General features: G+C 56.7%; 55 protein-coding genes and 1 pseudogene (2 of these 56 cut by a window edge). 12 read left to right on the top strand and 44 right to left on the bottom strand.

The genetic code is table 11. The features are described 5' to 3' along the window. Positions 1–445 carry the 5' portion of a Hachiman antiphage defense system protein HamA gene (locus AC1D1M_RS00825; protein WP_477762213.1) on the bottom strand. The gene continues 326 nt to the left of window position 1, outside the view, so 445 of the gene's 771 nt are visible here — the first part of the coding sequence; it begins with the start codon at positions 443–445; its stop codon lies beyond the left edge, outside the window. 365 nt (positions 446–810) lie between these two features. Here AC1D1M_RS00825 and AC1D1M_RS00820 point away from each other — a divergent pair, with 365 nt between their 5' ends. After that, a complete protein-coding gene (locus AC1D1M_RS00820) occupies positions 811–3804 on the top strand; it encodes a TrlF family AAA-like ATPase (protein ID WP_477774112.1) in 2994 nt (997 codons plus the stop codon). 203 nt (positions 3805–4007) lie between these two features. Here AC1D1M_RS00820 and mobH read toward each other — a convergent pair whose 3' ends face one another. Beyond that, positions 4008–5732, bottom strand: coding sequence for a MobH family relaxase (gene mobH / locus AC1D1M_RS00815; protein ID WP_477762211.1), 1725 nt, complete (start codon positions 5730–5732; stop codon positions 4008–4010). 221 nt (positions 5733–5953) lie between these two features. On the opposite strand from mobH, the gene AC1D1M_RS00810 reads away from it, so the two are divergent. Continuing rightward, positions 5954–6151, top strand: coding sequence for a DUF7740 domain-containing protein (locus AC1D1M_RS00810; protein ID WP_007901093.1), 198 nt, complete (start codon positions 5954–5956; stop codon positions 6149–6151). A 129-nt stretch (positions 6152–6280) separates the two neighbouring features. On the opposite strand, the gene AC1D1M_RS00805 is transcribed toward AC1D1M_RS00810, so the two are convergent. Together AC1D1M_RS00805 and AC1D1M_RS00800 are read right to left on the bottom strand one after the other, a co-directional pair. Continuing rightward, complete coding sequence (locus tag AC1D1M_RS00805) at positions 6281–7240, bottom strand: ArdC family protein (RefSeq protein ID WP_477762210.1); 960 nt, start codon at positions 7238–7240, stop codon at positions 6281–6283. Positions 7241–7370: 130 nt separating this feature from the next. Continuing rightward, positions 7371–7700, bottom strand: a complete 330-nt coding sequence (locus AC1D1M_RS00800) for a hypothetical protein (protein WP_477762209.1) — start codon at positions 7698–7700, stop codon at positions 7371–7373. A 455-nt stretch (positions 7701–8155) separates the two neighbouring features. On the opposite strand from AC1D1M_RS00800, the gene AC1D1M_RS00795 reads away from it, so the two are divergent. After that, a complete protein-coding gene (locus tag AC1D1M_RS00795) occupies positions 8156–8539 on the top strand; it encodes a DUF3742 family protein (RefSeq protein ID WP_477762208.1) in 384 nt (127 codons plus the stop codon). Positions 8540–8549: 10 nt separating this feature from the next. Here AC1D1M_RS00795 and AC1D1M_RS00790 read toward each other — a convergent pair whose 3' ends face one another. The 5 genes from AC1D1M_RS00790 to AC1D1M_RS00770 form a co-directional block, all read right to left on the bottom strand. After that, positions 8550–10094 (bottom strand): conjugal transfer protein TraG N-terminal domain-containing protein, encoded by a 1545-nt coding sequence (locus AC1D1M_RS00790; protein ID WP_477762207.1) that lies wholly within the window; start codon positions 10092–10094, stop codon positions 8550–8552. A 10-nt stretch (positions 10095–10104) separates the two neighbouring features. Beyond that, complete coding sequence (locus AC1D1M_RS00785) at positions 10105–10413, bottom strand: hypothetical protein (RefSeq protein WP_477762206.1); 309 nt, start codon at positions 10411–10413, stop codon at positions 10105–10107. Between the two features lie 3 nt (positions 10414–10416). Further along, positions 10417–11799, bottom strand: coding sequence for an integrating conjugative element protein (locus AC1D1M_RS00780; RefSeq protein ID WP_477762205.1), 1383 nt, complete (start codon positions 11797–11799; stop codon positions 10417–10419). Beyond that, positions 11796–12752 carry a TIGR03756 family integrating conjugative element protein gene (locus AC1D1M_RS00775; RefSeq protein ID WP_477762204.1) on the bottom strand — a complete coding sequence of 319 codons (957 nt, stop codon included), beginning with the start codon at positions 12750–12752 and terminating at the stop codon, positions 11796–11798. The genes AC1D1M_RS00780 and AC1D1M_RS00775 overlap by 4 nt, the downstream gene beginning before the upstream one ends. Before the next feature lie 105 nt (positions 12753–12857). Then, positions 12858–13112, bottom strand: a complete 255-nt coding sequence (locus tag AC1D1M_RS00770) for a helix-turn-helix domain-containing protein (protein WP_123722475.1) — start codon at positions 13110–13112, stop codon at positions 12858–12860. 169 nt (positions 13113–13281) lie between these two features. On the opposite strand from AC1D1M_RS00770, the gene AC1D1M_RS00765 reads away from it, so the two are divergent. Continuing rightward, entirely contained in the window at positions 13282–13554 is a 273-nt protein-coding gene (locus tag AC1D1M_RS00765; RefSeq protein ID WP_123722476.1) for a LasR-specific antiactivator QslA, read from the top strand. Positions 13555–13806: 252 nt separating this feature from the next. Next, entirely contained in the window at positions 13807–15090 is a 1284-nt protein-coding gene (locus AC1D1M_RS00760; protein ID WP_477762203.1) for a hypothetical protein, read from the top strand. Positions 15091–15290: 200 nt separating this feature from the next. Here the strand turns inward: AC1D1M_RS00760 and AC1D1M_RS00755 are convergent, their stop codons facing one another. From AC1D1M_RS00755 to AC1D1M_RS00715, 9 genes are read right to left on the bottom strand one after another with little or no spacing between them, the layout of a single operon-like run. After that, positions 15291–18044: a conjugative transfer ATPase gene (locus tag AC1D1M_RS00755; RefSeq protein ID WP_477762202.1), complete on the bottom strand. Its 2754-nt coding sequence runs from the start codon at positions 18042–18044 to the stop codon at positions 15291–15293. Continuing rightward, positions 18044–18460 carry a TIGR03751 family conjugal transfer lipoprotein gene (locus AC1D1M_RS00750; RefSeq protein WP_477762201.1) on the bottom strand — a complete coding sequence of 139 codons (417 nt, stop codon included), beginning with the start codon at positions 18458–18460 and terminating at the stop codon, positions 18044–18046. Before AC1D1M_RS00750 ends, AC1D1M_RS00755 begins: the two co-directional genes overlap by 1 nt. Next, positions 18423–19940 (bottom strand): TIGR03752 family integrating conjugative element protein, encoded by a 1518-nt coding sequence (locus tag AC1D1M_RS00745; RefSeq protein ID WP_477762200.1) that lies wholly within the window; start codon positions 19938–19940, stop codon positions 18423–18425. The genes AC1D1M_RS00750 and AC1D1M_RS00745 overlap by 38 nt, the downstream gene beginning before the upstream one ends. After that, entirely contained in the window at positions 19930–20742 is an 813-nt protein-coding gene (locus tag AC1D1M_RS00740; protein ID WP_477762199.1) for a TIGR03749 family integrating conjugative element protein, read from the bottom strand. The genes AC1D1M_RS00745 and AC1D1M_RS00740 overlap by 11 nt, the downstream gene beginning before the upstream one ends. Beyond that, positions 20739–21380 (bottom strand): PFL_4703 family integrating conjugative element protein, encoded by a 642-nt coding sequence (locus tag AC1D1M_RS00735; RefSeq protein WP_477762198.1) that lies wholly within the window; start codon positions 21378–21380, stop codon positions 20739–20741. Before AC1D1M_RS00735 ends, AC1D1M_RS00740 begins: the two co-directional genes overlap by 4 nt. Then, positions 21377–21790 carry a TIGR03750 family conjugal transfer protein gene (locus AC1D1M_RS00730; protein ID WP_477762197.1) on the bottom strand — a complete coding sequence of 138 codons (414 nt, stop codon included), beginning with the start codon at positions 21788–21790 and terminating at the stop codon, positions 21377–21379. Before AC1D1M_RS00730 ends, AC1D1M_RS00735 begins: the two co-directional genes overlap by 4 nt. Positions 21791–21797: 7 nt before the next feature. Next, positions 21798–22169: a TIGR03745 family integrating conjugative element membrane protein gene (locus AC1D1M_RS00725; RefSeq protein ID WP_477762196.1), complete on the bottom strand. Its 372-nt coding sequence runs from the start codon at positions 22167–22169 to the stop codon at positions 21798–21800. A gap of 17 nt (positions 22170–22186) precedes the next feature. Next, on the bottom strand, positions 22187–22426 hold the full coding sequence (locus tag AC1D1M_RS00720; protein WP_477762195.1) for a TIGR03758 family integrating conjugative element protein: 240 nt from the start codon (positions 22424–22426) through the stop codon (positions 22187–22189). Beyond that, entirely contained in the window at positions 22423–22755 is a 333-nt protein-coding gene (locus tag AC1D1M_RS00715) for an integrative conjugative element protein, RAQPRD family (RefSeq protein WP_477762194.1), read from the bottom strand. Before AC1D1M_RS00715 ends, AC1D1M_RS00720 begins: the two co-directional genes overlap by 4 nt. Positions 22756–23786: 1031 nt before the next feature. Between AC1D1M_RS00715 and AC1D1M_RS00710 the strand changes: the two genes are divergently transcribed. Further along, complete coding sequence (locus AC1D1M_RS00710) at positions 23787–23969, top strand: AbrB/MazE/SpoVT family DNA-binding domain-containing protein (RefSeq protein ID WP_477762193.1); 183 nt, start codon at positions 23787–23789, stop codon at positions 23967–23969. Between the two features lie 217 nt (positions 23970–24186). Here AC1D1M_RS00710 and AC1D1M_RS00705 read toward each other — a convergent pair whose 3' ends face one another. Continuing rightward, positions 24187–25221, bottom strand: coding sequence for an ABC transporter substrate-binding protein (locus tag AC1D1M_RS00705; RefSeq protein WP_477762192.1), 1035 nt, complete (start codon positions 25219–25221; stop codon positions 24187–24189). 148 nt (positions 25222–25369) lie between these two features. After that, positions 25370–26143 carry a class II aldolase/adducin family protein gene (locus tag AC1D1M_RS00700; protein WP_477762191.1) on the bottom strand — a complete coding sequence of 258 codons (774 nt, stop codon included), beginning with the start codon at positions 26141–26143 and terminating at the stop codon, positions 25370–25372. A gap of 175 nt (positions 26144–26318) precedes the next feature. Between AC1D1M_RS00700 and AC1D1M_RS00695 the strand changes: the two genes are divergently transcribed. Both AC1D1M_RS00695 and AC1D1M_RS00690 read left to right on the top strand, forming a co-directional pair. After that, entirely contained in the window at positions 26319–27740 is a 1422-nt protein-coding gene (locus AC1D1M_RS00695; RefSeq protein WP_477762190.1) for an aminotransferase-like domain-containing protein, read from the top strand. 639 nt (positions 27741–28379) lie between these two features. Continuing rightward, on the top strand, positions 28380–29027 hold the full coding sequence (locus AC1D1M_RS00690; RefSeq protein WP_477762189.1) for a hypothetical protein: 648 nt from the start codon (positions 28380–28382) through the stop codon (positions 29025–29027). 40 nt (positions 29028–29067) lie between these two features. On the opposite strand, the gene AC1D1M_RS00685 is transcribed toward AC1D1M_RS00690, so the two are convergent. From AC1D1M_RS00685 to AC1D1M_RS00570, 24 genes are all read right to left on the bottom strand, one after another. After that, positions 29068–29799, bottom strand: coding sequence for a TIGR03747 family integrating conjugative element membrane protein (locus tag AC1D1M_RS00685; protein WP_477762188.1), 732 nt, complete (start codon positions 29797–29799; stop codon positions 29068–29070). An 89-nt stretch (positions 29800–29888) separates the two neighbouring features. After that, positions 29889–31994, bottom strand: a complete 2106-nt coding sequence (gene traD, locus AC1D1M_RS00680; RefSeq protein WP_477762187.1) for a type IV conjugative transfer system coupling protein TraD — start codon at positions 31992–31994, stop codon at positions 29889–29891. A gap of 9 nt (positions 31995–32003) precedes the next feature. After that, positions 32004–32519: an integrating conjugative element protein gene (locus AC1D1M_RS00675; RefSeq protein ID WP_477762186.1), complete on the bottom strand. Its 516-nt coding sequence runs from the start codon at positions 32517–32519 to the stop codon at positions 32004–32006. Beyond that, positions 32516–33064 (bottom strand): lysozyme family protein, encoded by a 549-nt coding sequence (locus tag AC1D1M_RS00670; protein WP_477762185.1) that lies wholly within the window; start codon positions 33062–33064, stop codon positions 32516–32518. The genes AC1D1M_RS00675 and AC1D1M_RS00670 overlap by 4 nt, the downstream gene beginning before the upstream one ends. Continuing rightward, the gene (locus AC1D1M_RS00665; protein WP_477762184.1) at positions 33046–33765 is read right to left on the bottom strand and encodes a TIGR03759 family integrating conjugative element protein; all 720 of its coding nucleotides are present in this window, start codon (positions 33763–33765) and stop codon (positions 33046–33048) included. Before AC1D1M_RS00665 ends, AC1D1M_RS00670 begins: the two co-directional genes overlap by 19 nt. A gap of 9 nt (positions 33766–33774) precedes the next feature. After that, positions 33775–34446 carry a chemotaxis protein gene (locus AC1D1M_RS00660; RefSeq protein ID WP_477762183.1) on the bottom strand — a complete coding sequence of 224 codons (672 nt, stop codon included), beginning with the start codon at positions 34444–34446 and terminating at the stop codon, positions 33775–33777. Beyond that, positions 34443–34985, bottom strand: a complete 543-nt coding sequence (gene pilL2, locus AC1D1M_RS00655; protein ID WP_477762182.1) for a PFGI-1 class ICE element type IV pilus protein PilL2 — start codon at positions 34983–34985, stop codon at positions 34443–34445. The genes AC1D1M_RS00660 and pilL2 overlap by 4 nt, the downstream gene beginning before the upstream one ends. A gap of 88 nt (positions 34986–35073) precedes the next feature. Next, complete coding sequence (locus AC1D1M_RS00650; RefSeq protein WP_477762181.1) at positions 35074–35838, bottom strand: DUF5983 family protein; 765 nt, start codon at positions 35836–35838, stop codon at positions 35074–35076. Between the two features lie 52 nt (positions 35839–35890). Further along, a complete protein-coding gene (gene radC, locus AC1D1M_RS00645; RefSeq protein ID WP_477762180.1) occupies positions 35891–36385 on the bottom strand; it encodes a RadC family protein in 495 nt (164 codons plus the stop codon). A gap of 102 nt (positions 36386–36487) precedes the next feature. After that, positions 36488–36745 (bottom strand): hypothetical protein, encoded by a 258-nt coding sequence (locus AC1D1M_RS00640; RefSeq protein WP_477762179.1) that lies wholly within the window; start codon positions 36743–36745, stop codon positions 36488–36490. A gap of 71 nt (positions 36746–36816) precedes the next feature. Next, positions 36817–37398, bottom strand: a complete 582-nt coding sequence (locus AC1D1M_RS00635; protein ID WP_477762178.1) for an STY4534 family ICE replication protein — start codon at positions 37396–37398, stop codon at positions 36817–36819. A gap of 911 nt (positions 37399–38309) precedes the next feature. Next, positions 38310–40277 carry a DNA topoisomerase III gene (locus AC1D1M_RS00630; RefSeq protein WP_477762177.1) on the bottom strand — a complete coding sequence of 656 codons (1968 nt, stop codon included), beginning with the start codon at positions 40275–40277 and terminating at the stop codon, positions 38310–38312. Between the two features lie 220 nt (positions 40278–40497). After that, positions 40498–40968 carry a single-stranded DNA-binding protein gene (locus tag AC1D1M_RS00625; protein ID WP_477762176.1) on the bottom strand — a complete coding sequence of 157 codons (471 nt, stop codon included), beginning with the start codon at positions 40966–40968 and terminating at the stop codon, positions 40498–40500. Further along, the gene (locus tag AC1D1M_RS00620) at positions 40965–41483 is read right to left on the bottom strand and encodes a DUF3158 family protein (protein ID WP_477762175.1); all 519 of its coding nucleotides are present in this window, start codon (positions 41481–41483) and stop codon (positions 40965–40967) included. Before AC1D1M_RS00620 ends, AC1D1M_RS00625 begins: the two co-directional genes overlap by 4 nt. Beyond that, on the bottom strand, positions 41480–42235 hold the full coding sequence (locus AC1D1M_RS00615) for a PFL_4669 family integrating conjugative element protein (RefSeq protein ID WP_477762174.1): 756 nt from the start codon (positions 42233–42235) through the stop codon (positions 41480–41482). Before AC1D1M_RS00615 ends, AC1D1M_RS00620 begins: the two co-directional genes overlap by 4 nt. Before the next feature lie 243 nt (positions 42236–42478). After that, positions 42479–43669, bottom strand: a complete 1191-nt coding sequence (locus AC1D1M_RS00610; RefSeq protein WP_477762173.1) for an STY4528 family pathogenicity island replication protein — start codon at positions 43667–43669, stop codon at positions 42479–42481. Further along, on the bottom strand, positions 43666–44214 hold the full coding sequence (locus AC1D1M_RS00605; RefSeq protein ID WP_477762172.1) for a DUF2857 domain-containing protein: 549 nt from the start codon (positions 44212–44214) through the stop codon (positions 43666–43668). The genes AC1D1M_RS00610 and AC1D1M_RS00605 overlap by 4 nt, the downstream gene beginning before the upstream one ends. Continuing rightward, positions 44211–45797, bottom strand: coding sequence for a ParB family protein (locus AC1D1M_RS00600; protein WP_477762171.1), 1587 nt, complete (start codon positions 45795–45797; stop codon positions 44211–44213). The genes AC1D1M_RS00605 and AC1D1M_RS00600 overlap by 4 nt, the downstream gene beginning before the upstream one ends. A 14-nt stretch (positions 45798–45811) precedes the next feature. Continuing rightward, the gene (locus AC1D1M_RS00595; protein WP_477762170.1) at positions 45812–46021 is read right to left on the bottom strand and encodes a hypothetical protein; all 210 of its coding nucleotides are present in this window, start codon (positions 46019–46021) and stop codon (positions 45812–45814) included. A gap of 85 nt (positions 46022–46106) precedes the next feature. Beyond that, positions 46107–46949, bottom strand: a complete 843-nt coding sequence (locus AC1D1M_RS00590; protein ID WP_477762169.1) for a ParA family protein — start codon at positions 46947–46949, stop codon at positions 46107–46109. Between the two features lie 4 nt (positions 46950–46953). After that, positions 46954–47184: an AlpA family phage regulatory protein gene (locus tag AC1D1M_RS00585; protein ID WP_477762168.1), complete on the bottom strand. Its 231-nt coding sequence runs from the start codon at positions 47182–47184 to the stop codon at positions 46954–46956. Between the two features lie 114 nt (positions 47185–47298). After that, the gene (locus AC1D1M_RS00580) at positions 47299–48048 is read right to left on the bottom strand and encodes a hypothetical protein (RefSeq protein WP_477762167.1); all 750 of its coding nucleotides are present in this window, start codon (positions 48046–48048) and stop codon (positions 47299–47301) included. A 295-nt stretch (positions 48049–48343) separates the two neighbouring features. After that, positions 48344–48709, bottom strand: coding sequence for a hypothetical protein (locus AC1D1M_RS00575; RefSeq protein WP_477762166.1), 366 nt, complete (start codon positions 48707–48709; stop codon positions 48344–48346). A gap of 2475 nt (positions 48710–51184) precedes the next feature. Then, entirely contained in the window at positions 51185–51343 is a 159-nt protein-coding gene (locus AC1D1M_RS00570) for a hypothetical protein (RefSeq protein WP_477762165.1), read from the bottom strand. Positions 51344–51840: 497 nt separating this feature from the next. Here AC1D1M_RS00570 and AC1D1M_RS00565 point away from each other — a divergent pair, with 497 nt between their 5' ends. The 4 genes and pseudogenes from AC1D1M_RS00565 to AC1D1M_RS00550 all read left to right on the top strand — a co-directional run. Next, positions 51841–53559, top strand: coding sequence for an MFS transporter (locus AC1D1M_RS00565; RefSeq protein WP_477762164.1), 1719 nt, complete (start codon positions 51841–51843; stop codon positions 53557–53559). Between the two features lie 465 nt (positions 53560–54024). Then, a pseudogene (locus tag AC1D1M_RS00560) lies at positions 54025–54516 on the top strand (ATP-binding cassette domain-containing protein); the annotation flags it as partial. Positions 54517–55383: 867 nt separating this feature from the next. Continuing rightward, entirely contained in the window at positions 55384–56217 is an 834-nt protein-coding gene (locus AC1D1M_RS00555) for a transporter substrate-binding domain-containing protein (RefSeq protein WP_477762163.1), read from the top strand. A gap of 54 nt (positions 56218–56271) precedes the next feature. Beyond that, positions 56272–56744, top strand: partial view of an amino acid ABC transporter permease gene (locus tag AC1D1M_RS00550; RefSeq protein ID WP_477762162.1) — the start only. The gene runs 502 nt beyond the window's last position; 473 of the gene's 975 nt are visible here — the first part of the coding sequence; the start codon lies at positions 56272–56274; its stop codon lies beyond the right edge, outside the window.

Raw genomic sequence — 56744 nt, 5'->3', positions numbered from 1 at the left:
GTGTTTGGGCTCGCAGGTCAATTCGGCTCTTAGCTTCCGTTTTTAGGAACTTGAGGCGCAGGGTGGCTGGGTCGAGGAGCATGCCGATCACGTCGTCTCCGCGCATTGCCATATTACGGTGATCTTTCCAGCGCAGCCGTTTGATCGGCGCCCGATACCCACTATGAGCATTGATCCATTCGGTGGCGTAGATTTCACCCAGGTCACCTGAACGAATCTGAGGCGTTTGCGGCAACAGTCCATTAATCAAATGTGCGGCGCCTGTTTTACCCAATCGCGCTAGAGCATGAGCGATGCGATCCTCAGCCGCGTAGTGGGAGGGAATTGCTGCTGCGGAGAGCTCGATAGCGTTTTGGGCATCTGCGGCTCGCCCCCTCATGACTCGCACATAATGATTACCAACAGGGGTGTCGGCCCAATCGCACCAATCGTTGAATTGAACCATGTGTTTGTCCTAATCCTGTCAAAAGCAAAGGCCGTAAGCTTGGAAAAAGTATGAGGCTTTAGGCTTCTCGCCGTGCCTTATGGTCCAAGACCAGCGTAAACGCAATTTCTACTGAACTGTTGCTGGCGGCGCAAAAAACTGTCGTCCGAGCGGTGTTACGGGTGATCCCCCAGAAGTACCTTGATTCGCGATGAAAGCGGATGGCTCTAAGATAGTTAATCTGTCCGGGCCAAGCGGTGCTAATTGCACCCTTCTCAGGTATAAACGAATGCGGTGCCATCCTTGCCCGAGAAAGATAGGACGGGATAGAAGGCTGTCAAGGACGCTTATACCTAGTATTTACAAATGCTGGCGAGGAGGTTGTTTTGGTTTCAGGGACTGGATTGCACCGCGGATCGGAGTGGCGCCGCTGGGAGCCGCACATTCACGCTCCTGGCACGGCTATGAACAATCAGTTTTCCGGCCCGACAGCTTGGGAGGACTATCTTGCTGCTCTGGAGCGTGCGTCACCGGCGATCGAGGCGATCGCTGTAACTGACTATTATGTTACGGACACTTATCAAGAGGTCCTACGCCACAAGGCAGCTGGACGCCTTCCGGACACCCAGCTCATCTTCCCGAACGTTGAGCTAAGACTGGACGTAGCTACCGCAAAAGGTGGGTTCGTCAACCTTCACCTTTTTGTGAGCCCAGAAGATCCTGATCATATCGAGGAGCTCCAACGGCTTTTGTCGCGCCTGCAATTTAACGTGATGCGCGACCGCTTCGATTGCACGCGAGCTGACCTCATCCGACTTGGCAAAAAAGCAGACCCAAATATTACGGACGACCAAGCAGCATTGGCTTACGGAGCGAACCAGTTCAAGGTCAACTTCCAAAAACTGCGCGAGGTGTTCGGAGAGAGCGAGTGGGCAAAGAAGAATATTCTCATTGCCGTTGCGGGTGGAGCAAACGATGGAACCTCCGGAGTGCGTGAGGCTGCGGATCAGACTATCCGACGTGAGATAGAAGGCTTTGCCCATGTTATTTTCGCTAGCAGTGCCGCCCAGCGCGAATTCTGGCTTGGTCAACGTCAGCTAAGCCGCTCAGAAATTCGTGCGCTATACGGAGGCCTCAAACCCTGCCTACATGGCAGCGACGCTCATAAGCTGGAAGAAGTTGCCAATCCGTTTGGAGATCGTTTCTCTTGGGTTAAGGGTGGTCTTGAGTTCGATGCACTGCGCCAGGCATGCATCGACCCAGAGGGGCGAGCCCATGTTGGAGCTGAGCCTCCAGCCTCAGCGACGCCTTCACAGGTTATTTCTCAAATCGAAATCCTCAATGCGCCATGGCTAACGACCCCCGTCATTCCACTGAATCCTGGCCTCGTCGCAATTATCGGTGCGCGTGGCTCGGGCAAGACTGCCTTGGCCGACATGATCGCAGCAGGGTGCGACTCTATTTCTGATGAGGTTTGGGCTGCGGATGAGTGGGCGAACCCTTCGTTTCTCGTTCGGGCGCAGCCCCTGATCGGCGATAGCAAAGTTAAGTTAAGTTGGGCGGCGGGGGAACCGAGTGTTCGATCACTTAACGGCTCAGACGCTAACGGTCCTTATGCTTATGAACGAGTACGCTATCTGTCACAGCAATTTGTGGAGGAGCTCTGCTCGTCTAGTGGGCTTACTGACGGGTTGTTACGTGAGATCGAACGCGTGATCTTTGAGGCTCATCCCGACGAGGGACGTGACGGCGCATTAGATTTTGAGGAATTGCTTGAACAGCGCGCGACGCGGCATCGTCTTGCCCGTGAACGTGAAGCAGAGGCGGTTGCCCAAATTTCTGACCGAATCAGCATCGAGTTAGAAAAGGAGAAGGTAGCTGCGACCTACGAGTCCAATGCGGCTCAGAAAAAGAAGCTTGTCGACGCTTACACTACTGACCGCGCCAAGCTAGTGTCCCCCGGTAGCGAGAAACGTGCTGCGCGCCACACTGAGCTGGCGAGTATGGTGAATACCTTTCGTACAAAGCTACGGCGTTTCACAGGGCAGCGGCAAACCTTTCTCGCCCTCCAAGACGAGGTAAAAGATCAACGCCGCAACCAGGCACCAGAGACGCTAAGACAGGCGCAGGCTCGTCATTCCAACAGCGGCTTGTCGGATGAGCAGTGGTCGGAATTCTTATTGGACTACAAGGGACCTGTTGACAGAAATCTCGCCGACTTCATCAAGTGGGTTGACGATAAGATCGCAGCTGTAAAGGGAACGGCTCCGGGTCTCGGCGAACCCAGCACGCCCTATTTTCCCGATGATACCGATCTGAGCACGCTCTCGCAGGCAATGCTCGATGCAGAGATGACACGATTGGAGAAGCTTGTGAGCGCCGATAAGGAGACTCAGCGCCGCTACACCGCTCTGTCCGGTAGCATCGCGACCGAAACCGCAGCGCTCCAAATCCTGACAGATAAGCTAAAGGATGCTCAAGGGGCGAAGGCGCGGGCCAAAGATCTGCAATCCGACCGTGAGGAGGCCTATGGGCGAGCATTTGACGCCCTTATCGCTGAGCAGTCGGTGTTGGAGGCCCTATACGCTCCGTTAATGGTACGACTGTCCAAGGCATCGGGAACGTTGAAAAAACTATCTTTCTCTGTCGTGCGCATTGCTAATGTGGAGCAATGGACTTCAGTTGCTGAAGACGGATTAATCGACCTCCGAAAGAGCGGTGCATTTCGGGGTAAGGGTACGCTTCTGCAAAAGTCGAACGAGGTCCTCAAAAGTGCTTGGGAAACGGGTGACTCAATAGCAGTTTGTGCCGCAATGAAGGAGTTCCGGCGCTTGTATCAGAAGGAACTGCTTGATCACGCACCTGTACCGCAAAACGACCAAGCAGAATTTCGCGCTTGGTCGAAGCGATTCGCGCAATGGCTGTTCAGTACTGACCATATCTCGATCAGGTATGGTATTGAGTACGACGGGGTTGATATCCGAAAGCTGTCTCCGGGCACGCGAGGGATCGTCCTGCTATTGCTCTATCTGGCACTGGATGATAGCGACAACCGTCCTCTAGTGATCGATCAGCCTGAGGAAAACCTGGACCCGAAGTCGGTTTTTGATGAACTGGTCCACCTTTTTGTTGAGGCAAAAGCGCATCGTCAGGTGATCATGGTGACGCACAATGCCAACCTCGTCATCAACACAGACGCCGATCAGATCATCATTGCTGAGTCTGGGCCGCACCCACATGGCGCGCTGCCTCCAATCACCTACCGGTCTGGCGGTCTGGAGAATGCGGACATCCGTAAAGCCGTTTGCGATATTCTCGAGGGCGGCGAAGGAGCGTTTCAAGAGCGGGCGAGGCGTCTACGGGTGCATCTGGATAGGTAATTATTTCCGTCCAGCTAAGTCACCTTCCGAACTCCGGCATTTAGGGCGATGGTGTCCGCGTATTTATGCGGACACCATCGCCCTTTTCCACCCAGTTAGCTCATTTCAAACGGAGTGTTCATGTCGGGTTCCATGATCAAGCTATTGCCCAGGCGTGTAGCGGGGGCTGTGCTCTTAAGTCAAGCCTCCGGGATTGTCATTGCTCATACTTCGACAAGTGCGAGAAATGGGTTGTCTGGCGGAATCGGTTCTAGAAGTGACGTCGGCTCGGCAATCAGATATCCCTTCAAGGTGCTTCTCTTCCTAGGGCCCTGCACTTGGCATGCCCAGATGTTTAGGCCATTGTCTCTCTTTCTGTGGACCTTCAGTTTCTCAAACTGCTTTTGCACCCATCGCCATTCCTCACCTGCGGAATCGGCCCCTAGTGAGATGCCCGGAAACTCCTGAACGTAGCGCTGAAAAAGGCCAGGCGTGACCAGGAACACAGTACCGCCCACCATATGGATTTTAGCCTTGCTGTCATTGATGATCAGCTTGTGGCTCAGGATGCCTTCCTTTACCCAATTCAGGAATGCCTGGCCTGGGTTATCCGATGGACGCGTTGAAGTATCGTCAGCACTTTCTGACAGTGAATCACTGGTCTCAGGCTCATCCAACTCGAACATGTTCAGCAACGTGCCGAGGTAATCGGCATCCTCTACCGTCAAGGTATCCGGCTGCGGTTGACTTTGACCTGATCTTGCACGGACTGTCTCGAGCGTTGGTGTTGATACTGGGGTGTCGGTTGAGTGGTCATGGGCCGCAATGCTCACCGTTCCGCTGAAAGTCTCGGGCCGGTCTTCGTTTCCCCAAATCAGTGCCGGCTGAAGACGCAGAAAGGTGAAGCTCTGCTGCCAATTTTCCTGTGTCACAAACGCAGTCCAGATGGCTTTGCCTTCCGGCGTGGACTCAACCAATCCATGTGACTGCAGCTCGTCGAACACCGCAATGTTGGAGGAAGGAATGCCCTCTATCGCTTGCGACAGCAGATAGGCCCGTAGCTTGTCCGTGACCGTCTTGCTGACCAGCCAGAGTGCGTCCTGGGTCAGCCATCCCGCGGCACCCGGCTGGTTGAGTTTCAGCTCGTGCTGAACCAGATGACGTAGTCCGCTGATCAAGTGATGTTGCAGCGAATGAATTGGTGCTTGCAGCGCCTTGCTCGGGTTACCGCCAATGTTCTGCGCAGTGGAAACACGGTCGGCTTGAATGACCAGCTCACCCAGCACGCCGGCGCGTTCGTACTGACCGGCCAGGACATACAGCAAGCTGGCCCACAGCGACGGAAATCCACTGAGCCAATCGAGGATCGGGCGGTCGAGAATCTGGGTGTAGAGCAAGCCGGTTGCGGCGCCGTGCAGGTGATAGTCGCGACCTTTGACATAGCGAAAACGGTAGGGCTGATCCAGGGGGCCGTGCCAAGGATGCCAAAGACGGCCATCCTGACGTTCGACCTGCAGGTCCACGGCGATCTTGCCGATGTCATGGAGCAGGGCACCATAGGCGATGCCGGCGGACCAGGCATCGGTCTGGGCGGCTTGGTCTTCGGGTGCGGCGCCGGTGGGAAGCAGATACGACTGACGCAGTTTCAAACTGCAAGCGACCAGTTCCAGTCCATGGTCGAGCATGCCGCCAAGATAAGCATGGTGGTGCGTCTCGCTGGCTGGGAGTTGCTGGACCTGTTCGGCATAGCGATGGATCGGATTTAAATAGAGTTGGATGAACTGCGCGTGAGAGAGGGCAGTGTACTGCCAGATACGATCGAGCAACTGGCGGCGGTGCTCCGCTGCTAACAAGCTGTGGGCCGACTCGATGGGCAGGTAACCTTCGGCGACGCTCACGCTCGGTGGCGGAGGGAACTTCTGCCTTTTGTGGCGAAACAGACTGAGCATCGTGACCTCCGGGAAGTGGCGGGGTCAGTGGCCTTTTAGCCTTTTCGGATAGGGCTCTTACCCTTGAGTCCCCATTCCCTTTCAACCCTTACCCGTCCTTTTGGCTTGGGTCCCTTTGTGCGGCAATCGGAATATCGATACGGCTAGGCGTCGTTTTGTTGGGGCTAGTACGGCAAAGACAAGAGTCGGTACACTGCGGTGCATATTTTTTGGGTCTTGCCATGAACCTCACTGACGCCACGCTCGTGCTGCTGCTCGCGGCACGTATCCATGGAACTGACGAAGCCGTCCGGGCCTCGGCGAAGAGCGTGGTCAAGAAGTTGCCGCGCAGTAAACGCGATCTGATCTACAAGGTAATCGACAGCCGGAGTCCGCTCGAGCTGGTGGATTTTCTGGCGCAGAATCTGGATGCGGAATGACAGGCTGCGGGTGTGCGCCCATCCCTGACCCATTGCATCAGAGTCCCGCGACATGGGTTTTCTGGGCGCAGAAAAAAGGGCCCAACTCGCGTTGGGCCCTGTGATGCGATTGCAATGGTGAGTTAACGATCAAACTCCATCGTTCATGCATCGTGAGTCATCCATTACCACCTGCTTCAGTTGCTGCTCCAGGTTGAATACATACTCCGAGGCGCTTCGGGCCTGACCACTGGCGCGAAAGATCGCGCGTTTGTCAGCCTGGAGTAGGCCTAGCCAGGAGTCGATGTAGCCCTCGTGCCGCAGTTGCCCCTGGATACCGGCGTAGGCACATAAAAAAGCAGCGCCCATCTCGGCGACCAACTCCTCAAACGCGTAGCCTGGCGAGCCGAATGGACAGGCTGACGTCAGGCCTTCGCGCTGCAACCGAGCTTGATGCCCGGTCCAGTGCGTCAGCTCATGAAGTGCCGTGGCGTAGTACCCGCCTTCATCTTGAAATTGTGCTTTTGTCGGCAGTTGGATGAAATCCCTGATCGGATGGTAAAAGGCTTCGTCGGCAGGTCGATGAACGATGCGTGCACCTGAACTTAACAGCAGGTTTTCCGCGGCGCTGTTGGGCTGGAAGGGATCAGTCTGTTCCGTTTCGAGCAGGGTTTCATTGAGCATTTCGAGCCCCTCCGTTTGCTCGATGTTGAACAGAAAATGTGTTCTGAGAATGCCGAAGTAAGCGACCTTGGGCTGACCATTTTCGTCGAGTACGGGGAGACCTGACTCTGTCTGTTCCTCGCGCTCCATCGGCTTGTAGAGTACTGCCAGAGTGCTGTGCTCACCCTTACGGATGTGCCCCCCGGCCTTTTTGGCCTGGTTGAACGTCAGCCAACGGTCTTGAGTGAACCCCTGCAACCTGGCCTCGGCCCAGAGCAGCGGTAAATTGATGCCCGAGTAGGGACGACGCGTGATTGCGTTGATGGGATAGGGTTGATGACGGATGTAGGCGGAGCCATTTGAAGACCAGGGTTTGATCCAGGGGGTAACGCCTTGGTCCAAAGCTTTAACGATCTTGTCTGTCACGTCTTGGTAGATATCGCGCATGGCAATTTCCTCGAGAGAAAACCGAGGAACGCCGTGCCCGTCGGGGAGGGTTCCCCGGTTGGGTGATGTGCTGGTTTGATGCAGGTCTTGTATGCCGTCCGAATGTGGAGGTGGGCGCCGCCGATTGCGCTTAGCGCTGGTGTTCTCCTGCAAGCGCTATCAGCAAGACGCTAGGCTGACCCGGTTCTTGAAGTAGGCTGAGACTCAATTGCAGCAACGGGTCGTGGTCGAAGTGATCGGTTGGTTCAATGTGGACTACCTCGAACAGCACATAGGGCTTTTGTGGATAGGCCAGGTGGGCTTCGAAGGCTGCGCGCAATACGTGGCTCAACCGATCAACCTGTAGCTTCTCAGCGTAATCGGATTGATCGAGCAGTATTGCGCGTTGCCACGCGCCAGGGGTGAACACGATGGCCAACCGAAGGGTATTCAGTGTTTCCGGTGTAAGTGAGTCGGACATGGTGTGCCTCCGTTGAAAACGCGAAGAAACCTGTCCCGTGCGGGGAAAGATTTCCCCGCTGTGGGTTGAAGAAAATCAAGAGGGCTTACCTCACGAGTAGAGCTCGAAAGGCGCTCAGGAGAGCAGTAGGCGTTCATCACCGTAGAAACGGTCACCGTGCGAGCTACCGAACGCTAATCGCACTTGGGGAGAACCATCACCGAAGTGACGTAGTCTTGAAGGCTCTGGCTACCTGGGCAGGTGCTGTCGATAACAGCGATCCGTACCTTGTATTTAGCCGGACGACTGATATGGGTCAATCACTGTAGAGACGCTGTTTCACGGGGCTTGTCTTCTGTCTTCCAGTGAAGATTTTTCGGCTGGGCATACTGATAAACGGTCAGGCACGGGCCGTTTTCAGTAGTAGGCTGTTACTCCTGTCTCAACCATGAAAACGCTCAGAAGAGGGCGAGACCATGCCGACGCAGAACCCTGTTCATATTTCCCACGCCCACCGCTGGGCATATACCTGTGGCATGTCGATAAAGCGCGGGTATCGCATACTGAAAGCATTCGAGACCCGTTTAGCTGAGCGCGCGATGGTGGCAGATGTGCCTGCGGGTAATTTACTCGTTCGCGGGAGCTTTCTGATCGCCAAGTTCACTATGGTGGGAGCGTTGCTTTTTGTAAGTTTTTGGCTGTTCTTGTCGTTGATGACTCTAATGGGTTTGTATTGGGTAATCGTCCATCGCCGACCCAACGCCTCAAAGGACTTTTACGGGGCTCAGGCATTCGGCGATCCTTATGGTGAGTACGAACTCAATCGTGCACCGGGACAGCCTGACCTGGACGAGCATTAGTGGGTTGTCGTTAGCTTTTTCTGATTGAAGTACCTGCAGAGATCAGAGCATCAGTACCTTTCGAACCTGCATTTTGTGCACTGAGTGTCCCTTTTCCTAGCATGCCTTCTGCTATGGAGCCTACGCTATATCCGGCCCAACTCATGGCGGCTAGAAAAACCATCGGCAGCACGATGAACATCGCCCCCATTACATACTCAATGACCTGCGTCGTGACCGTCCCATCCATAAAACCGGATGTGGGCAGCGATAACAGCACTTGATTGGACGCCGAAACTTGGTTGTACAAGGTATCGAGCATGCTGGAGTCGACCCAGCGGGCGAGTTCCCACCAGAAGCTCAGCATGTGCAGCGTGAACAGAGCGAACGTCACCGTCATGACGGTCTTCAACTGGTAGGTACTGACCAACAGAATCAGCGGCAAGCTGATGATGACGCCCATGATCAGAAAAGCCTGCACCATCGGTAGGGCGGCGCGTAGCGCATTCATTGCGGGAAAATTACTGAAGGAACCCAGTGCCAATCCGGTATTGGTGGCCAGGTTATTGAGGCCCTGATTGATCGAGCCGCCGCGGGCACTGGAGCCATAGTCCTGGTACACCTGTCCGGGCGACATGGACATCGATTGCTGGCGCGGGCTGACCAGCTCACGCAGGGTGGCATCCTCGATCTCGTTGCTCGAACGACCAGTCAACCAACCTTTCAGCTGAGTCAGCAGCGAAGGATCGACCTGCTCGATCAAGCGCTCACGCAATCCGACACCGCTAGCGCTCCACCACTGCTTGCAGGTGGGGTAGCCCGCGCCATTCTCCAGCCGAGGCAAGGAGACATCGCGGCTTTCGTCATACGGCCAGCTGACGCGCGGTGTGTGTGAGCGATCCGTATCGTAGTAGCCAGGCGTATCAAGAAAATAGCTTGAGCCGATCCAGGACGCATCATGACTTTGAGCCTTGTCCAACTGGGGACGGTTGGTGAACAGCCGGGAGCGAGAATAGCCATAGCAGTCGCGGGTGAAGTCGGCGACTTCTTGCAGCAGGACCTGGCTGTTGATGCGCGAACTGTCGATCTCCATGCGCATTTGTCGGATATCCGGTGCGCAGGGGATGGAAGCGGTGGCCGCCGCGGTTACCCCTTTGCTTAAGGCATGCACCAGAAACCACCAGATCGGCACGTTGGCAGATCGTTCGCCAATGGTGTTGAAGGTGGTCCCCCAAGCGGTTTCCGCTGGCCTGGCCACACTGGCACCGCAGCGCTGGCTCGACGCATCATCGAATGCCATTGACGTGAGGCTCAACGGAAAGACCGGCGCACAGCCGAACAACACGACGATGTAGGCCAGCCACAACCGGTTCTCGATCCGCGGCACTGAGAGCAGTCCCTTGTTACCTTCATCCGCGCCTTGCTGACGGGCCGACAGCCATTCTTGCAGGATGATTGCACCAAAGGGGGCGGCGAATAGCCCAGTGTCGGACAGGACGCTCCAGAGGCCGTTATTGATGATCCAGGCCAGCAGGGAGAGGTAAAACTCCAGGTAGCTGTTGGTGCTCATGAGCATGGTGACAACCTCACAATCGGGTGAACTCGACGCAGATGAAGAGTGCGAGCCCCATTGCCCAAATGCGCTGCACGCGCAGTCGATCCTGTGGTCGATGTCGGTAGCGCCGAAGCAGGTCCCACCAGAGCGCAAAGAGAGCGCCGTAGAGCAGGGCGCGCCACCACCGCAGATAAGGTCGTGCGGATTCGAATGCCTGCTGCCATGCCTCGAAACTACCCAGCGCAGTGCGGCCGATCCAGGCGACCAGTGCGGCGCTCAGGATCATCATCGCGGCAATCCTCAGACTCGAAAGCAAAGTGAATAGCGCTGAGCGTTTCATGGCTCACTTGCGCCTGGCGTCAGCGTCATTGAGTCGGCCCGGCTCAGGATCGCCTTGCTCGACGGTGCGCGAAGCATCAGCACCGCCGGCATGCCGATCGAGCACCAAGCTGGCGGTATTGGTGGCGAGCATCTGCCGGACCTGCAGCTCGGTTTGTAGCAGACGTATTTCGCGCTCCAGGGCGTCGATATTTTTCGTCAAAGCTGTCTGGGCTGGCTCGGCTGAAGCGATGTTCGGTTCGTGACTACCTGCCAGTAGGGTGCGCAGTAGCAGGAGCGCCTTATCGAGTACGCTGGACAGGGCCGTCTCGCTGGCCAGACGTCGCGCCAGCAGATCCTGGTCGGGATCGTCGCGCAAGGCTTCGATCACGCCACGGGTCACCGGCAGTATTGGGCTCGAGGCTTTAGCCAGATTGTCAGGGGTAGGCGGCAGTGAACCCGACAGCAGCCCTTGCAGGGCCTTGAGACGTTCGCTGTAGGCCTCCTGGATCAGCGGCGTCAATCCGCTGCCAGCGGTCGCACGCAGGGTTTCGCAGGTGTCGCAGGTCGCGACTTCGCTCTCGCCCAGCACGCGAACGGCCCATTCGGACTCCTCCTGGGGCGAAGCCCATGTGTGGCAAATGGCCCCACCCAAACAGTCGCTGCTACTGATCGACGCACTGTCATCCACCGTCCGGTTATGCAGCAAGTTGTAGCCCGCGCGCACTACGTCGGAGGTCACCCGAATGGGCGTCTGCCCATTACCTCCGGCCTTTGAACCGCCGACCCAGGACACCCCATTGTTGCCGTTATGGGCCTCGGTGTTTTTCACCGCAGCCACCGCATCACCGCCGGTTTGCTCCAGGTTGCCTTGCATTTCTTGGTTCTTGGCCAGCGCGCCCCAGCCGGCTTGACCGACCTTGTCCGCCATCTTTTCGGCCATGGCCTGGCAGGTCAGCTTGGAGCGGTCGAAGTCGATGCGCCCCTGCATCACCCCGTTACTCAGCAACTCATAGAGACCGGGGTTGGCGCGCTGGATGATCAACGCCGGCAGCGACATCACCGCTTGGGTCGCGTTCTGCATGATGCTGCCCATGATCTGCTGGAAACCTTCGGTCACGCCGTTCAGTTGGTTTTGCAGGGTGTTGGTGAGGCTCATGTTTCCGCACATCATGTTCGCTCGCCATGACCCGCCGACACCGAGACCACTGGGTCGGTAGAGCGAACTCGGTGAGCCGACTGCCGAGCCGCCACCGATGGTGTACATCACCCGGTCGTCGAGCACTTCGCCTTGAGTGCCCAGGCGGTAATCACCTTCGGCGGCGTCGGCATGCGTGGTCATGGTAAGCAGTCCGTAGAGCACCAGACTCATCGTGGCCAACCAGGGTCGCGCGCGAAGCCCGCTCATGAAGCACCGCCTTCGAAGTCGATACTAAACAGAAAGGTCTGCCCCTCACGTTTGCAGCAGCTATACGGACGCCATAGCGACCAGGCATAGGCGCCATCCGCGCTCTGTACCGAATCGCTGGGGAAGATGGCGCACGTCGGTTGAATTTGGGGGGAGAGCAATTGCCATTTGTGGGTTGATGCATCGTTTTCAACGATAGGACCAGGCGGCCAGTAGCCGTCGCGTGGTATGGGTGTGAGCGGTACATACACATGTGGTTGCCAGTTGCGGGTAATCACATCACCCGCCCGTTGCGCCATGACGGCGGCCGCCTTGAAATCGTCGGGCTGTACCAGAAAGCCCTGCCGGGGATAAACGTTGCCCCACATGTTTCCCAAAGCCTGACGACCAATTTCACGGATCCCCGGCATGAGCGACTCGGGGTAAAGACTTTCCGGAATGCCATGGCGCCAGGCCAGTGAGTCCAGGGTGCTCAGGTAGTAGGGCATGAACGCAGTTGCACCGCTGGCGCAGGCATAGCCGGATTGAGAAGCCAATTGCGTTGCGGCCCAGCCACCGGGATGGCCAATACCGTCGACGTTCTTGAAGCGGGGCAGGTTGTCGCGGCGGATGTTCGGCGTGATCAGGTTGCCGCCGCCTTCAGCTCCGCTGATGGGAGAGGAGAGTGTGGCCATCTCGGTCCAGGGATTATTGCCAGTGGTGGCGTAGCTCGAGACCACCAGCTCAGGAATGAAATGACGAACCTTGGTGGAGGTTTTGACTGTGCAGCCGAAGGGCGTGCAGAGGAGCCAGAAACAAATTCCGACGACCCTGTAGTCGAGACAGCTTGGAGAAAGCACGGAGGAAGTGATGCTGGCGGTGTCCAGCGCCACGCTTGGGCCGCACGCCAGCAGGATGCTCAGCGCCAAGGGACGTAGCTTTGTGGGCGGGACTGACGAGTAGGCAACAGGCATGATCCAGGCTCTTGGTGTATGGCCTGGGCAGGTTCGGTTAGGGACTGAAGACTGTCAGTGGAAATTATGAAGGTGGATCTATCGGGTTTGTGATACGTGAGACTATTATTTGACGTGAAGGGAACTGCGCAGGATATCGGGTTCCACAAGTAACTGATCTGCGGTAATTTCGAAAATATTGGCGAGCTTGCACAGGACCAACAGCGACGGATTACCCGTGCATCGTTCGATTTGACTGACGTAGGTGCGATCCACCTCGGCCATGAGCGCAAGCTGCTCTTGGGTAAGGTTTTTCACGCGTCGCATCAAGCGGATATTTTCCGCCAGCTGCAGACGAAGCTGTTCGTAGTCTTGAGTCATGCGCGCAAATTGCGCCTTGAGGGACTCTCAATCCACGGGATATAGTCTACATTGGCATTGATCTAGGCCATTTGATGCTCATGCCTGTTATCGAGCTTTCATTTGGCTTCGTTAAGCTTTTCGAAGCTGGGCCCAACGTCTAACAATAAATCAGAAATCTAGGGTGTGTATGGACGAAAACTACATTTCAATTCCTGCGGCGGATGGTTGCCCAAGTCTTCTGACACCTTGGGGCAACGAGTTTGCCTCGATGATCGAACGTGGCGTGCAATGTGCTCAGGCTTGGCTTGACACGCCCGGCGAGATTCCACTGTGGTGGGAACTGGCGCAAACACGCAAGACCCTTCCTGTCGGTGACTGCCAGGATGCTTTTGAAGCAGGTTTTTTGTTGAGGGTTCAACAGCGGCTTCAGCGCGGCACACGGATACCTGTATCGACTTGACCACCCGTTTACATTTAGCCAAGCCTGTCGCATTGGCACAGACCAGCAGGTTACAGTCCTGAGTCACTTGTGGTTTTTAGGTGCAGCGTTTTTGTCCCGATGTTTTGCTCTGCGACTCGCGCTGCCCTCGATAAAAAGCGAGCGGGCATCAGGTTGCGCAACGGAGCCCAGATATGTGGCAGCAACCCACCGATCTCTCTCATTTTCTGCGTGGGAAACCGCACCAGCATATCTTTTAGAGGGCACATCACGATGGTAAACAAACTCGATCTGCGTCAAGAAATGAAAAAGATGCTACGTGTAAAGACTGCCATTCTACTTCGCTCGCCAGGTGACTCCCTCGCAGACATCGTCGCTTCTGATCGTGAAGCGTTCTCGGGCATTCGTGTGTTGTTCGCGAGCGATGAGGGAGGGGTTCCATTGCAGGCTCTGGGCAGGTCAGATAATCCAAATGTGCCTGTGGCTCCTCTATTTGCTGGAAAGGGCATTTTTGCATTTTCCGATGCTATCGAGAGGCAGATGAGGAGCGGCAGTGCCCCCTTGGAGTTTCCATTTTTCTCACTACTCGATACAAATTTCCTTACTGAGTTACCTGGTTTTTTTCGTCATGAAAAGTCGAAACACCGCGAAAAGGTGAGGGCGACCTTGCAGTTCATTGAAGATCAAAGCGGACGTGGTTTTGATTGGACGTTTGCGACACTGGAAAACCTACGTGAAGTTGTAAAGCCAAATAATCCATGGCCGTACCAGAAAGTTGCGGCAGCAAAGATGTTTGATGCCATGATGCACCTTCCCGAGGTTAGGGATAGAGTGCTGAAAGGGCATGCTGAACAGATTAAGGACTATATACCAGCAGCCGAGGAAATGTGGGATGCATTCTTGACGAATGGGGAGGCATGGGCCTGTATCCAGCGGCGAGATATGATGCAGTCAATAATTTTACGCGCGATGCTGGAGTGCTGGAATGGCCAAGGCGTGGATGACGGTATTCGCTGCCTGGTGGATTTCTGCCTTGATAATTTTGACCTCATGCCCTTAAAAGAGCTTTATTTTGGATGGAAGGCTCTGAGCGGATTCGCTGATAAGCAAAGTAGAATGCCCATCTTTGACGAACCCGCGTTGCGGAACCCAAACGGAGATTCGAATGACAGGATTTCCGCGCTTGCGTGGGACCTCTATATGTTTCGACATTGTGAAACGCTTATGACAGAAAAAAAGGGCAATCAGTTCATGATTCCTGTTGTAACTACGCTTGATGATGGATTGTTAAAAGCCATCAAGAGTTGTCCTCTGAGAGCACTTGTGATTCGTGATGAGGCTCGAAAAGTAGAAGCTATATTCGACGATGAAATGGACTTTGCCAATTGTCTAGATCGTGCGCTTTCGGATGAAACAAAAGCACGAATTAATAACCCAGAGCGTATGGTCAGACCGAAACGTATATCGAAGCATGACTTGAGTTATCTGATAAACAGCTTGGAGTCGGAAGTGAAGAAGGCTGCTAATGCAAGGTCGCAGCCAGGGTCGCATCATTAACAATAGAAAGTGGTGTTGAAACTGACAGAAATAAATTTTATTTAGAGTAGCCCCACGCGGGCGATGACCAGCAACTGACCACCCGGCTAGGTGTTCAATACGAATGCAATCAACTGTTCAGTTGTCGTGCAAACGTCCGGTCAGTTGCGATGCTATTTCGCAGCTCACTCTCTGAGAGCGCGATACCCGAATAGCTATTCCTATGTTGGTTCTATTCCTCGCGCTCTATCGATCCGTTCAGCTACCCGGTAAGCCGCTTCCAATTCCGAGGAGCCGTTCTCCTGCATCAGTGTCCAGCGCTCGGCCTTTTCCTCGGGCTCCGTCATGGCCAGGGCGAGGTAAAGGCTGGGTGGCACGGCCCGAAACAGCGTCTCGAGCTTCTTCGACAGCACCACTCCTTCAGTATATTTGCCCGGTTCCTTGCTGGCGGAGAGCAGCAAGGCTTTCTGTGCCGGTGTGAGCTTCTTGAAGCGAGCGATTTCTTCGATCTCCGCTGGCGGCATGTTCAAACAGATCCACCATTCGATCATGTTGAGCATGGTCTGCGCCGCAGTGGGGAAGTCGGCAAGGTTTTGCGTCGACAACCAGAACCACGCGCCGAGCTTGCGCCACATCTTCGTCCCCTTGACCACGAATGGCGCCAGCAGCGGGTTTTTGGTGATGATATGGCCTTCGTCGGTGACCATGATGATCGGTCGTCCCAAATACTGATCGCGCTCGGCGAGGTTGTTCACGGTGTTCATCAGGCTGATATAGCTGATGGACATCTGTGCCTCATAGCCTTCGCGAGCGTAAGTGGCCAGATCGACAATGGTCACATCGCTCTCGGGCCAAGGCGTGCCCTCGCGATCGAACAGTTCACCCTCGAAACCCTGGCAAAACAGGTCGATGGACTCGCCCATCTCCTGGGCACGTTCGCGACGCTTTTCCGGTAAGTGCGGGTCGGCGGCGACGCGCAGCAAGGCGTTGCGCACGTCGCGAGTCAGTACCCGACGACTTGCCGCGACACAGGTCTGCGCCGCATCGAGAATGCACTCGCGAATCAGGCTGCGGTCGGCTCGACTCAGGCGCGCTTCTTCCTTGGCTTCGCCGCCGGTGATCATCAGCCGGGCGGTGATTTCCAGTTCGCCGAGAACATCGCGATGGTCTTCTCGACTGCTTACCACCTCATCGTCCCACTCATCGATCGACAGACTCGCCACCTGATCCGGCTGCTCGACCAGGCGCCAAGCATCGACGAACGGGGCGAGACTGACCGAGGCGCCAGGTTTCAATTGGACCTTGTTGACCGACAGGCCCTGTGTCGCGAAGTAGTCGCCCTGCAAGCCGAATGAGTTGCCGGCCTCGACGATAAACAGGCGAGGGCGGTACACGGCCATGATCTGCATCAGCAGGGTGACCAGGGTGGCGGACTTGCCGGCGCCGGTGGGGCCGAACAACAGCAGATGACCATTCATGGCTCGGTCCAGGCGTGATAACGGATCAAAACTCAACGGCGAGCCGCCACGATTGAACAGGGTGATACCCGGGTGGCCGGTACCTGTGCTGCGGCCCCAGACTGGAACGAGGTTCGCTAGGTGCTGGGCGAACATCAGGCGCGTGTACCAGTTGCGCGTGTCGCGGGCCGGGTTGTAAGCCATTGGTAACCAACGCAGGTAACTGTTGCAAGCGGCGACTTCATCGCCTTCGCGTACAGGTTGCAGCCCCGCACCCAGCAGCGCGTTGGCAAGGCTGACTGAGCGCTGGTGCAGTTGCTGTTCATCGTGACCGCGCACGTAGAACGTCAGGGTGCCGCGGTAAAGCTTGTGCTGGCGGCCGATGATTGCGCGAGCCTCTTCGACATCCTGGCGGGTCTGGGTCGAGGCCAGGTTTTCACCGATGGCTTTGCGCGCCAGGCGGTTCAACTGCTCCTCAAGTACATCCTGCGGTTTGACCACCAGGGTCAGGCTCATCACCGTGCCTTCGGGTAACTGGTCGAACAGGGCATTTACCGCGTCGCCCTTGCGGGTTTCGCCAGTGAGTTGGCCAATCAAGGGCGCCCGCCGCAGCTTGTCCACCACCATGACCCGATGGGGCTGATCGTCGAAAAACCAGAGTCCGCGCTGCACATCCGAACGCGGCTCATTGAAAAATAGCCGCTCGGAAAAGTCATGGTCGAAGGGCAGTTCCAGCGACTCACCGTCGCCCGACTCCGGATAGGCCACGCGGCGGTAGAACTCCTCGGGTGCTTCATTGGTGAGCCTGGGCGCCGGATTGAACCAGGGCACTAACCAGGCATACAGACCTCGGCCATCGACTCGCCTCGATTGCACCCCACAGGCACGCAGCGAGGCACCGATCCGCTCACAGACCTGTTGCAAGGATTGCACCGGGGTGAGCCCCGTTTCCTCAGCGTCAGACTCAAGCCAGCGATAGACCGCTAGGCGTACTCGGCGGTTGTTACCGCGCCAGGGCAGGCGCGTCACCACCTTATCCTCAAACAGACCACCGGGCTTGGCGATGGCCTTCAGATGACGGCGGCTGAGTTCCAAATACGCCTCGGTGAAGATGGTGCCTCGCGCTCTGTCCTGAATATAGCCAGTGAGCCGGTTCAGGTAGGGGGTGAAGTCATTGTCGTCCTGGCAGAAAAACTGCGCCACCCAAGGTGCTTGATCCAGCTCGTCAAAGCTATCCTGCAGGGCATCCTCAAGGGCATCGCGGGCCGCCATCAGCCAATCGGGTTCGCGCCCTTCGGTACCGATAGGCAGCAACTCGAACACCGCACCCACCGAGCGATTGTCATCCAGTAGAAAACACTGCTCGGTGTCGAGGTATTCGACCCATGGCAGGTGATCGGTGAAGCTGGGGTTGTGCGCATAGAGTTCCGCTTCATCGGCCAAGGTGGCGCGAGGGCGCAATGGGCTGCGCCAGGCTTTCCACGCAGAAGTGCGGTTGTCCGCATCGCCGCTACGCACTACAGGTCTTCCTGACGTTCACCAGGCAATGCGTACTGCACACGTTGGTAGAACGGAAAGACGGTCGAGTAACCCGGGACCGGTGCCTGCTCGGTACCACTCAGATGCGGATACACGTACAGCACCAGATCGGGATTGGGCAGGCGCGGGAACAGGTTGCGGATCTCGTTCGCCGCTGTACGAGTGTACGACTCCTGGAGAGACGCGGAGACATCTGCCTGAGCCAGCGGGCGGCGTAACTGTTGCCGAGCCTCCAGCAGTTGCTGCTGAGTGCCTTGCGAACTGGCGCCGTTCCAGATGTCCAGCATGGTTTGCTTGCCATGGGGCAGCAGCGTCTCCTTGTTGGTGGAGCACCCCGCCAGGACCCAGCAGAACACGCTAATCCAGGTCAGGCATAGAGGCATGGTCTTTTTCATGGCGAACGCTCCGGCCCTTGGGCTCGTAGTCGATGGTGATCTCATGGTCGAGGTGAAGGGCGACCTGTGCGGCCGGTGGCACGTACACGGCAGCAAAGGCTTCGCCATACAGTTTGTTGACCCACTCGCGGATGTCGCTGACCCCACCACTGAGAATTGAATTCAGCGCGCTGTTGCCCGTGCTGTTGGTGACTCCGAGCGTACTGCCGCCCGAACTGATCACGCTGCTGTTGTTCTGCTCATCCCCGAGCAAGGCGGCGACACCGGCGCCGGCCGCAGTGATCAGGCTCTGGCTGCCGAGGTACTGTTGGGCGTTCGAGCGGCGCTCGCCGGCGATGCAAGGAATGCCATACGGATCGGACAGGTAACCGAGCCCGCCACGGATCTTGTCGGTGTTCGGGCTCTGGGTGGTGGAGGCAGTGCGGCTGGCTATCGCCTTCGGCTGAGGCACCGTGCGGATGGTGCCATCGGTAAACACAAAGGTGATCGACTCGACCTGTCCGCGTACGCAGGACAGGGTCCAGTCACCGGACGCCGTGCCGCTCATCACGGCCCCCGCGACGTCCGGCAGGTCGATGCCGTTGGCGGTCAGGTTCTCCGGACCGACCAGCACCTTGAAGGGATAGGGGTCATTCACGGTGCCGTCCACAGGGACTCGGCCGATCAGCGCGGTCATGGCGACCGAGCCCATCAGCGTGGCGTTTTCGGGGATCGTGTAGACCGGCTTCGCGCCTTCGGTACGATCAACGGATCGCGTCAGGTCGCGCTCACCCTGGGTAACTGCACGTAGCTGTTTCTGGCTGCGATCAATCGCGTTGTCTTTCAAGCCTTCCAGAGAGTTGAAAGCGATAGGCAGGCTCAGTGCGGAGAAAGTCGTGGTTTTGCCTCTGGCGTTGGTGGACGAAGCATCCGAGGGTTCAATCCACTGCAGCGTATCAGTGGCAGAGTGTCGCCCTTCGAACTGAGCCCCATCGCCCGGCTCTAGCCCCAATCCGATCGGCATGTCCTTGCCTTTGCCGGTCAGCCCCGACAACTGTTCCTGCAATTGCGTCAGCAGGCCGCGAGCCTGACGACTGTCTTGTTCCGCTTTGAGTCGGGCCTCGTTGGCTTGGCGGCGGCCTTCGTCGACCTGCTGGGTCACACTGCCAAGCGCGGTCTGGATACGCGAATCGACACTGTTTTCCCGCTCGCGTAGGCGGTTGTTTTCCGTCTGCAGTGAGTCATTGTGTTTCTTCAAACCGAGCATGTCGCTGCGCATGGCCTTCACCTGGCCGACCAGGGTGGCGACCGTGTCGCGTGGGGTATCGCCAGCAATGCCGAGCGACTTGGCTTGCTCGGCGGATAACTGAATATTGCCCTGATCAACTGGGTGCTCTGGAGAGGGCGTGTTGCCACCCGCGACCCAGCTTTTTAGAATGATCAACACCACGGCCAGCAGCGCAGCCGGTACCAGCCATTTGAGCAACGCGTTAGCCTTCATCGCCAGCACCTCGCGCAACGGGCGGAAGCAGCACGGCGTGTTCGAGGCTGGCACTGCGGGTGACGAGATAGGCAATCGTGGTGTCTTCAGCGCTGCCGACAGGCCCGAGGAAAGCATGCTGGAAGGTCGCGGCGAACAGCTTGGCCTGAAGCCGACGCGGATCGAGTTGTACCGTCTCTGGACCACGATTGCGCAACTTCACCGCCGTCACCCAGTAGTCACCGAGTCGCCAGGCGGCGATGGGCGTGCTGGACACGTTTTCGGTGGGCAGCAGGGTTGGCAATTCGGTGCGCAGCTTGAGTGGGACGCGGCGTACGCCGGGCAGGGATTCTACGGTGCGCAGCGGCGCGTAAAGGCTCTGCGCGGCATAACGCGTCAAAGCGACCGGGATCGGTGTACGTTCTGGAACAAGGACGGTGCTAGATTCAGCCTCGGTAGCTTGCACCTGAGCATTCTTGAGGATACGCACGGGCTCCAGCGGTTGATCGCCGGGAGTGGCCGCGATATCCAGTAGGATGATCTCGCCCGTCGCGACCGATTGCAGTTGCAGTCGGGTCGGGGCAATGGCTTCCGATGCGCGCAGGTACAGCGTCCCGCCGGTTGATTGCACACGCAGTTTGCCCGTCAGGGATGAGGGCACACCGACTCGAACATTCTCATCGACAAAGACCACCCGCTCCTGATTGATCACCAGCGGGACCGCGAGGGGAAGACGTTCCCAGTGCATCAGCTCGACGGCCTGCGCCGCAACTCCCCATAGCATCAGTACGACGGTAAGTCCCAGGGTAGAAATCCGTTTCATGGCTCACCTCCAGGCAGGGAGATTTTTTGCGGAGTGCCCTGATAACAATCCAGTGCCAGCCCCCACTTATTGCGTTCTGGGTCCAGGTCGAAACGCACTACGCGTAATGGATAACGCACCACCACCCGTTTCACCGGTTCCGCGGCGTAATACTCATCGGCGTTGAGGTCGAGCTTGACCAGCCAGCTGTCGCGGTCGAGTTGCTTGACCCTAAGCTCCGGATCTTCGCTGTAACCTCGGCCCAGAATTTCGTAGACGCCACGCACCCGCTGGCGCAGTTCGCCAGCGGCCTTGCGGTACTCGTAGTCGCCGTCGAGGAAGGCCTTGCAGGCGGGTGTCAGGTAGGACTGCAAGCCATAGATGGCGCGGCGATAATCCTGCTCGCCATCCGAGGGCCAGCGGTTGAGCTGGCCAAAGATGTACAGGGCAAAGGCATAGACATTCTCTGAGGGGATATCCCACCACTTGCGGGTGCTGCCCGAGCGCAGATCTGGGGGTACATGCACGGTCAGATCGGTCGGTGCCGTATGCCAGCCGTACCAGAGCCCGGCACAGACCAGGGCAAGGATCATTACCGCCAGACGCAGGCTGAAGATATGCGCCTGTTGGGCATCGACCTTGTTTCGAAATCGGCTCATGGCTGCCACCGGGACAGGGCAGGGCGCAGTCGACGCGAACGGCGAACCGTCCAGGCGCCGGAGTGGAGAATCAAACTTCCGTGCCCCAGGCGCCAACGGCTGGCGAGTACCCATTCGAGTTTGCGGTACAACCAGGTCTCGGGCCGGGCCCGTTTGACCCGACGCAGTAGCGTGCCACCGGCGAATAGCACCACCGCCATACTCGCGATCATGCTGGTTGGCGCCACGGCAATGGAGGCGGTAGCAATCGTCAGCGGAACGCCCAGCAGCAGGCCAATGACCGCACCGCTACCGAGCGCTACCCACATCTCATCATTGGTCAAACCGCGCAATACGGCGGGATCACGATTGAGTCGCTCTGGGAGAAAGACCAAGGTGCCGTCAGCAAGGCGTTCGATAGTGTCGTTCATGCCAACCTCACAGAATCGCGGCAGCCTTGGTCAAAAACCAGATGATGATCACCACCAGCAGGGCACCGATGCCGACTACAGCACCCAAATCCTTCCAGGTCTTGCGCTGATTCTGTACGTCGGCATAGACGGTCAACGAGTGCCAAGCCACCCCCAAGAAAGCGAGTAAGGCGATCAGCAGACCGAGCAGGATGCCGCCGTCGTAGGCGTAGTTTTTGATCGTCTCGATCAACCCGGACCCTTCGCCGCGCGAAGGGGCTTCCATGGTGGGGAGTTCGGCAAACGCCAAGCTCGGACCGAGCACCAGCAGCAGACCGATCAAGCGCTGACTGGCACGATCACGCAGGTTTTTTTTCAGCGGGGCAAGGCACTTGAGCATGACGGCGATCTCCTGGATTAAGACAGGGTGAAGAACATCAGGACGAGTAGGGTGAGCGTGACGCGCGCGGCACTGCCGCCGAAGGCTCCAAAGCGCACACTGCCTGTCGCCCAACCCCGGTAAGCCGTCCACATCACCCAGGCGCACCACAGCAAAGCCAGGACGAGAACCAAGGAAAGCCACAGCGTTGAGCTGCTCTGCGCCGAGATGCCGGAGGCGTTTTGGAACGCTGAGGTTTGGGCGTCAGTCATGCTCATGGCGAGGGCTCCGCAGTCGGAGTGTCGAGGCGGTAATCACCGACCAGTTCACTGGGATCTCGGGGTTGCGCACGGGAAGGGAACAGATAGCTCTGTACACCTTGGCGGATGCGCTGAATGTCCTGGGTCAGTCGGGGGTAGTCGAAGCGGTAGCGCTCATTTGGTTGAGCGCTGCCTGAAGTCTCGGCTTGAGCGGCTAGGCGCTCGATAATGTCCAGCTGCTGCTGGACTAGGCTGAGCTCACCCTGTTCATATTCAGATGCGGCATAGCCGCTGCTATCGACGGCAGCTAGCGAGAGTAGTAAGCAACGAATGATGGTCGTCGGCATGATGCTGGCCCTTATGGATCTGGGGAGCAGAATCAAGTCAGAGGTCGAATTATTCCGTAAGAAACCTGAGGTCTGATGAATCGCTTTTTCTGGGGAAGGACTGGGGATGTGCATTACAGCTAATGTGGCCCTTCGACCGTTGGTGGAAAATGGTTGAGGCTCTAGGGAAGCTCCACTCTCGATGACTTTCGTTGATGATGATATCGTCACAACCCCTTTTCCGTGAAAAAGGTAACCCTTTAGAGTATTACCACTCCTGAAAGCTCCAGATCACAAGGTTAGAGCGCCTCGTAACTGAATAACTGTTACAAGGCACTCTGTCTTGAACGGAAATTAGTCATCAGTCAAGAAGAAGCTGGAGCAAGCCTGTTATGCGAAGTAAGCGCTGGTTGGGTATCCGGCGCGGCAGTCCAGAGGTTCCGCCGCGATCAGAGCGCCATGCCGATGGGCGCGTATTTGCGCTCATCTGACCAGCCGATTGCATTGAATCCGCCCCCTGTGCATCCGACTTGACCCGCAGACGTCAGAGGAGCAATGGGCAGAGAACGGCCAATTCTGTTGAAAAAGTCCGCCATGGATTCCACGGCAGAAAAGTACGCGTCTGAGATTGAAATCCTTACATTGAGCAGAGGCTTCCGGGCTCAGATTTCAGTCGGCAGAACAGCCTTTACTGGGTCAGTTTTCGGTCAGCGGCAACAGCTGCTGAGCCGTTTTAACTGTTCCTGAAAACGTCGTGACCTTGATCAGTTTGCGAAACGTGAGCACGGTCTCCAAGCATCGATATAGAAAACCCAATCTGACGTTTTTACACACTCTGGGCCAATAGCGGCCAGTCGATAACTCATACAGCTTTCGGGTGAACAGATTGCGCCTGGCGTTCAGCGCGTGCCGTCAAAACTGCGAATGCGGCAGCAGCTAGACTGCCGCCGACAGCAATTCCCAAGCGCATGTTGGCGGCCGCTAACTAATACGGGGGAGCGCAGAGTGACCATAATGAAGTTCGTCCAACAATGATTTGAGGTTGAACAGCTATGAGCGCAGGGGAGCGCTGGACTGTGAAGTGCCAAGACGCTGCGGATGGAAGTGGGGACCTCATCGTCGATTTACCACCAGAGCTGCTTTTGAAAATGGGCTTAAGCCCTGGGGACGAGTTGACGATCGAGGTATTGGATGGGGTGATTGTCCTTAAGCCCACACGTCACGACAGTCCCTAACCGATGCCCCGCCCTTCCACTGATAGGGCCACATCTCAGAGCGACCGCCTCACGCCCTGAGGAAGTCAGTCAACCTAAATCGAGGTTCTTGAGGAGCGGTGAACCACGCCTCCTCAAGGCATTCAAATAGGTCGTTTCCTGCGGTCTTAGATCTCGACCGCTGCCCCCTCTACGTCAAGTCAATCGTCACCTTGTCGGCTACCATCACAACACGCCGTCAGTTCGTTTTAGCCACCCAGGCATTGAAGCGCTGCTCAAGCTCTTCACCATGGTTGACCCAGAACTCACTGTCGATCGGCATCGCCTGCGCCAGGTTACTCGGGGCGGTGTTCAGGCGCGACGCCAAGGTCGGATCAAGTAATGACGCGGTTTGCTGGTTGGTCGAACCATAACCGAGCTTTTCGGTATGAACCTTCTGATTTTCCGGGCGAAGGGAGAACGCAATAAACTGCTCGGCCATCGTTTTGCTCTTGCTGCCTTTCGGGATCGCCCATGAGTCGATGGCATAGATACTTCCCTTCCAGACGATCTGCACGTTGGCCCCCGTCTCCTGGGCCGCGAAAACCCGACCGTTGAACGCTGTACTCATGACCACATCACCGCTGGCAAGGAACTGCATCGGCTGCGCGCCTGCCTCCCACCATTGAATATCAGGTTTTATCTGGTCAAGTTTGCGAAACGCTCGATCAACACCCTCCTTGGTAGACAGCACTTTGTAGATGTCGGCATAAGCCACGCCATCGGCCATCAATGCGGCTTCCAGCGTGTACTTGGCCCCCTTGCGCAGGCTGCGTTTGCCAGGAAACTTCTGTGTATCCCAGAAGTCGGTCCAGCCGGTCGGCGCGACCTTGAGTTTGTCAGCGTTGTAAGCTATCGCCATCGACCAGACCAGCATACCGGCACCGCATTCGGAGAACGTGCCGGGCACGAAGTCAGACGGCTTGCCGAACTGTGCCGTATCCAGATGTTCAAACATCCCCTCGTCACAACCGCGAATCAGTTCTGGCCCCTCGACCTGTACCGCATCCCAATTGACGCTGTTAGTGTCGACCATGACCTTGATGCGGCCCATTTCACCGTTGTACTCACCGGCCACCACCTTGTTGCCGGTGACTTTTTCGAATGGTTTATAGAACGCTTCCGACTGCACGTCCTTGCTCACTCCGCCGAACGAAATCACGGTCATTTCACCCGCCATGACACTCGACGTGATGGCTGTGAGGAACAAGGCTACGATTGCTTTCTTATTCATGTCTACCTCTAGGATTATTGGTTTTGGCAGATTTGAAACCCGCTTGGCAGTGTTCAGGGTGATCACTGACAGCTATCCCATCCCTGACTCTGGGGCCAGTAGAATGGTGACTCCAGTCATAGGTAACGGCCTGACCGTCGACCGTACTTCAGCACCGGTAATCCACTCGATCACCGGCAATCAGGCGCAGTGCGGACGCCCAGGCGAGTTGGTGCAGCTCTTGATCGATCTCGTCATCGGACTGCCGCGCGGTTAATTCGCATACTGCCTCAGGGGGCGTCCGCAGCGGCCGGCCGCCGGCCAGGGCCTGAACCTGGGCCTGGCAAGCGCGCTCCAGAAAATAGATCTGATTGAACGCTTCGGCGATGGACCGGCCTGCGGCGAGCAACCCGTGATTGCGCAGAATCATCGCCATGTGCAAACCCAGGTCGCAAACCAGCCGGTTGCGTTCTTCGGGGTTCAACGCGATACCTTCATAGTCGTGGTATCCAAGCCGTCGGTAGAACTTGAGTGCATGCTGGCTGATTGGCAGCAGCCCCTCTTCCTGCGCGGAAACCGCAATACCGGCTGAAGTGTGGGTATGCACGATGCAAGCGACATCGGGGCGTGCCGCATGGATCGCCGAGTGGATGTTAAATCCAGCGCGATTGACACTCCCAGGGCCGTAATGTGAGTCCACGGCATTGCCTTCATGATCGATCTTGATCAGATCGCAAGCTCGCATTTCGTGGAACAGCACACCGTAGCGATTGATCAGGAAGTGCCCCTCCTCGCCGGGTACGCGGGCGGAGATATGCGTATCGATCAGATCGGTCATGCGAAAGTGTGCGAGCAATCGATAAAGTGCAGCCAGATCGCATCGGGTTTCCCACTCTTCGCTGGAGATCCGGCTACGATCGATTTGATAGCTGATGTCGTGCATTACGCATCCTTGTTCATGGTATGTTTCGACCGAATTGGTCGACCGGCAATGAGGTGATCTTGCAACACCCTTTACCGGTGTACCATGAACAGAAAAGGCTTCTGGGCTGCATCACTGTTATGGTCATTTTACCGATACACCCACCGCAGAACGCCACGCTTGGACGGTTGTTTCTATGATGTTTTTAGACCCCAGCTCGGAGGTGTCACTGGTCAGCCAGATCGTCACCGGTATCAGCCTGGCGATCAAAGAGCAGCGCTTGCGCCCCGGTAGCAAATTGCCGTCTATTCGCAAATTTTCCCAGACTCACAAAGTCAGCCACTTCACCGCGGTCGAGGCCTATGATCGGCTGGTTGCGCTCGGTTATCTGACACCAGTGCGTAATGCTGGCTTCTATGTGCGCGACATGTCGTGCGGGACGCTTGCCGAGCCCGCACCAGCGACAACCGTGACAGACAACGAATTTGATTTCGACGCCTATCTGCTGCTGCAAAAAGTCTTTCAACCAATGGGCATGGAGCTGCGTCCCGGCGTCGGTTTGTTACCCGAGCAGTGGACCGATCACGAAGGCCTGCAACGCAGCCTGCGTGCCATAGGCCGTAGAGAATTGAGCGATTTTTCCGGCTACGGACTCGCCAAGGGTTGCGCACGATTACGGGCCAAGCTGGCTGAAAAACTGGCAGACACGCGCATTGCTGCGCACCCGGAACAGATCATGTTGACCAGCGGCGGTAGCCATGCGCTGGACTTGGTGGTGCGCTACCTGGTGCAACGCGGTGACAACGTATTGGTCGACGAGCCGGGTTATCACAACCTGTTCCTCAACCTGCATATGCAAGGGGCCAAGCTACTGGGCGTACCGCGCACCCGCGACGGAGTTGACCTTGCCGTACTTGAAGAACTCATTCACCTTCATCGTCCCAAGGTATTTTTCACCAACACCCGCCTGCAATGCCCCACCGGCACCAGCCTGTCGTTGGCAGTCGCCCATCGGCTACTGCAACTGGCGGAAAAATACGATTTCCTGATCGTCGAGAACGACATCTACGCCGACCTCGACCCGACCGGTCAACAGGCGTTGGCCGGCATGGATCAGTTGTCGCGGGTGATCTATATCGGTAGTTTTTCCAAAACCATCGCCCCGGCGCTGCGAGTCGGCTTTATCGCCGCTCACCAGGAACTGATCGACGAACTGGTGCCGTTAAAAATGGTCAGCGGCCTGACCACTTCGGCAATAGCCGAAGAATTGGTGCTCGATGTACTGCTGCAGGGACGGCATCGCAAACACATCAAACAACTGCAGAGCAATCTGGCGCAAGCTCACGAAACCGTGGCTTGCAGGCTGGAAGCCGTGGGAATGGAAATATTCGCCAAACCACACGCAGGACTTTTTCTGTGGGCTCGTCATCCGCTGATCGAGGACTCCACCGAACTCGCCATGAAGGTCAAGGATGAAAAAATCCTGCTCGCACCCGGGCAATTGTTTATGCCGGATGCTCGAGTAGTGCCCTGGATGCGCTTCAATGTAGCGCATTCGATAGACGACCGGATTTATGAGTTGTTAGCGCGCGAAGCTGACGGACCGCTTGGCCATTGAGTAGAAAATATTCTCGGCGCAAACCCGATCAGCCTGAAGTGCTCAGGCTTTCCATCGGGAACGGTTAATCACACTCGCTTTGGCGACATGGCACCTCGACCGTCAAAGTGCCATGCTCCATGGATTTCTATTGGATCAATTGCCATATTTCCTTCATTCAAACTCAATGGCCGGGCCTGGCTGTGTGAAAACGTTTTAGTGCGAGTTTGACAGTCAGAACCGCAACGAAAATCGCGTTCCTACGCAAATTTCAGGTCTGCTGACCAACCAAACGCTGGCAGATTTTACGTAGCTACGCAGGCTGCAAAACGGGGGCTGCGTTTTTACACAGCCTCGGCCGATTGCTGTCTGTCGCTACGCTAGAAATTGGCAGGTTATTGCCGATCTGCCGCATTGATCAACGGAGAGACAGACTTCAGCAGTAACATTGAGAGCGCTGGTGATTTCCTGCGCGGACTCTTCAACTCCGTGAACGACTTTCGACGCTGGAGGCAGGTATACGAGAGCTGCGATGAGAACGAACGTCTCTCGCTGCTGGTAGAGCATTCGCCCCTACTCGACCCTAGCGCTGGGAGGCCCACAGGCCACGGGGCCGAATGTGTACGCAGCACCACATGAATCAGCCATGGAGAAGATCGAGTGGATGTCAGATATTTTCTTGGGTTGCGTACCGCCTTCATCCGTCACTACTTCGATGAAGCTGGAGCACCATTTCGAGAGACAATTCGGAAGATTGATGCCAAGGATGCGCCGTTCGAGGAACCCGAATGGGATCCCGAGACGATGAGCGATGAGCCACCATTTCTTAACGAATGGCTCCAGGCCCAGACTGGACTGGAGGTTATCGGCCAAACCTGCGTCTCTATGCTCTCAGAGAGCTTGAAAGTTTACCTTCGTACCTTGGAGCGCAACGCTGGACTGGACTGCGAAACTGAATGTGGTCCGAAGGTTTTTAAGAAGGGATTTATAAGCGGGTACCGGATCTGCTTTGAGAAGCTCGGCGTAGACTGGACGAACTGCCCTGTGGATTTTGACGTCTTGGAGCAGGTGGTGCTGGCCAGAAATGCAAGTCAGCATGTCAATCAAATCACGCACACAAGGGCCAGTCACACACCTGGCGCAATCGGTAAATACCCCAGCCCACTGTTCATCAGTGACCATGAGAAAACACTTATGGAAAATGGCGACGGTAATCTACTCATCGATCCGACAATCCATGTGACCCGCTCTGATTTGCATTTGGCGATCGAGGAGATTGAAAAGCTCGCTGCCTGGTTAGAACCATGATTGATGAAGATCTAAAGTAGGAAAGAGCTTAACTAAGCACTTAGAGATATTTTTTGAACGTCGTCGCTGTGATCGCCACTGCTGTTCCAAGTATCACTGTGCAAGGCAAAAAAATAGCTAAGGGATTGAGCGTAAAGGGTAGGGATAGGTAAATGACCCAGGGCACGATCAGCAATGGTATCAATGCACGTTTGGCACGATGGTAGACAAAACTGCTTTCTCGCCCCGCGCCAAATTTGCGTAGGTCGCGGCGCGTCAAACCATCGACAAAACCGGTGAATGAGGCCAACAAAAATAGTGGTGTGGCCAAGACTAGAATGGTCAAGCGCACCAGGAAGGTAAAGGTCACATACACCGCCGTCAGTACAAAATCCTCAATGCTCACGTAGAGCTGATTGATCCAGCTCCAGAAGCCGTTGCCCTGGCTCGACACCCGCGCCTGCATGGCAAAATCAGCAAAGCCAGTCTTGACCAACAGCCACTTATTGAGGAAATCCAGCCACTGGACAATCGTTGGCCCAGGCTGTTGGATGAGAAGTGAATATTCGAAGTGCTCGCTGAGCCAACCTAACTCACTTGTTAGCATGGCCTGACTATGCCGCCAGCCCTGATCACCCCAGAACAGCAGCAAGCCAGCAAACTCAATCAGAATCGAGAGCAGCAACGAGGCGATCAGCAAACCGATGATGCGCAGTACCAGACTGATCGCCGAGATGATCAGCCCTGGGCGCTGGATGGGTTGTGGCGGCGTGTTCTGGGCGGAAGTCGCCATAGTTCACTCCATTGCGCGCTGCAGAGTTGATGTGGGCACGACTCCTTCTGGATCGTTTTCTGCTGAATTGAAACCTGTGGCGGGGCGGGCTACCCCACCTGATCCAGATCGAAGTTTGTTGTTGGGCCACCGCCACTAGCGCTCCACCATTTCCCCGCCTGCGCGTTGTAGGTGGCCCGCATTCGCTGGGTGAGCTCCTGTAGGTCCTTGGGTATGGCGTCGTCGTTGGAGGGTTTTGGCAACGGCATGCGGACTTTCCAGAGCTGCCCACCGGCCTGGAAGGAGAACATTTGCCCCTTGGGCAAACTGACGATATGAGCAGGCTCGATCAGCGGCACACTGGTGCTGCTGACACGGTCCTGTGAGGACGAGGTGAAGTCCGTGTTGGCCTCTGGATCGGAGGTGTCGGTGGCGCCCGACACCAGGGTTTTGGTCAGCACATTGACCTTGGGCAACTGCTGGGTGAGCAGTTCAGCGGTGGCGGTTTCACGCACGCGGAGCATCTGTAGGGTGTTGAAATTGCCGATCACTTGGCCAGCCTTGGCGCGGTTACCGATTCGCGCTTCGATATCGCTGAGGGTCTGGGTGTAGGCGGTTACCTGGATACCTGCGCCGCCACCCTTATTGATCAGTGGGATGAATTCATCCCCCATCAGCTCGTTGAACTCATCAGCGTGCAGATTAATCGGCAGTTTGTCACTGCTGCTGCCCGATGCGGGTAGGCCATGGTCAATTCCATGTTTGTAGATGTGCCCCGCGACCGAGACCAAATCGGCGAACATGGAGTTGCCCACAGCAGCGGCCACCTCGGCGTCGGTCAGCGCATCCAGACCGACGTAGACGATGCCGCGTTTTCGGATAATCTGCATCCAGTCGAAGATTGGCCGCGGGTCATCTAAATCGGTGTAGTTGGGGGCCAGTAACTGGGCGGTCTTGCCGGTGGTGAGTTTCTCCAGCAGCGGCAGTAGCGAGGCCACGATTTTGTCGAAGTAAGTACGGTCGTAGCGTACCGCCGAACGCAGTCCGTCCAGTACCGGATCAAATACCCGTTTCACCGCCAGGTACTGCTCGATGGCCACCACGCGCTTTTCGCGCCCGACCATATGCCGGGGAATGTTCTTCTCGGTGAGCTTGCCTTCAAGCTGGACAATCACTTCCCACGCCTTCGGGTCGGTCTTGGCGAAAAACTGCTGGGCGTATTCGATGAACAGTGCGTCGATGTTGACCACATGTCGCTGGATCTGCAGGTAGTCCGGGCGTCGGCCCAGCTCGATCAAAGCCCGGGCGATGATGTTGACGAAACGCCAGGCGAACTCACGAAAGGCTGCGGAGTTGCCTTCACCACTGAGCTGCCCAGCAATGCGCGACGCCACTTCCGAGATGCGCCCGAAACGTCCCACGGCGTTGTAGCGCGCGGAGATCTCCGGCCAGCCTAGATGAAACACATAAAACTCCTTTTCCCGACCAGCGCGTTTGGCTTCGACGTACATCCGCTTGAGCAGGTCGGCATCGCCCTTTGGATCGAAGACGATGACGACCTCGTGTTCAACGCGGTGTATGTCCTGGGTGATGTACACCTCGGCGAGTCGCGTCTTGCCGACACGGGTAGTGCCGAGCACCAGGGTGTGTCCGACCCGTTCACCCAGGGGCAAACTGACTTCCGTTTCTTTGGGCTCGACCCCGTGCAGCAGCGATGAGCCACCGACTGGGGGCAGAGGGCGCAACGGATTGAAGGCGCTGTCCCAGGCGGTGGCACGGGCCAGGGTCGAAAGCGGAAACGGTGCATGCTCCAGGCGCCGTTCGAGTGCTCGGGCCAGGCGGTAGCGGGGCGGTTGGTCGACATAATGGGCGACCGCCGGATCCTGGGCCTCGACCAAGCGCTGGGTGTGCAGACGGGTCCAGCGAAAGCCGCGGCCCATGAACAGACGCTTGCGACTGACCGGAATCTGTCGGCTGGTCAGCTCGTAGCGGGGCAGCCGGCGGATATTGCGCCGATAGCGCAGCACCTCCCAAGCTTGTCGCAGGCGGATCAGGCCGAACAGGGCATAGGCTAGCGCCGCCACCAGCCCGATCTCGGGTGACAGGGCCACCGCCCAGGGTGAGTACACGCACAGCACCGCGGCCGCGATGCAGATTGCCACGGTGTACAGCTCAACCGCCGGCCGGAGCTTGGACTCCATCGCATGCTCGGCCATGGTCTGGACTCACTGTTCCAGTGAGGTGGCGGTGATCAAGGCGGGGTAGTGCTCAATCTGCAGGCGGGTGGCGATGTCGTTGCCGTTGACCGGTAGGATGGTGATGCCCGGAGCGGCTGCTCGAATCCGGGCCAAAGCTTCGGTATCGGTTACTTCGACGGCGAGACCGGCCGCGCCCATTTCCTGCAGTTCAGTCGCACGTTGACGCAACCAAGCCAGTGAGTGGGCATCCTCACCCACCAGGAAAAATGGCCGCAAGCCCGGCATGTTCAGGGCGCGAGACGTGATCTGGCCGGGGCTCAAGTGAGAGCTGCGCACGGGCAGTATCCAGGCTTCATCGGCAAACGTGGACAAGTCCGCACGCATGGCTCGATCAGGCTGGGGCTTGTTGTTTATGGGCGGCCTGGCAGCCTGAAAATGGGGGTGGGTAAAGTCGCTAGGCTGATCCCCGGCTTCGGTCAGTTCCGGCTGGGCGAAAGGTGCCAAGAGCAGGGTGACATAGCAGGTGATGGAGATTCGCTTCATGGTGATGTGCCTTGTTCAAAGGAAATCAGCAGATGTTCGAGTCTCTGGGAAAAGCCAGCACGGTAACGTGCGGCCGGCGCGCCTCCTGCCGGGCGGTGATAGCGTCCGGCCGCTGACACCCAATCACCGGTGGTGGCGTGATGTTCCTGCAACAGCGCGGCGGTCACGGCGAGATTTCGGTAGGGGTCGAGGGCTTCGCAGGGGCTAGAGAAGCGTTGTCCGTGGTAACCCAGGTTGGTTTGCCCGAGACCGACATCGACCCGCTTGGCGTCATGTCGGGCGAGTGCCTGAAGTAAGGCGTGACAGGCGGCTTGGCGAGTGGCGAAGCGGTAAGGGCTACCGGCAATATTCAGCGTCCAAGGCCAGGGCCGCAGTCGACCACGGACGCGGATACCACTCTCCTGCAGGGCAATCGCGAACAGCACCGTAGAAGGGATGTCGGCGTCATGCGCCGCCAGTTGGTAGGCAGGAGGCGGGAGTTCATCCGCCTGGACGGCGAGCACCGTCAGCAGGAGCGCAATACCACTCAGTCGAGGCGTTGCCATTGTCCATTCACCTGTTGAAATGTGGCAGGCAATGGCCCCGGGGCCCCCAGGCTGAACCAGCGACCACGGTCATGGTTCAGGGTGATCTGCCGACGTTGCACCTTGGCCGGATCGATATCTGCTTGCCGAGCCCAGCGACGGACGCGTTCATCCTCGCCTTGGCTGCCCACCAGGTAGATATCGAAGGCGTTATCACTGCTTTGCAGACGCTGCGCTTCGGCGGTGCACGCTGGGCAATGGTCCTCCACAAACAGGGCTTGGCGCAACGCGACCGCCGAGTTGGCAGGGGCCGGGGATGCCATGCCCTGGATCGGCAGCAGCCCGGGAAACAACTTGGCCCAGGCCGTGGTGTAAGCGTTTTGGTAGGCCAACTCGCGCTCGGCGCGTTTGGCTTCCAGCGCAACTTGTAATTCGGCATAGCGCTGGCGCTCTTGGTCGGTCTCGGCCTCGACTCCGAGTGCGGTCAACGGATCGAGGTTCGGGCTCCAGAAACCGCGCGGTCCGGCTTGGATCTGTTCGAAGCGCGTCCACTCCTGCTCGGTCAGACCCCAGTTTGCAGCCTGTTCAGAATGAGAGCGTGCCAGGGGAGCGGACTGCGTGTCCTGGATCCGTGACGGTGTCGTGGCGGGGTTGCCCATCGCAGCGCCCATGGCTAGCAGCGAAACGAGACAGACAACGGTGGGCAGTAGCGGTCGGTTCATGATCGCTTCTCAAGGGAGTTGCACGGTCTGGTCTGGTTGAGTGGCCACCGCGAAGATGGCGGAGTTCGGCGCCAGCACTTTCAGCTGCCAGGCGCCGAGCTGCTCACCGCTATGCAGCAGCCGAACATCCATAAGCGAGCGACTGTCAGGAGGTGCGACTGCCAAAAAACGCTCACCCCCGCGGGACTCGACACTCAACACTGAGAACGGTGGCGGGAGCGGGATGGGCTTGGGGCGAGCGGTTTTTTTCGCTCTGGTCGCGGCAGGCGTCGGCGGTGGGGGTGACGGCTGGGGCCTGAGGTCCAAGAGTTGATGCTCGACCTGTTCAAGGCGTGCGCGTAGCGCTGTCATGTCTGCCGCGGTGGCGCGGGCTGTCAGGCCATCACGCAGTTCCTGTATCTCATGCGCCCACTGATCCACCATCGGATCAAGGGTATTGGCCTGTTGCTCACCGGTATCGACCATCTGCTTCAGGTCTTTCAGTGCGTACTGCAGCTTCTCCTGCGTATCCTTGAGGGCGTTTGAATCACGTTGCAGTGTGTCCAGGGTTTGTCGGTATTGGGTGTTCGTGCTGTGTAGCTCGGCCACGCGCTGAAACTGGTTATACAAACCACCACTCAGCCCGGCGGCCGCCAGGCACAGCAGCCCAATGATGAGGGTTTGAAACGTCGAGGCTTTCATGGGCGTGCCTCCGACTGATGGGGCGAGATGGGTGTGGTTGGCGTGACGCTGGCCACTGTTTTCAGCTGTGCGAAGCAAACCGAACGGCTGACTTCATCATTTGTGAGTTGCCAGGCGGGGCCCGCCAGCACTTGCAGCGCGCGGCGCAAAGAGATCGGGCCGAGCCGGTAATGGGCTGCGGGCAGAGGCCGGGTAAAAAGCACCTTCACCGCCGCGGCATCGGGACAGAGCGAATAGCCCGAGCGCTGCAATACGTACTGCAACGCATCCTGCACTGAGGGGCTCAGGCTGGACGGGATGCTCACGTCAATGATTTGAGCGAGGAGATCGCGTTGTTCCGTGGTGGGCTCGGTGCTGGCCATCGTATAGCGGCCATAGCGGAGTTCTGCCGGATGGCTTCCTGCGGCTGTGCCCTTCGAGAATTGGGCTCGATTGGAGCCACTGTCGATCTCTGGATGGGTCGGCAATGGGTTGGGGATTTGCGCGGTGCAGGCGCTCATCAAACCCAGCAGGCAGACAGGCGTGAAAAAACGCTCCATGGAAAAAACCTCATGTCAGATTCAGTGCAGAACCTGACATGAGGTGAAGGAGCCATTCAGTGAGAAAGGTGATTCACGATGGGTCGTGTTAAAGCAGAACGTGTTGCTCTTCATCAAAAATGGCGAGCCCATCCAAGACGGCAGCGTCGGGATCGAAGATCAACAATCGCACATCCGCCAATGCCGCCAGATACAGTACGTTGATCAAGGCTTCCGGCGTACCGGCGTCGAGTTGTTCTTGTCTCAGGCTTGTATAAGGTTTGCTCTCAATTCTCAGCAGGTTGTCGTCTGTCCATGGAGTGCCGATCAGTTTGCAACCGATTCCGTGGCAATCCGGCAACGCGAAAAGCTCGAACAAGAGCCCGGTTTGCCTCGGAGCGGTATTACTGACCCACTCCTCCAGATAGAACATCGCTTCTGCAGGAAGGTGTGCGGTACTGATCTCCCAGGCTCGACTGTAGTGTCCTGTTTCGAAGCGCAAGCGATGGACCATGGCTTGGGCCTCTTCCAGGGAGTACAGGTCACCGAGGTGATGCCGCTCGTTGAGCATTTCGCCCATCACGGCGTAGATCACTTGGCGCACCAGCCCGTTGGACGGGCAGCGCTCATCCAAATCATCCGGAATGGATTGACCTTCGCTGATCAAGGCGAAATCGTCATAGAACAGACAGGGGAACAGTTGCAGCTCATGGTCGGGCAGATGGGCCTGTGAGTCGTGCACGGGGCGAAAGCAGGGAGGGCAGTCGTCTTCGTAGGTGATCAGTAGCAGCCGTTCGATATGCAGGTTGTCGTAGCCGCGAGCAAATGGGTTTGAGCACGCCAGCAGGGCTGGGGCTAGGTATGTGGGGTTCATGAGGGTTCTCCAGAATGAAAATGAACAAGGCGCCCGAAGGCGCCTGTTAGGGTTAAAGCCAGCCATGTTCGGCCAGAGAGAGGGGACGACCTTCACCCACGATAAAATGGTCCAGTACGCGCACTTCGATCAAGGCCAAGGCCTCCTTCAACCGTGCGGTCAAGACGCGATCCGCCTGGCTGGGTTCCGTACACCCTGAGGGGTGGTTATGAACCAAAATGACAGCGCCCGCGTTATGGGCCATGGACCTCTTAATGACCTGTCGGGGGTAAACGCTGGCGCCATCAATGCTGCCGTGAAAGAGGACTTCGAACGCCAGCACGCGGTGCTGGGCATCGAGAAAAATCACACCGAAGACTTCATGCTCTTGTTGCACAAGGTGCAGTTTTAGGTATGAGGCCACGGCGCCAGGTGACGTCAGGTTAGGGCCGCGGGCGAACAGCCGACGATCTAGAATATGCAGTGCCTCGTCGATCACCTGGTTTTCTTGGCTGATTCGATCAGCCTCGACATCCGAGGTTTCAATCAGCGTGAGTTGAGTGCTCATGGGGGTACCTCCGAAGGGAACAATCAGGGGGTACACGCCCGTGGGGAACGGTGTCCCCGAGGTGGATATAGAAGTCGCCGGCGTTAGTCGATGGCGCGCTGTTTACAGCCGCGTGAATCGATGGCGCTGGCCGTGCAGGGGTGAACCACAGCCGTCGCAGGGCGATGAGGAAAAGGTTCTTATTCCCCGGCTGGTTTCGGGATCGAAGTCGGCACTGATGGGCATCAACCGAACCAGCCCACGTTGCATCGCTGCAATGCGTTTCTCGATTTCATCCGCCGTGTAGTAGAGCGATAACGTGCTGTAGTCCTCGTAAGCCACAGCGAACAGGCAGTCGTCGCAAAGCCAGAAGGATTCCATGAGGGTTCCCCTGTGCGGATTGAAGAAAAGGCGCTCGACGGAGCGCCTTGATGGGGAACATCGTGGACTGTTCAGGCGGACTGAACGGTACGGGTGGCATCACGGCGGGCCGTGCGGGGAGCAGCTGGAGATTCAGGTTCGACCCGAGTTTCTATTGGGTTTTCACTCTCCTCAACTTCGGCATCAGCCGATGATGGGGATGACTCACTGGTGGGCGCTTGCTCAGCAGGTGCTGTTGCTTCCTGCCTGGCGGGCGCTTTGTACTCGAACGTGCCGTCGATCTTGATCCAGTCGATGAACAGCAAACGACCTTTCAGACTGGCGCCCGGTTGACCTTGTTTATCGCCTTTCTCGTAGAGAAACGGATCGATCCACAGGTCGCCGATACGGAACGACAGCAAGACCTTTTTCTCGGCCTTGACGGCGTCCATATAGAGACGAATCAAGCGTTCAGCTTCGCCCCCAGCGACTTTGCAGTCGAAGCGGGTGTACTCCACCGCATCGGTGGCACCGTGCAGGGCTGCGATATCGCAAGCCATGAATGGCTGGCCGCGGCGGACTTGTACTTCACGAACACGGTTGAGATAACCGATACCGACGGTGTGCAGATTGAAGTAAGTGGTCGCTTCTTGGGAGTGGTTGGCGTGGGCCATGGTGGTTCTCCTGTTTCAAGGGAAAACGGCGACGCACAGCCCCTGATGGGGAAGTGAGCCCCCGTCAGGGTGGGTATGGTGAAGGCGAGCAATGAACGACTCGCCACTGGCAAGCCGATGACGATCAGAACGTTGCATCTCGGGGAAAGCGGTGCAACTGAGGAGTGTCTGCGGTAGTGGTCCGCAAACATGGGGTAGTGAGCATTCATCACCGCTGAAGCGGTAACCGTGCGGGCTTCCGAACGCTGATCGCACTTGGGTAAACCACCACGAACGTGGCGTAGCCTTGAAGGTTCAAGCTACCTGGGCTGGGCTGTCGACGACAGCGAACCACGCCCTTTGTATAAGCCTGTCCCAGGGGAGCGTCAAGACGCTGCAACCCAGTTTTTTATGGCCGGAATTCAGTGGCAGTCACTGGAATGAAGAAAGTGAAGAGTGAGCCTGACGGGTCGCCAGGCGAGGAAGAGAAAAGCCACCTTTGGCGGTCTTACGCAGTCGACAAGCTCCTCGCAAAACTTGGTTTAACTGCGCCATGATTCGCCAACCGACCCTTGTCGTGGCCTGGGTCGGAAGCTGTTGGCACGCATCCGCGCACAAAGGGTGCCCAATGTTTCCCCGGTGGGCTCCGGGGCTGAATACGATCGCCGAGGCGGATGACCACTATTGCCTGGCAGAGGCAATAGTGGTCATCCGCCGCCGTGATCAGGTCGAGCACAAATCGGGAACGAAATTCCCCAGAAGAAATGGCCCCGAACTCTAGGAGTCCGACCGAACTACCCGGAGCGAATCGGTCTTGGGTCGCCATTGGCGATGATCCTGAGGCACTACAGCAGAGAGGATGGGATGACGTCAAGGCAGAGTGCGTTGACTTAAAGGTCGCCCCAATATTCAAGTTGATCTTCAATGATGAGTCATGGACGAGGCACATTTTTGCTGATCGGCACAGTGCCCTTGCAGTCCGGGTAGTGGGAGCACGACCAGAACGGCCCTGATTTTCCCTTACGTCTGAGCATTGAGGCGTTGCAAATGGGGCAGGCTGGACCGGTTTCTACCGGTAACGCCAAGGTGAGCGCTCCACAGTGTTCGACCAATTGCGCAATCCAACTCGCCTGCTTGGCGACGAATTCATCCAGAGTCAGACGCCCTGCTTCGATTTCGTCCAGGGCCTGCTCCCAGATCGCGGTCATACCCGGATCTGCGATTGCAGCGGGTACCGCCTCGATCAGGGTATGGGCCGCCGCAGAGGCCATCAAGGCGCGTTTTTTCTTCAGCAAATAACCGCGATCAATCAATCCCTTGATGATGCCGGCTCGCGTGGCTTCGGTACCGATACCGGTGGTGTCCCGAAGTTTCTGTTTCAGGCGGGGGTCGTTGACCAGTTTGGCCACGTTTTTCATCGCCTTGATCAGATCGCCCTCGGTCAGCGGTTTGGGAGCGGCGGAGTGCATGGGCTTGAGTTCGACGTCGTTCACTGCGCACCGAGTACCCTGTTGCAAGACGGGCAATACTTGATGCTTTTGACTGGGCTCATCCTCCTCGGTGTTTTCGTAGAACAAGCCTTTCCAGCCCTGAACCAGAATCTGTTTGCCAGCAGCGGTCAATCGTTCTTCGCCACACTCCAGTTCGACCTGGGTTCGATCAAACTCATGATGCGGAAGAAATTGCGCGAGGTAGTGGTAACGAATCAGCTCGTAGACATTGCGCTCTTGTTGAGACATCCGCGCAAGGTTCGCGGGTTCGGTGGTGGGGATGATGCCGTGGTGCGCGGTGACCTTGGCATCGTTCCATGCCCGTGAGCGCAATGATCGATCGACGCTTCCGAGTGCGGGCCGTAGTGCGGGATCCGTTTTGAGCAGGGCATCGAATACCGCGGGAACCTCGTTGAACATACTATCCGGCAAATAGCGGCAATCGCTGCGTGGATAGGTGGTGGCTTTGTAGGTTTCATACAGGGATTGGGCAGTGTTTAGGGTTTCCTGAGCGCCGAGTCCCAGCTTGCGCGAGCAGACTTCTTGCAGTGTGCTCAGGTCGAAGGGCAGGGGCGGCGGTTCTCGGAAATGCTCAGTCTGCAGCGAGAGTACTGTGGCGGTCTTACCGCTAGAAATCTCATGGGCCGCCTGAATGGCCAGCGCTTGTTGCTGGCAACGACCTACCTCGTCCTGCCCTGAGCTGGGTGGTAACCACGACGCGATGAATGGTTGCCCCATTGAGGACAGGTGCACCTCCACTTCCCAGTAGGGCACCGAGACGAAGCTGGCAATCGCACGATCCCGATCGACCACCAGACGTAAAGTGGGTGTCTGGACACGTCCAACCGATAGTACGCCGTCGTAACCCACCCGCCGACCGAGAAGGGTAAATAAACGACTGAGGTTCATGCCGATTAGCCAGTCGGCGCGGCTTCGGGCGACGGCTGAGTGGTAGAGCGAGAAGGTCTCCTGCCCAGACCTCAGCGAGGACAGTGCCTTGCGAATCGACGCCTCGTTGAGTGCGGACAACCAGAGGCGCTGAACGGGGCCTCGATACCGGCAGAGTTCCAGTAACTCGCGGGCAATCATTTCACCTTCGCGGTCGGCGTCGGTGGCGATGACGACGCTGGTGGCTTCGCTGAGCAGACGCTTGATGACGTTGAACTGTGCTGCGGTCTTGGGTTTGACCTCGACCTGCCACTGCGCGGGAATGATCGGTAGATGATCCAACGACCAACTCTTGAATTGCTCGCCATAGGCTTCAGGCGGTGCTGTCTCCAGCAGGTGGCCGATACACCAGGTGACGATTGAGTCGGTGCCGATCAGGCAACCATCACCACGCCGATTGACCCCGAGTGCCTTGGCGATGTCCCGACCCTGGGAAGGTTTCTCGCAGAGGAAGAGGCGCATAGAACTGCTCCGGATTGAGTTCGGAGCAGCGTGGTTGGAAACAGCAGTGGCGAGATATGAGAAACCTGAATGACAGGTTCCTCATATTAGTCGGTGAGGGCAGGCTTGAATGGGCCGGGGCGGCTTGTAGTGTGGACGACAGGTGGGTCTTCACGAGCAGCGAGTAAAAAAACAGCTCAGCAACTTCGCGCAAAGGCGCAATTCTTATGCCTGAAGTCTGTCAGTCCGTAGATGGCGGCCCTCTGCGTTTTTTGGGTTTCGACGCAGGTGAGCTGGCCTGCTCTGTGTTTTGCCCGACGTGTGTCGCAGATGCCGCTGGTTCACTGGAGCGTTCGCGCATGACCACGCTGTGCATCCGGTGAGGCAGCATGCCGACTCGACGGGCCTCGATCTTGAAGGTGACCCGCGCATTGTCTTCGCTGTCCTCCCACTCATCGCGCACGGTGCGGCCTTCGACCAACACGCGCATGCCTTTCTGGTACAGCGTGCTCCAGTGCTCAGCTTCGCGGTGCCAGAGTTCAACCGGCGCCCAATAGCCGCCTCGATCTTCATAGCTGCCCTCGCGTGGCACGGGGTTGTCGAAGTACACATTCAGCCGTAGCAAACGCCGTGGCTCGTCATTGCCTGATGGAAATTCCTGGAACTCTGGCGCACTGCCGATATTGCCTTCGCCGACAAAAAAAGTGCTCATCCTGATACCTCCACTGCGGTTGTGAATTGGCGCAGTAACCGTTCGGCACTGGCCATTTTGATCGCGCAGGTTGATGCCTGGCGGTAGAGCGAATGCACCCCGCTCATTTGCAGGTTCAGTGCAATGCGGTTGCATTCGAATTGGTACAGTCCCTCGCGCACGACCTGCGGCAGGGCTTGGTTGCTGACCTGGCGTTCCCAGACCGCAACCCCCATACGGGCGAAGTCACGGGTGCGCCAACGCAAAAAGGTGCTGCCCGCGCTGGTGTTCTGCAGCACCAATCGAATATCCAAGTGTGAGTAAGGGGGCTGTCCGGCTTGCTGCACCACAGCCTCCATCAGGTGACATAACTGCGCCTCGATTTCTCTCGCCACCTGCGCCAGGTGCTCCAACTCTCCCTTACCCTTAAAGGGCTTTAAAAGGCCTTTTAGGGAGGGTGCGTGTTCGAGCTGTCGATAGGCATCCGGTGTCAACGCTTCTAGGCGTATTGGCTGAGCCTGGATCATCGGACTCATGCTTCATCCTCCGGCTCATCCACCGTCACAGGCGGCTCTCCTTCTTGCTCTGCCAACGCGTTGCCGTCATCCATTGCCACAGCACCACGACGAATGATCGGTGGCGCAAACTGGGAGCGGCGATGACCTTCAAGGATGTCCATGGGGGGCAAACCCAATTTATCGATGGCTGCCAGGGCACGGGCGTTGTTCGCCGCCATGTCATCACGCGTGACGCCAGCATGCCGATAGCGCTGTGCCTGGCCGAATAGGCTGCGCAGCAGATGGGCACCGTCATCGATCCAGGCTTCCATGTCCCTGCGACCGATCAAGGCAGTGTGATGGGTCAATAGGGTCCGACGCACCAGGGTGTCGTAGTCGGTCAACAGGTAGACCGCCAGAAAACCCAGCTGGCTGCCGATGTACAACGGCAAGGTGACGGGGTGGATGTTGAGGTTGTCGCCCATGTCGATCTGGGTCGGCAGCTCTTGTCTGATCCGATCCAGCTGTTGGGTCAGTTCCAGCATCCCGGCCTTGGCCCGCATCAGTTTTTCTTCGAGTTGCACGATGGCCCAGTCGGCATAGGGATCGTCCTGGGCCGCGGTTTGTTTGATCAGGTTGGTGACACTGATGTAGCCGGCCATGCCCATGATCGAGTGGACGCCTTCGCGTGCGGCCCGACCTTGCCAGATGCGGGCGGCGTGGTGAGTGTGCAGGGTCAGGGTGATGCTGCTGCGCAATGATCCCAGGTTGAGTTGATAGTGATCGGCCACGGTGTTGTCCTCGCATAAGCTTGGACGGGAACGTTGCGACAGATGAGGGTCAAGGGCAGCCAAAAAGCTGAATGCGGTCTATTCGGTTTGAGAGGGTTAATTTTAGAGACGTTCGTGAGTGATGCCAGTGGCATCATTTCCATCGATGGCGATGGCGATGGCGATGGCGCTCGGATTGCGCAGGTTCGGCCCTTTGCGATCTCACATTAGAACTCAGTAGATTTGATGCCACTGGCATCAAATCTACTGACGTCCAGGGCGTTTGCCGCGCAATTGGCGTAGCTCATTCAGGCACGCTTGGGCGAGGACGGAGGCGGGTTCGCCCTGTTTTCGGGATGGGCGCGAGGATGCCGTTGGGGGCGGTTCTGCAACGGGTGAGGGTTCTGTCTGACCTGCCCAAGGACGAAAGTCGCCTTTCAGTGCGCGCTGGATCAGGCCCATCAGATACGCCGCTGGCTTGCGGATACCTCCTGCCGTACAGCGTGCGCTCGCTTCGTTGAGCACCGCCTGACGATCCGCTGGTTTGAGCTTGTTCAGCGCCACGGCGACGGCCTGACGCTCGCTTGGACTCAGGTGCAGCGAATCGGGCCAGTGCAGGTTATCCACCGCTGGGGTCGCGTGCGGTACAGTACATATACTTTCTTTTAATACAGTACAGGCGGCGTTCGGAATCCGAACTGCGCTGGAAATGCTGGCGTTTAGACCCGATTCGGAATCCGAACGAGGGCTTGCACGATTCCGAACAAGGTGATCTTCCCCCAGTTCGGAATCGTGCATAGTGGTATCAGTTGTCTGATCCAATCCTTGCTGCGTCCAGTGTTCACCCCAGCTGTCGAGCCGGGTGGGGAGCTGACCTAAATCGATACGGGTGTCCTGGCGAATTTCTTCCAGAACATGCTGCGCGACAATGCGCACAGCCTTCGTTGCATGGCCGAGGGCATGTCCGACCAGCTCCAGGTAATCCTGATCCAGCTCCATGGCTTCGGCGGGGGTTAACGGCTCATCGTGCAGGACGTACAGCGAACCTTGTAGGCGCCCGCTGAGCTGATCGCGGCCACGACTCACCAAGCTGAGCCAGCGTGTGAGCCTAAGCATCGTCAAGACGCGAGCAATGGTTTCGCGGGAGGCTGACGCACCATAGGGCACGCTGGACAGGTAAGGCTGCAAATCCTCATAGCGCGGAGTCACCACACCCTGGCCTTGCAGCATGAGTCGAAACACCTGCCAGGCATTCCGTTCCAACGGTGTCAGACGATTATCCAACAGCAGGCGACGCGGCACGACTTCGTGTGATTGGCCGCTGAACAGAAAACCAGCCTGCAGAGCCTGGTTGGACGGTTGTTCGGTGGTAGGGCGTGCGGGCCAGCGTTCACTCAGCTGCTGGGTACATTGCTGCAGGACACGCTGCCAGCGACTGGAAGGGGCAGTGTTCATGTTCCATTGCTGTACTGGTCAATCTGCTGCCAAACGATGGTCAAACTGATCTGTTGTTCTTCGGCCAGCATCATCATGGCGTCGAGCTGATCCTCGGTACCGTCCTGAGCGCGTAGCTGGCACCATCGCTGCCAGAGTGCATGTTCCTGCGCTTCGCTCAAATGCTGAGGACGGCCCTTACGGGTTTCTATCTTGAGCAGACGTCGACGCAGGGCGGTTTCCGAATGCGCCAAGCCGAAGCATTGATACATGATGGTGCTGCTGGCGCCTAGCTTGAGCGCTCGGTTGATCAACCGTTCGTTCTGCTCGTCGCGTTCGGCTTGCTCGATCAACCGATGTAGCACCGGCGAGTCAATCTTGACCTCAACCCAGGGTACGGTGGCATGGGCCAGGCGCGATAGGGTGGTGGGTGGTAAGGATTGCAACAGGTAGATGTCGTCCTCACCCAGTCCGAGTGCCTTACAGCGTTGTAGATTACCCAGGCGCAGTTCGTGTAGCACCTGAGTCAGCATGGCCTGGTTGAGCACATTGAAGGACGGGCTCATGGCAATTTCTCCGGTGAGTCGTCTTCAGGGGCAAGCGTTAAGTCGATTAGACGACGAGCCAAGCGGATTAGGCGATACAGCTTGAGTAACAAACTGTCGGGCAGCCGCTCCAGTCCTACGTCCACGGCGGGACGATCGGTCAGAGGGAGTTGATAGATTCCCAGCAACAGCTGGCCAAACAGGGCGGAGGGCAGTTGCTGGCGATCCTCCCAGTTCACGTCGTCTTGAGCGCGTAATAGGGCCAGGAGCAGTAGGTGAATACCGGTCGCTCGCGGTGTAGCAAGATCAAGGTGCTCGATGTTCAGGGCGTAGCCCAAGCCAAGCTGCTGATCGATGATGCTCTCGGGATGTCCGGCATAGGCCGCCATTTCCCGCGCCAGTCCAGCAATGGCTGAGCGCAGTTGTTCGGGGTTATCCAGTGTTGGTGCGATGATCCAGACGTCGTCGATCGCACAGGTTTCAACGGTCGGTGTTACTCCAGTGGCAGTGTCGCGCTCGATTTGTTCACGAATCTGTTGAACACGTGACGGAGGGCTGACCGCTGAGACGACATTCGTTTTAGGTGGTGAAAGCAGTTCCTCTCGCGTTGGTTCGCTCTGTGGCTTGGTCACAGTTGATTGGGGGCGGGACTCGGAGGAGTGAGGTCCTGACGCGGCTTCATCAACGTTCGGTAGATGGTTGTTCACTGAGGGCGTGCTGACGACAACGCCAGGCGTCGAGATTATCCGTTGGGTATCGCTCAGCTCCAGGGCCAACATGCGGTAGGACTGTCCGAGCAAGCGGCTCATGCGTTCGAGCAGTTCATCCTGGAGCTGCTGAAGATCGAAGGATTCAGGTTCGGCATCGAAGTAGCTCAGGGTCTCGAGCCAAAAATCGGTGAACGCAACGGTGGCGGTTGGATAACGGTTCCAGGTACGTTCAGCCTGGCTACGCAGAGTGATTAGACGTTCGATCTGCGGCTTGCCCAAACCGGCATACAGGGTTTGTGGAATGGCGGGCAGTAAGTGTTCAAGGGTGTCCAGCATCCGGCTGATGTGCGACTGCGAAATCGGATAGCCTCCAGCGGCAAGACGTCGTGCCAGCTCACGTTGTGAGAGCACAGTCCCCTCCGGTTCGAGCATGGTTTTGAGTTTGGCTACCGCCAGAGCACGTTCGATGAAGGTGAGTTGGCCGTGCAGATCGCTTTCGGCCAGATGGCCGAGTAGGGCGGTGATTTCATTGGTCCAAGGACGGAACAGGCAATGAATGCGAAAGAAGCGCTCGTCGCGGGTTTCCTGCCACAGCTCGCCGAGAATCGCCAAGCGCGTATTACCGCCGTTGCGGATGATGAAATAGGTTTCACCCGGGCGGCGGGTAATTGGTGGCGGTTGATCCAGCCCGCGTTCACGGATCGAAGCCTTGATATCGTCGTATAGCGGATTACGGATGAAGCGTGGGTTGTGTTCGTAGGGTCGCAACTGCTCCAGAGTGACCAGCATCGGCGTGTCAGTAAGTGGATCGGATACCCGCTCCAATTCTGGACCTCGTAGGAAGTGGTCCTGGTGCAGCTTGTCGGTGACCTGCTCCTGACTGAGCCTCTTCATCTGACCAACCTCCGTTAACGCCGGTTGCGCAAATGGTCACCGACCTCGAATTTGACGATCTCGGCAGTGCCCGAACCTTCGAAATGTCGGGAGAGTTCTGCGAGGAACCACCCCATGGTCGAGCGCCCACCCTGCAGGCGAAAGACTACGGTGCAATACTCGTCGCAAGGTGGACGGTGGGCTCGAAGGGGGGGCTGAACGATGGTGGGAAGCTGATCCAACATCAAAAGACTCCTTGCCAAACACTGTTGGCCTCAAGGTCGATCAAACACAATGACGGGGTGAGAAATGTGGGATTATCGATTCGTCTCATTGATCCTCCGCGCGCCTGCCCACCGTAGAGATCGCTTCGCGCCATTCCGGAAACAACTCGATGGCCAGTGCTTGTATGGTTTCCAGCGCCGATGGCGTTAGTCGTTCTCGTAAGCGACGCGTCTCGATTCGGTGGACCGGCAGGCCAAGGGAGGCGGCATTGAGATACGCCACTCGGTCTGGAACGACGGTGTCTAGAACCGAGATGTTGTAAGCCCCAGTGAAAGTCTCGCGCAGGCCACGGATGATCATCCGTGTGTCCACTCGAATGGAATTCACCTGGTTTAGAAGCAGTCGCAACGGTGGCGGTGGAATGCCCAGGTGGCGGAACGGTTCGAGGTCGCTGAGCAGCTTCAAGGTGCCGCGGTGCAGTTCGCGGGCGGCGAGCATTTCCGGGGTGATGGGAGAGAGGGCGAGATCTGAGGCGAGGATGGCCATCTCCAGCAGCACGCTACGTGCGCCCTGAGTGTCGATCAAAAGCAGGTCATAATTGAGACGGAAATTGTCCAGCAAATTGTGCAGCCTTAATCTCCCATCGGGGGAATGCAGCAGCAAAGTGTTCAGTCGGCCTTGATCATCGTTGGAGAGGATCAGGTCGAGCCCTGCAATCACCGTTCTGGAAACAATCTGTGCAGGAGTTGTCAGGTTGAGTGCTATGAACTCGTACGCACCAGCAACAGCTTTCTGGCTCAAGGCGTAATAGCTGGAGAGAGTGGGCTGGCTATCCAGGTCCAATAGAAGGACGCGCAGGCCCGCATCTGCAAGAAGGCCGCCGAGGTTGGCGGTCACCGTGGTCTTGCCCACGCCCCCTTTAGTCGATACCACCGATACCACACGCATGACATCAGGCCTGCTGACCTAAGCGTTCAACGACCCAGCGCTCGATCTCCAACGAATCCCAGCCCACGGCACGCAATCCAATGCGCTTAGCTTGAGGGAATTTTCCTTCCTTCATCAGGTTGTAGATGTGCGCACGCTTGAAGCCGGTTTTTCGCTCCACCTCGTCACGCCGCATGATGTGACGTTCTACTTGCAGTTGAGGTACTTCAACGATGGGTGAGGATTGGCTGGGCATGCTGGTCACTCCTGGCGCTGATTGGCGCGTGGTGGGAAGTGACCTGAATTGAATAGCAGAAAACAGAGGTAGTCATTGCACTGCAATCAAAGGAATTGCAGTGCAATGCATCGATTACTTGTGTTTCTTGAGACTACGGTTGGCTGAGGCAAATTTTTCGTCTAGCGTTCGTTTGCTGAGACCAGGCACATCTCTGTAGCGTGCGAGAACAGCATCGACGATTGCGGCTTGGTTCTTGAATACGGAGAGAGGCTTTCCAGCGGGTGAATGGCCCAGCAGCAGGTTGACTAAAACACCAATAATATTCTGATACGTGATTTCGCTACGCTCACTGATGTGGCCATGCGTTTTGACCAATGCTTTGAGCTCATCTCGCTCTAACCCGATTGATTGAAGGTCTTTTAAAAAATCTTGATGGTGCCGCCGCAGCGTTTCCAGCTCTTGCAGGATGACATCCCGATCAGCTTTAAGTGCTAGGTAGGTTCCTAGGCTGACTTTTTCATCAGCATCCTTACTGGGCTCAAACAGAAAGCTAGGCTTTTGATCGGGATAGTGAACCTGCATCCAGTTGCGCAGATCAGAGTGGCGTACTGTCAGCTGAAAAGGTTCTACGTAAGTCCCCATGCGAACCGAAATACCGAGACACCCATAAGGCAACTCACCGTTACGTACAGCGTCATAAATTGCTTCAGTAGTCGCGCGCAGGCACGGCCATTGTGGGAATATTTTTCCAAGCCTCTCTGGGCAGATCTCATCAGCTCCTATTATTTCTGCTTCATGACGAATGAGGTTGCACCAACGTAATGCTGCTTCAATCGGTCTATAGAAGGTTTTAGTTTGTGGATTGAAAATATATACAGACATATGCGAACGGACCTCCGTTTCCGATGGTCCGGCCTCCCGTGGAGCATCACTATGTCAGCCAGGCTGAGCGCAGGAGCTGTACTTCCGGATTCGGCACTCGGTGAGGTCAGTCCATCTACCTATTGATTCGTTGTTTTTCCTTGATACGACGCTAGCTGCTTACCTCGTCCATTCACCACCAGAGAGGTATGTGGATATGGGCAAAGTGGGGCGCAGGTCAATTCCAGACGGTAAATGTCTGGTAAGGTTCAAGTAGTAAAATTGGTGTTTGATCAGTAACAGGGTGTGGCCATCGTCACGGATCTTTTCCAGCAGGCCGCACAACTGGGCTTTTTTTGCTGGTATTCATTTCGGCGGACGGCTCGTCGAGGACCAGCGAGCATGGCTCGGAGGCTAGGGCTCGGGCGATTTCAGGCCCAGTTGGTGGGCTGTAGACGAAACTGTCGACGCGATAATCGGTGAATGACGCAATGGCCGCATATTTGAACAAGCGGTAGGCGATTTCACCTGTTTGCGCTTCTTCTTCCAGGGCCCTGCGATGACGGCTCAAAACCGCCCACAGACCGTTGCCAGGGGCGCACATGGCAGCCGACCATGACATTTTTCGGCCCCCTTCAGGCATTGAGCAGGCAAATGTGCTGAAAGGTTCGGGCGACACCATCCTGTGCCACCTGAAGTACCGTGAACCGTGATGGTGGGTAAGCGTCTGGGCATTACACCTTGCGTGATGATATCCAGTTAGCTGTAGCGACTCACCGATCTCACAGGGCTTGTCTGCCTGCATATCGGGCCACACGCTAGCATGATGATTGACTGAGCCCGAGAAGGCCTCCATATGAGTATCCCTACATCATCTGACGAAGCCGAGAGCCGACTTCCTCGAACCCGTTCCGCACATAGAAATCAAGAGTGCGCTTCCATTTTGATTGCCCGGGCGCTCAAACTCCCGTCGCGTCCATCCACGAGCGCGGCTTTCCTGCAAGGCGACCTCAAGCATATGAGGGCAATCCCGTCGGAGCGCATGTCCGGTCAAACATAAAGCTCCGAAAACTTTCCGAACTTGTCTCCCGAATGGATCGTCATGCATTCGTTCAGTACCATGATGTCGACCGGCTCGCCATCTGCACTTGTGACCACGGCGACCACGCCAGCACCGGCAAGCACTGTCTGCGCCCTTTGTCTGACGACGTCGGGGGGGCGCTTTCCCGCTGGAGAGCTCATCGAGCATGAAACGGTCGACCGCCTCGGCATCCGTTGCGTTGGTGCTGCGAGTGGATACGATGGACATTTTCTCTTCTGCTTTAGCAGTTAAGGAACGGTGCCTTCCCAAAGCGGACAACATCACCAACATTGGTTGTATATCAAACAGTCTGCTATCCAAAATCTTCACCGGTTTCAGGGGCAATGACTGGAAGTGTTTGAAATTCTGAAGTCAATTCGCCGTTAAGAAATGCGCACTTTTCCAGAAGGTCAGGCCATCTGAATGCGCGAACTGCAATGTTTGCAATACCTTGCATTTTTTAAATCCCAGTAAATACCTTTTTCAGAAGTGTATGGCAGCTGGACCGTTGATTTGCGGCGCAATGGGGCGAAGGCATGACAAAATCCTGCATTTTTTCTCATCAACCTCAGGATTCGAAAGCAACAGAAACTTGATCGCGCAGACGCAGCACGCACATCTGCAAATGGACGATGCCGATCCGAAACGGGAAGGCTGCGCTGGAGAGCATCTACGAGGACAGGTTGCCACAGTAGCCTCACCCCGGTAACACAAAATCCTGCATACCCTCCGTACTCACGCGCCTGCCGCCGCAGAAGGCCGCAGCCAAGCGAACGAGGCAAGCGTTTCATGGGTAGGCTGCGACTATGCTACCTATGCCAAAGAACAGTCTCGTTTATCACCACAGCCTGCTGCCGAAAAAGTAGATGACGCAGTATTAAACTGGTTGGTAATGACCGGTGGCGATTTCGGTTTGGCTATCTCATGGAACGCTGGGCAGCACGCTTCGTGAGCGAGCTTTTTCGCAACTACGTGGTGCGCTTCGTTGGGTGCAGCATCAATGATCAAGTGTTGCGCTCCCGCGCTGCATGATGGATGCGCTGGCCGCCGACCGATGTTGGGCGAAATTGCGCCGCAAACTAGGGCATTGGGCGACTGTGAACCTGGACAAGAACATCGCAAGATCGTCGAGTGGGAAGCGAAAGGCGTTTCCCTCATCATGTACAATGTTCCGGCTGGTAAGCGGCCAGCACGCGACAGGATGACTTTGTGGTTGAATGCTGTGAGCTGTGTCTGACAAGTCCGGATTACCAGCTCGACAGTTTGCGACGTTCAATCCTGGCTCATCACTAGATTGGCTGCTGGATGCGTTTTCCGACGAGCTCTATCGATACGGTGATCTCAACCGCTTTAGCGTACGTCCGCAAGATGAGGTGGACGTCAAGTTGCGCTTCAGGTTAGTTTGCCGTCCCGCTTCATATCCTCTTACGCCAGCGCTGATATTGGTGGCCGGTGGTATCGGACGATGTGATATTTCATCTCGCTCGCCGGCTGGTGAGGCACTTGAATGATCCGCAGTTGGTCATTTAGATTGCACGGAGGGGTGGGCAACTGCATGACTGTTGGGCTTGGCTGGTCGAGAACGGCTGAATGAGTTTGGTCACTTTGAGCGCGAGCGCAAGGCGACTGAGATGGGTGAGCCCCGTGCTCACTTACCCAACGCCATACCTAGGCTGCGATGAGCAGCGTTAATTGGACAGAGGCACAGCCTCAACGGCTAGAGCAATAAGTGGCAGATGCTTACTCCGCGTACCCAGCGTTTCGTCATCGCGAACAGGCTCGCTCCACAGGGGAGGCAGAGAATATCCATAGCACCGAAAGCAAACCAACAAGATCGACAGGGAGTCATCGATGTCATTCGTAGAGCCGACAGAAAGCCAGGGGTTTACCGATTGCCGCTCCCTCGCAATGTAGTCGCAATCGTGACTGGAACTGACGGTCGGGCTCCATGCCGAGGTGGCACAGTATTTTATGGTCAGCGCCCGTTGCGAACGCTTGCCCGGAGCCTTGACGTTTAAAAGTCCCCGAGGTCCTGCGCGTTAACGCGTTCGACCCAGTCCCGCACAATCTGCACGTTCACGCCACCAATTCTAGCGGCCTCGCCAGCATCACCCCATCATAAATCTGCGCAAAAGCCAGAAGCCACAGCGTCTGGGCAGCCTCCTTCGATAGCTGCGCCGACTTGCGCAGGTCATCGCCGATGTCATCCGTGCGAAGCCAAACGTGCTGCCCCATGCCAAGCCGTCTGTTTGCACTAGGGATTCAGATTCATCGCACTTTGTGAACCCTCAAGCGCCTGAAATAATACCGATTGGTATGAGATTCGGCGCAAAGAGATAGTTAGTACATGAGGTGCTGCTGGTCGAGCTCAGGACCGGAGACAGCGGTTGCTGATGTGAGCCACGTTGAGGCTGCGCTCACTTGGGAGCCATCAACTATGTCAGCTATTAGATAGGATGCAGGAATTCTGCATGAGTCCGCTTAAAAACACCGTAAGCCGCAATGGTGAAACCAGTACCTTGCTTGCAATGGTTCGCAGTTGTTCTTCACAAGTATCTCGGGAAGGGGCTATGGAGTCTCCGTAGAAAGCGGAGCGTTCATTGTCGAGAGGCGTCTGTGGAAGAACGCATTGCCATGCTAGACGAGCATGGGCCATGCCGCAGTATCTTGCCACAGCTTGCCTGGCTCCGAGAGGATGATTACTCCCCCCCCTGCGGAATTCTGCGCGAGCAATGCTCTATGCGGCAATTTTTGAGGCGGCATCCATGGCAATCCGGCACCACCCACAACAACACCAAAATGCTCGTATTGCGACCTCCAAAATGCCTAAGAGAATCTCCCCGCTCGAACTATTTCAATATAAGACGTTCCGTTCCCTCTGGTCAGCTTCTCTTATATCGAATCTCGGCAGCCTCGTTAGGGGGGTGGGTGCGGCGTGGCTGATGACAAGCATTTCCACGTCTCATGGACTGGTGGCACTCGTCCAGGCATCGACCACACTGCCGGTCGTGATTGTTTCGCTCGCAGCTGGGGCGCTCGCGGACAACTTTGATCGTCGGCAGATCATGCTGGCGGCTCAGCTGCTGATGTTCTGCGTATCTGTCGGCCTGGCGTTTCTTGTCTATGCGGGGGCAGTGACACCCTGGGTTCTGTTGAGCCTGACCTTCCTGATCGGCTGCGGCTCGGCACTGTTCGACCCGCCATGGTCCGCGTCGATGGGTGACATAGTTCCCCGTCAAAATTTGCAAAGCGCGGTCGCACTCAACAGCATGAGCTATAACCTTATGCGCAGCATCGGACCGGCGATTGGAGGCATGATTGTCGCAACAGCCGGTGCGGCCTTCGCCTTCCTCTTCAATGTCTTTTGTTATCTTCCCTTGATCGCCACGCTCTGGCGATGGAAGACGGAGCCTGCGCATCAATTGCTCCCGCGAGAACCTTTCAGTAACGCGATGGCTGCGGGCTTCCGCTACGTACTCTTGTCGCCGAACCTTCTCAAGGTGATGTTTCGGAGCCTCGTTTTCGGTTTCACCGCCATCATTATTCTGGCTCTGCTGCCCGTCGTTGCCCGTGATCAGGTTGGGGGGACTGCCACGACCTACGGAATCATGCTCGGTTTCTTCGGTTTCGGAGCGATTTGCGGCGCGTTTCTCATTGGACGGGTTCAGGAAGTCCTCAGCAATGAGTGGGTCGTTCGCGGCGCATTTTTCATGTTGGCCATCTGTTGCTTCTTTCTGGTATGGAGCAAGTATGTTTGGCTGAGCTGTCTGCTTCTCATGCCTGCTGGTGTGGCATGGGTACAGGCACTATCGCTCTTCAGTGTGACGGTCCAACTTTCGACGCCGCGGTGGGTTGTCGGAAGAGCCTTGTCACTCTACCAAACGGCCACATACGGTGGCATGGCTGCAGGGAGTTGGATATGGGGCGAACTGGCCGACACGCAGGGTGTTACCGGTGCCCTGCTCATTGCAAGCCTTGCTCTTGTCTTCGGTGGGCTGATCGGCATCATTCTTCCCCAGCCGGATTTTGAGGCGCACAATCTCGATCCGACTGACAAATTCAGTGAGCCGGTGCTGAAAATCGACCTGCGATCGTGCAGAGGACCAATCTCGGTGACAGTGGATTATTTAATTGATCAGGGAGATGTTGCCGAGCTTCTAAACGTAATGGCACTCCGGCGAAAAGCGCGACTTCGAGATGGTGCCAGACAATGGAAGCTGCTCCGCAACCTGGAAAAGCCTGAAATGTGGACCGAGAGTTATCACGTATCCACGTGGGTCGAATACGTGCGCCATAATCAGAGGCTGACGCACGCTGACGCTGAAATCGTGGCGCGCCTCGAGGCGCTGCACCGAGGTGATTGCCCACCCAAAACCAACCACAAGATTGAACGACAAACCGTGCCGGTCCGCGACGATATGCCGCTCAAACCTCACATTGACAGAACTTGAGCTGGAAAAATACGAACATCTTTACCACTGCGAGGCGTGACGGGAGGAGGCCTTGAAATCGTTCTTGTCTCTTGGACCACAGTGGTCTTTGGTGGTCACTACGAGGATAAAATCCGTGTTCCCGTGACGTAATACTTGATCGCACCGCGCGCGTCTTACGTTTTGCGGCCTTGAGCCGATCGATAATGTCAGCAGTCCGATCTCGTTCGAGTGAAACGAAAACAATCATCGCGATCTGACGGCCAACAGCCTTTGCGGAAACCATGGGGACCTCTGCCTATTGGGAGCTTTAGCCCCCAAGCGTTTCCACTACCATTCTCGATTCCTTTGTTCGAGCAATGGTGATGGCCGATCCGCTCACAAGTCTGTTGCAGGGATTGCATCGGGGTAAGTCCCGTTTTCTCAGTGCCAGACTCAAGCCAACGATAGACAACCGGGTGCTCCCGCCGGTTGTTATTGCGCCACAGCAGGCGGGTGGTGTTCCAGCACTTCAACCTGTGGTCGCACATGAGCGCCCTGGAAAACGTCATGGATGCCCCGGCGCATGTACTGGGGATGAGCAAGCAAGACGCTCGGGAAAAAGCCGAACACTACTTGTACTAGGTCGGCGTCGCACACCGCAAGGGTGCCTATCCGGCACATATGTCCGGTGGCGAGCAGCAGCGGGTGGCGATTGCCCGGGCGCCGGCGATGGAGCCGGAGGTGATGCTCTTCGACGAGCCGACCTCGGCGCTCGACCCGGAACTGGTCGGCGAAGTGCTAAAGGTGATGCAGGACCTGGTCCAGGAAGGCCGCACCATGGTGGTGACCCATGAAATGGGCTTTGCTCGCGAGGTGTCGAACCAGTTGGTGTTCCTCCATCAGGGCCGGGTCGAAGAAGGCGGCACCCCCCGCGAAGTGCTGATCAGGCCTCAGTCCGAGCGACTGCAGCAGTTCCTTACCGGCAGCTTGAAATAACCCGGCACACCGACTGTTGGCCACGCACATCAACAGTCGGCTTCGGATACACAGGTGCTCAACTTGTAACTGCAAACATTGAGCCGGAATGCCCAATCCCTCGAAGCGCTTGACGGCCTATGCCGCACCGATGATGCGGGGCCGGCGGAAATCGGCCTGACCTGCATTCGGATCATCGAAAGGTGACCATTACAAGGCCGCGCTCTGCGATCAAGCGGTCGACTTCTGCCGCCTCGTTTTCCGGTACAAGCCGCGACATGCAATGCCCCGAGAGCCCGCCATCTTGGCGGCATGAGCAAGCTGCAGGATTTCGGCGTCTGGGATCCGATAGCAATATCACTCCGACGGTCTTAGCCCCTACCAATCCTGAAAGTGCAACCAAGGATCAGATTACCGGATTACCGGATTACCTGATGCGCTGTCGCGACTGGACCGGGCCCGTTTCATTCAATGTTGGATTGCCGCCTGCGGTGGCTGGAGAAAAAATTAAACTGCCGCCCGGAATCGACCGTGAACTGCAGAAAACGCTGTATTGGTGCAGTATTTATGCATGAATCTATAGAAAATGCAGCATTTTCACTACTCGATTGGGTCAATATTGTTACCGAGACCTGTACTCGTCGGCCCATTTCGATCCTCGCGATCCAAACGCTCATTAATGCCGATCGCGATGAAATGATCCACCTGGATCTCAATGGTAAATAAGAAGCATATGTTGTATCGCGTGGAGGATAGGGGTAAAAAATTAACGATGGCAGGGATGCGCTAAGAGGCAAATCGAAGTACTTGGATTTAGACGATCCTGCGGTGCGGAGATGTGCTGGGCTCGATGATTTAAACCATAGAATAAATATAAGGAACTCAAGTATGCGCAAGCTCATGATGTTAGTGGCAGCATCGCTTACAGTTGTGTCTACAGTACTGTCGACCGCAGCCAATGCCGGTCAAGTGCTCGACCACGTGCTGGCCACAAAAACCCTCACAGTGGCGGTTGGGACGGACTGGGGCAAGATGTCATTTTTGAATGACAAGCAAGAACTCGATGGTTCTGACGTAGCCGTTGCAAAGGCCATCGCTGACCACTTGGGGGTGCAGGTGAAATTCGTGACACCGGGCTGGGATATTATCGCCGGAGGCAAATGGCAGGGTCGCTGGGACATGGCCATGGGTCAGATGACCCCGACCGCGGCGCGTGCAAAAGTATTTGACTTCCCGGCTATCTACTTCTACGGGCCGGTATCTGCCGTTGTTCACAAGAACAGCAAGGCGACAAAGCTTTCTGATCTCGATGGCAAGGCGTTTGGCGTTGGGGCAGGCACCTCGGCGGAGTCCTATGTCAACCATACTTTCACACCGAACTGGGTCGCCGCTCAGCCAATAGAATTCAAATTCACAGCTGGAAAGGTGAAGAGCTATTCAAGCTCCATTACTGCGCTTGACGACCTTCGACTTGGCGATGGTGTTCGGCTTGATGCAGTCGTCGCTGACACACCGATAGCGCAGGATGCGATAAAAGCCGGCTACCCATTAAAGATCCTTCCCGGGACCTTGTTCGCCGCCCCGGCAGCAATTGCAATTCTCCATGGCGACAAGGAGTTTAGCGACGAGATTGCGTTAGCCGTCAAAGGTATCAGGGATAACGGTAAGCTCTCTGAGCTGACGATGAAGTGGTACGGCGAAGATTTCTCTGTCGAAAAATAATAATGTCATAGCGGTCCAAGGCTAGTCGGGCCGTTTTTTTGATGAGGATTTCTCATGCTTTATAAAGATACAGTTGAATCAAGGGTGCTGGTACATAACCCATGGTTTGTTGCCTTGATCTTTGCGGTTGTGTTCGTGGTTTTCTTTGTGTTCAATCTTGCCGGTACCACTATGGGTGAGCTCATGAGACCGGTCATTGGCGATCCGTTGAATAGCGGTTTGTACGGGCGTTTCGCAACAGCCTTGGTTATTGCGCTCCTATTATGTATCAACATCGTGCTGATCGGTTGTGTCTCTCTGATATGGCAAATCGGTATTGTGTGGTCTGAATTGCTTCTCTTATTTCTCGCCTTCTTCAAGTCGTTTGATCTAAGCCTACCCTTTATTTGGACAAAACTGCCCTTCCTGATCACGCAGGGCGTGGTTACTACAATTTATGTTTCGGCGATTTCACTTGTCTTTGCATCAATTCTCGGAGTTACGGCGGCTGTCGCAAAACTTTCAACTAACGGTTTCGCTTACGGCAT

The organism is Pseudomonas sp. P1_F7 (assembly GCF_056405655.1).
Note: the sequence above shows the minus strand (reverse complement) of the source record. Positions and strands in the feature narration are given on the sequence as shown.

Coding starts and splice junctions, on each gene's coding strand:
- mobH (WP_477762211.1), bottom strand. CDS start 5,732: ATGCTCAGTCTGTTTCGCCACAAAAGGCAGAAGTTCCCTCCGCCACCG.
- AC1D1M_RS00735 (WP_477762198.1), bottom strand. CDS start 21,380: ATGAGCCGATTTCGAAACAAGGTCGATGCCCAACAGGCGCATATCTTC.
- AC1D1M_RS00785 (WP_477762206.1), bottom strand. CDS start 10,413: ATGAAACGCTCAGCGCTATTCACTTTGCTTTCGAGTCTGAGGATTGCC.
- AC1D1M_RS00555 (WP_477762163.1), top strand. CDS start 55,384: ATGCGCAAGCTCATGATGTTAGTGGCAGCATCGCTTACAGTTGTGTCT.
- AC1D1M_RS00625 (WP_477762176.1), bottom strand. CDS start 40,968: ATGAGCACTTTTTTTGTCGGCGAAGGCAATATCGGCAGTGCGCCAGAG.
- AC1D1M_RS00585 (WP_477762168.1), bottom strand. CDS start 47,184: ATGCCCAGCCAATCCTCACCCATCGTTGAAGTACCTCAACTGCAAGTA.
- pilL2 (WP_477762182.1), bottom strand. CDS start 34,985: ATGGAGCGTTTTTTCACGCCTGTCTGCCTGCTGGGTTTGATGAGCGCC.
- AC1D1M_RS00565 (WP_477762164.1), top strand. CDS start 51,841: ATGCTCTATGCGGCAATTTTTGAGGCGGCATCCATGGCAATCCGGCAC.
- AC1D1M_RS00715 (WP_477762194.1), bottom strand. CDS start 22,755: ATGCCGACGACCATCATTCGTTGCTTACTACTCTCGCTAGCTGCCGTC.
- AC1D1M_RS00700 (WP_477762191.1), bottom strand. CDS start 26,143: ATGCACGACATCAGCTATCAAATCGATCGTAGCCGGATCTCCAGCGAA.
- AC1D1M_RS00670 (WP_477762185.1), bottom strand. CDS start 33,064: ATGGCAACGCCTCGACTGAGTGGTATTGCGCTCCTGCTGACGGTGCTC.
- AC1D1M_RS00730 (WP_477762197.1), bottom strand. CDS start 21,790: ATGAACGACACTATCGAACGCCTTGCTGACGGCACCTTGGTCTTTCTC.
- AC1D1M_RS00600 (WP_477762171.1), bottom strand. CDS start 45,797: ATGAAGAGGCTCAGTCAGGAGCAGGTCACCGACAAGCTGCACCAGGAC.
- AC1D1M_RS00675 (WP_477762186.1), bottom strand. CDS start 32,519: ATGAAGCGAATCTCCATCACCTGCTATGTCACCCTGCTCTTGGCACCT.
- AC1D1M_RS00610 (WP_477762173.1), bottom strand. CDS start 43,669: ATGAACACTGCCCCTTCCAGTCGCTGGCAGCGTGTCCTGCAGCAATGT.
- AC1D1M_RS00695 (WP_477762190.1), top strand. CDS start 26,319: ATGATGTTTTTAGACCCCAGCTCGGAGGTGTCACTGGTCAGCCAGATC.
- radC (WP_477762180.1), bottom strand. CDS start 36,385: ATGAGCACTCAACTCACGCTGATTGAAACCTCGGATGTCGAGGCTGAT.
- AC1D1M_RS00775 (WP_477762204.1), bottom strand. CDS start 12,752: ATGCCTGTTGCCTACTCGTCAGTCCCGCCCACAAAGCTACGTCCCTTG.
- AC1D1M_RS00780 (WP_477762205.1), bottom strand. CDS start 11,799: ATGAGCGGGCTTCGCGCGCGACCCTGGTTGGCCACGATGAGTCTGGTG.
- AC1D1M_RS00740 (WP_477762199.1), bottom strand. CDS start 20,742: ATGAAACGGATTTCTACCCTGGGACTTACCGTCGTACTGATGCTATGG.
- AC1D1M_RS00580 (WP_477762167.1), bottom strand. CDS start 48,048: ATGTCTGTATATATTTTCAATCCACAAACTAAAACCTTCTATAGACCG.
- AC1D1M_RS00770 (WP_123722475.1), bottom strand. CDS start 13,112: ATGACTCAAGACTACGAACAGCTTCGTCTGCAGCTGGCGGAAAATATC.
- AC1D1M_RS00710 (WP_477762193.1), top strand. CDS start 23,787: ATGAGCGCAGGGGAGCGCTGGACTGTGAAGTGCCAAGACGCTGCGGAT.
- AC1D1M_RS00795 (WP_477762208.1), top strand. CDS start 8,156: ATGCCGACGCAGAACCCTGTTCATATTTCCCACGCCCACCGCTGGGCA.
- AC1D1M_RS00705 (WP_477762192.1), bottom strand. CDS start 25,221: ATGAATAAGAAAGCAATCGTAGCCTTGTTCCTCACAGCCATCACGTCG.
- AC1D1M_RS00595 (WP_477762170.1), bottom strand. CDS start 46,021: ATGTTGGATCAGCTTCCCACCATCGTTCAGCCCCCCCTTCGAGCCCAC.
- AC1D1M_RS00685 (WP_477762188.1), bottom strand. CDS start 29,799: ATGGCGACTTCCGCCCAGAACACGCCGCCACAACCCATCCAGCGCCCA.
- AC1D1M_RS00650 (WP_477762181.1), bottom strand. CDS start 35,838: ATGAACCCCACATACCTAGCCCCAGCCCTGCTGGCGTGCTCAAACCCA.
- AC1D1M_RS00630 (WP_477762177.1), bottom strand. CDS start 40,277: ATGCGCCTCTTCCTCTGCGAGAAACCTTCCCAGGGTCGGGACATCGCC.
- AC1D1M_RS00805 (WP_477762210.1), bottom strand. CDS start 7,240: ATGCGCGATATCTACCAAGACGTGACAGACAAGATCGTTAAAGCTTTG.
- AC1D1M_RS00640 (WP_477762179.1), bottom strand. CDS start 36,745: ATGGAATCCTTCTGGCTTTGCGACGACTGCCTGTTCGCTGTGGCTTAC.
- traD (WP_477762187.1), bottom strand. CDS start 31,994: ATGGCCGAGCATGCGATGGAGTCCAAGCTCCGGCCGGCGGTTGAGCTG.
- AC1D1M_RS00720 (WP_477762195.1), bottom strand. CDS start 22,426: ATGAGCATGACTGACGCCCAAACCTCAGCGTTCCAAAACGCCTCCGGC.
- AC1D1M_RS00750 (WP_477762201.1), bottom strand. CDS start 18,460: ATGAAAAAGACCATGCCTCTATGCCTGACCTGGATTAGCGTGTTCTGC.
- AC1D1M_RS00590 (WP_477762169.1), bottom strand. CDS start 46,949: ATGCGTGTGGTATCGGTGGTATCGACTAAAGGGGGCGTGGGCAAGACC.
- AC1D1M_RS00665 (WP_477762184.1), bottom strand. CDS start 33,765: ATGAACCGACCGCTACTGCCCACCGTTGTCTGTCTCGTTTCGCTGCTA.
- AC1D1M_RS00570 (WP_477762165.1), bottom strand. CDS start 51,343: ATGGGGCAGCACGTTTGGCTTCGCACGGATGACATCGGCGATGACCTG.
- AC1D1M_RS00605 (WP_477762172.1), bottom strand. CDS start 44,214: ATGAGCCCGTCCTTCAATGTGCTCAACCAGGCCATGCTGACTCAGGTG.
- AC1D1M_RS00800 (WP_477762209.1), bottom strand. CDS start 7,700: ATGTCCGACTCACTTACACCGGAAACACTGAATACCCTTCGGTTGGCC.
- AC1D1M_RS00810 (WP_007901093.1), top strand. CDS start 5,954: ATGAACCTCACTGACGCCACGCTCGTGCTGCTGCTCGCGGCACGTATC.
- AC1D1M_RS00790 (WP_477762207.1), bottom strand. CDS start 10,094: ATGCTCATGAGCACCAACAGCTACCTGGAGTTTTACCTCTCCCTGCTG.
- AC1D1M_RS00635 (WP_477762178.1), bottom strand. CDS start 37,398: ATGGCCCACGCCAACCACTCCCAAGAAGCGACCACTTACTTCAATCTG.
- AC1D1M_RS00725 (WP_477762196.1), bottom strand. CDS start 22,169: ATGCTCAAGTGCCTTGCCCCGCTGAAAAAAAACCTGCGTGATCGTGCC.
- AC1D1M_RS00575 (WP_477762166.1), bottom strand. CDS start 48,709: ATGGTGTCGCCCGAACCTTTCAGCACATTTGCCTGCTCAATGCCTGAA.
- AC1D1M_RS00745 (WP_477762200.1), bottom strand. CDS start 19,940: ATGAAGGCTAACGCGTTGCTCAAATGGCTGGTACCGGCTGCGCTGCTG.
- AC1D1M_RS00660 (WP_477762183.1), bottom strand. CDS start 34,446: ATGAAAGCCTCGACGTTTCAAACCCTCATCATTGGGCTGCTGTGCCTG.
- AC1D1M_RS00765 (WP_123722476.1), top strand. CDS start 13,282: ATGGACGAAAACTACATTTCAATTCCTGCGGCGGATGGTTGCCCAAGT.
- AC1D1M_RS00760 (WP_477762203.1), top strand. CDS start 13,807: ATGGTAAACAAACTCGATCTGCGTCAAGAAATGAAAAAGATGCTACGT.
- AC1D1M_RS00620 (WP_477762175.1), bottom strand. CDS start 41,483: ATGAGTCCGATGATCCAGGCTCAGCCAATACGCCTAGAAGCGTTGACA.